66 protein-coding genes (1 of these 66 cut by a window edge) are annotated in these 57059 nt (G+C 69.8%); 41 read left to right on the top strand and 25 right to left on the bottom strand.

What is annotated here, in order from left to right:
• Positions 1-103: 103 nt before the first annotated feature.
• Positions 104-775: a 3'-5' exonuclease gene (locus I004_RS0103485; RefSeq protein ID WP_028434347.1), complete on the bottom strand. Its 672-nt coding sequence runs from the start codon at positions 773-775 to the stop codon at positions 104-106.
• Positions 776-1288: 513 nt separating this feature from the next.
• On the opposite strand from I004_RS0103485, the gene I004_RS39350 reads away from it, so the two are divergent.
• The 4 genes from I004_RS39350 to I004_RS0103455 all read left to right on the top strand — a co-directional run bounded on the left by I004_RS39350 (position 1289) and on the right by I004_RS0103455 (position 3470).
• Entirely contained in the window at positions 1289-1483 is a 195-nt protein-coding gene (locus I004_RS39350; RefSeq protein ID WP_158676984.1) for a hypothetical protein, read from the top strand.
• A 353-nt stretch (positions 1484-1836) separates the two neighbouring features.
• Positions 1837-2706 carry a hypothetical protein gene (locus tag I004_RS0103465; RefSeq protein ID WP_028434345.1) on the top strand — a complete coding sequence of 290 codons (870 nt, stop codon included), beginning with the start codon at positions 1837-1839 and terminating at the stop codon, positions 2704-2706.
• 319 nt (positions 2707-3025) lie between these two features.
• Positions 3026-3265: a hypothetical protein gene (locus I004_RS0103460; RefSeq protein WP_028434344.1), complete on the top strand. Its 240-nt coding sequence runs from the start codon at positions 3026-3028 to the stop codon at positions 3263-3265.
• On the top strand, positions 3255-3470 hold the full coding sequence (locus tag I004_RS0103455; protein ID WP_028434343.1) for a LexA family protein: 216 nt from the start codon (positions 3255-3257) through the stop codon (positions 3468-3470). Before I004_RS0103460 ends, I004_RS0103455 begins: the two co-directional genes overlap by 11 nt.
• Before the next feature lie 214 nt (positions 3471-3684).
• Here the strand turns inward: I004_RS0103455 and I004_RS0103450 are convergent, their stop codons facing one another.
• From I004_RS0103450 to I004_RS0103375, 15 genes are all read right to left on the bottom strand, one after another.
• Positions 3685-4182, bottom strand: a complete 498-nt coding sequence (locus I004_RS0103450; RefSeq protein WP_028434342.1) for a hypothetical protein — start codon at positions 4180-4182, stop codon at positions 3685-3687.
• 128 nt (positions 4183-4310) lie between these two features.
• A complete protein-coding gene (locus tag I004_RS0103445) occupies positions 4311-5075 on the bottom strand; it encodes an SPDY domain-containing protein (protein WP_028434341.1) in 765 nt (254 codons plus the stop codon).
• 17 nt (positions 5076-5092) lie between these two features.
• Positions 5093-5980 carry an SPDY domain-containing protein gene (locus tag I004_RS0103440; RefSeq protein WP_037974626.1) on the bottom strand — a complete coding sequence of 296 codons (888 nt, stop codon included), beginning with the start codon at positions 5978-5980 and terminating at the stop codon, positions 5093-5095.
• A gap of 55 nt (positions 5981-6035) precedes the next feature.
• The gene (locus I004_RS0103435; RefSeq protein WP_158676983.1) at positions 6036-6524 is read right to left on the bottom strand and encodes a hypothetical protein; all 489 of its coding nucleotides are present in this window, start codon (positions 6522-6524) and stop codon (positions 6036-6038) included.
• Between the two features lie 206 nt (positions 6525-6730).
• Positions 6731-7459 carry a hypothetical protein gene (locus I004_RS37365; protein ID WP_028434338.1) on the bottom strand — a complete coding sequence of 243 codons (729 nt, stop codon included), beginning with the start codon at positions 7457-7459 and terminating at the stop codon, positions 6731-6733.
• Positions 7456-8364 (bottom strand): winged helix-turn-helix transcriptional regulator, encoded by a 909-nt coding sequence (locus tag I004_RS0103420; protein WP_028434337.1) that lies wholly within the window; start codon positions 8362-8364, stop codon positions 7456-7458. Before I004_RS0103420 ends, I004_RS37365 begins: the two co-directional genes overlap by 4 nt.
• 166 nt (positions 8365-8530) lie before the next feature.
• Positions 8531-8977, bottom strand: a complete 447-nt coding sequence (locus I004_RS0103415; RefSeq protein ID WP_028434336.1) for a hypothetical protein — start codon at positions 8975-8977, stop codon at positions 8531-8533.
• 366 nt (positions 8978-9343) lie between these two features.
• On the bottom strand, positions 9344-10048 hold the full coding sequence (locus I004_RS31930) for a hypothetical protein (RefSeq protein ID WP_051344643.1): 705 nt from the start codon (positions 10046-10048) through the stop codon (positions 9344-9346).
• Between the two features lie 25 nt (positions 10049-10073).
• On the bottom strand, positions 10074-10487 hold the full coding sequence (locus I004_RS0103405) for a hypothetical protein (RefSeq protein WP_028434335.1): 414 nt from the start codon (positions 10485-10487) through the stop codon (positions 10074-10076).
• 19 nt (positions 10488-10506) lie between these two features.
• Positions 10507-11190 (bottom strand): hypothetical protein, encoded by a 684-nt coding sequence (locus I004_RS31925; RefSeq protein ID WP_037974625.1) that lies wholly within the window; start codon positions 11188-11190, stop codon positions 10507-10509.
• Between the two features lie 17 nt (positions 11191-11207).
• Entirely contained in the window at positions 11208-11675 is a 468-nt protein-coding gene (locus tag I004_RS0103395) for a GNAT family N-acetyltransferase (RefSeq protein WP_037974624.1), read from the bottom strand.
• Positions 11676-11695: 20 nt separating this feature from the next.
• Complete coding sequence (locus I004_RS0103390; protein ID WP_028434333.1) at positions 11696-12295, bottom strand: DUF3631 domain-containing protein; 600 nt, start codon at positions 12293-12295, stop codon at positions 11696-11698.
• A complete protein-coding gene (locus I004_RS0103385) occupies positions 12292-12756 on the bottom strand; it encodes a hypothetical protein (protein WP_028434332.1) in 465 nt (154 codons plus the stop codon). Before I004_RS0103385 ends, I004_RS0103390 begins: the two co-directional genes overlap by 4 nt.
• Positions 12753-13355, bottom strand: a complete 603-nt coding sequence (locus tag I004_RS0103380; RefSeq protein WP_037974623.1) for a DUF4913 domain-containing protein — start codon at positions 13353-13355, stop codon at positions 12753-12755. Before I004_RS0103380 ends, I004_RS0103385 begins: the two co-directional genes overlap by 4 nt.
• A 152-nt stretch (positions 13356-13507) precedes the next feature.
• Positions 13508-14263, bottom strand: coding sequence for a DNA-methyltransferase (locus I004_RS0103375; RefSeq protein ID WP_028434330.1), 756 nt, complete (start codon positions 14261-14263; stop codon positions 13508-13510).
• 483 nt (positions 14264-14746) lie between these two features.
• On the opposite strand from I004_RS0103375, the gene I004_RS0103370 reads away from it, so the two are divergent.
• The 37 genes from I004_RS0103370 (at position 14747) to I004_RS0103180 (ending at position 47873) form a co-directional block, all read left to right on the top strand.
• On the top strand, positions 14747-15862 hold the full coding sequence (locus tag I004_RS0103370; protein WP_028434329.1) for a C40 family peptidase: 1116 nt from the start codon (positions 14747-14749) through the stop codon (positions 15860-15862).
• Positions 15863-15984: 122 nt separating this feature from the next.
• A complete protein-coding gene (locus I004_RS0103365) occupies positions 15985-16299 on the top strand; it encodes a membrane protein (protein WP_028434328.1) in 315 nt (104 codons plus the stop codon).
• The gene (locus I004_RS0103360; protein WP_028434327.1) at positions 16299-16988 is read left to right on the top strand and encodes a hypothetical protein; all 690 of its coding nucleotides are present in this window, start codon (positions 16299-16301) and stop codon (positions 16986-16988) included. The genes I004_RS0103365 and I004_RS0103360 overlap by 1 nt, the downstream gene beginning before the upstream one ends.
• A gap of 40 nt (positions 16989-17028) precedes the next feature.
• The gene (locus I004_RS0103355; RefSeq protein ID WP_028434326.1) at positions 17029-18342 is read left to right on the top strand and encodes an SCO6881 family protein; all 1314 of its coding nucleotides are present in this window, start codon (positions 17029-17031) and stop codon (positions 18340-18342) included.
• Between the two features lie 92 nt (positions 18343-18434).
• A complete protein-coding gene (locus tag I004_RS0103350; RefSeq protein WP_028434325.1) occupies positions 18435-19901 on the top strand; it encodes an SCO6880 family protein in 1467 nt (488 codons plus the stop codon).
• Between the two features lie 86 nt (positions 19902-19987).
• Positions 19988-20470 carry a DUF6238 family protein gene (locus I004_RS0103345; RefSeq protein WP_486579708.1) on the top strand — a complete coding sequence of 161 codons (483 nt, stop codon included), beginning with the start codon at positions 19988-19990 and terminating at the stop codon, positions 20468-20470.
• A 107-nt stretch (positions 20471-20577) separates the two neighbouring features.
• A complete protein-coding gene (locus I004_RS0103340) occupies positions 20578-21120 on the top strand; it encodes a hypothetical protein (RefSeq protein WP_028434323.1) in 543 nt (180 codons plus the stop codon).
• A 51-nt stretch (positions 21121-21171) separates the two neighbouring features.
• Positions 21172-22683: an ATP-binding protein gene (locus I004_RS0103335; RefSeq protein WP_028434322.1), complete on the top strand. Its 1512-nt coding sequence runs from the start codon at positions 21172-21174 to the stop codon at positions 22681-22683.
• A 153-nt stretch (positions 22684-22836) separates the two neighbouring features.
• Positions 22837-23079, top strand: a complete 243-nt coding sequence (locus tag I004_RS39345) for a hypothetical protein (protein ID WP_037974622.1) — start codon at positions 22837-22839, stop codon at positions 23077-23079.
• A gap of 430 nt (positions 23080-23509) precedes the next feature.
• A complete protein-coding gene (locus I004_RS0103325) occupies positions 23510-23938 on the top strand; it encodes a hypothetical protein (RefSeq protein ID WP_028434321.1) in 429 nt (142 codons plus the stop codon).
• Between the two features lie 34 nt (positions 23939-23972).
• Positions 23973-24440 carry a hypothetical protein gene (locus I004_RS31915; protein WP_051344642.1) on the top strand — a complete coding sequence of 156 codons (468 nt, stop codon included), beginning with the start codon at positions 23973-23975 and terminating at the stop codon, positions 24438-24440.
• The gene (locus I004_RS37360; protein ID WP_051344641.1) at positions 24437-25591 is read left to right on the top strand and encodes an HAD family hydrolase; all 1155 of its coding nucleotides are present in this window, start codon (positions 24437-24439) and stop codon (positions 25589-25591) included. Before I004_RS31915 ends, I004_RS37360 begins: the two co-directional genes overlap by 4 nt.
• 171 nt (positions 25592-25762) lie before the next feature.
• Positions 25763-26323 carry a hypothetical protein gene (locus tag I004_RS39340; RefSeq protein WP_051344640.1) on the top strand — a complete coding sequence of 187 codons (561 nt, stop codon included), beginning with the start codon at positions 25763-25765 and terminating at the stop codon, positions 26321-26323.
• Between the two features lie 25 nt (positions 26324-26348).
• Positions 26349-26813: a hypothetical protein gene (locus I004_RS31895; RefSeq protein WP_486579707.1), complete on the top strand. Its 465-nt coding sequence runs from the start codon at positions 26349-26351 to the stop codon at positions 26811-26813.
• Positions 26814-26911: 98 nt separating this feature from the next.
• Positions 26912-28123, top strand: a complete 1212-nt coding sequence (locus I004_RS31890; protein WP_037974620.1) for an MFS transporter — start codon at positions 26912-26914, stop codon at positions 28121-28123.
• A gap of 280 nt (positions 28124-28403) precedes the next feature.
• Positions 28404-28625 (top strand): hypothetical protein, encoded by a 222-nt coding sequence (locus I004_RS0103290; protein WP_028434320.1) that lies wholly within the window; start codon positions 28404-28406, stop codon positions 28623-28625.
• 194 nt (positions 28626-28819) lie between these two features.
• On the top strand, positions 28820-29962 hold the full coding sequence (locus tag I004_RS0103285; RefSeq protein ID WP_028434319.1) for an AAA family ATPase: 1143 nt from the start codon (positions 28820-28822) through the stop codon (positions 29960-29962).
• Complete coding sequence (locus I004_RS0103280; RefSeq protein WP_028434318.1) at positions 29959-31758, top strand: hypothetical protein; 1800 nt, start codon at positions 29959-29961, stop codon at positions 31756-31758. The genes I004_RS0103285 and I004_RS0103280 overlap by 4 nt, the downstream gene beginning before the upstream one ends.
• Positions 31759-31792: 34 nt before the next feature.
• Positions 31793-32290 (top strand): hypothetical protein, encoded by a 498-nt coding sequence (locus tag I004_RS0103275; RefSeq protein WP_028434317.1) that lies wholly within the window; start codon positions 31793-31795, stop codon positions 32288-32290.
• A 106-nt stretch (positions 32291-32396) separates the two neighbouring features.
• Positions 32397-32816: a hypothetical protein gene (locus I004_RS0103270; protein WP_037974919.1), complete on the top strand. Its 420-nt coding sequence runs from the start codon at positions 32397-32399 to the stop codon at positions 32814-32816.
• Entirely contained in the window at positions 32813-34093 is a 1281-nt protein-coding gene (locus I004_RS40080; RefSeq protein WP_486579706.1) for a hypothetical protein, read from the top strand. Before I004_RS0103270 ends, I004_RS40080 begins: the two co-directional genes overlap by 4 nt.
• 31 nt (positions 34094-34124) lie before the next feature.
• Positions 34125-34886 (top strand): hypothetical protein, encoded by a 762-nt coding sequence (locus I004_RS0103255; RefSeq protein WP_028434314.1) that lies wholly within the window; start codon positions 34125-34127, stop codon positions 34884-34886.
• Positions 34883-35557, top strand: a complete 675-nt coding sequence (locus I004_RS0103250; protein ID WP_028434313.1) for a hypothetical protein — start codon at positions 34883-34885, stop codon at positions 35555-35557. The genes I004_RS0103255 and I004_RS0103250 overlap by 4 nt, the downstream gene beginning before the upstream one ends.
• 25 nt (positions 35558-35582) lie before the next feature.
• Positions 35583-36020 carry a hypothetical protein gene (locus I004_RS31880; protein WP_051344638.1) on the top strand — a complete coding sequence of 146 codons (438 nt, stop codon included), beginning with the start codon at positions 35583-35585 and terminating at the stop codon, positions 36018-36020.
• A 6-nt stretch (positions 36021-36026) separates the two neighbouring features.
• Positions 36027-36587, top strand: coding sequence for a hypothetical protein (locus tag I004_RS0103240; protein WP_028434312.1), 561 nt, complete (start codon positions 36027-36029; stop codon positions 36585-36587).
• Positions 36584-36994 (top strand): hypothetical protein, encoded by a 411-nt coding sequence (locus I004_RS31875; RefSeq protein ID WP_051344637.1) that lies wholly within the window; start codon positions 36584-36586, stop codon positions 36992-36994. Before I004_RS0103240 ends, I004_RS31875 begins: the two co-directional genes overlap by 4 nt.
• Positions 36991-37836, top strand: a complete 846-nt coding sequence (locus tag I004_RS0103230; protein WP_158676982.1) for an SPDY domain-containing protein — start codon at positions 36991-36993, stop codon at positions 37834-37836. The genes I004_RS31875 and I004_RS0103230 overlap by 4 nt, the downstream gene beginning before the upstream one ends.
• Positions 37837-37915: 79 nt before the next feature.
• Positions 37916-38659, top strand: a complete 744-nt coding sequence (locus I004_RS31870) for an SPDY domain-containing protein (RefSeq protein ID WP_106965234.1) — start codon at positions 37916-37918, stop codon at positions 38657-38659.
• A gap of 74 nt (positions 38660-38733) precedes the next feature.
• Positions 38734-39321 (top strand): hypothetical protein, encoded by a 588-nt coding sequence (locus I004_RS31865; RefSeq protein WP_051344636.1) that lies wholly within the window; start codon positions 38734-38736, stop codon positions 39319-39321.
• A gap of 136 nt (positions 39322-39457) precedes the next feature.
• Complete coding sequence (locus tag I004_RS0103215) at positions 39458-41254, top strand: type IV secretory system conjugative DNA transfer family protein (protein WP_028434309.1); 1797 nt, start codon at positions 39458-39460, stop codon at positions 41252-41254.
• Positions 41255-41337: 83 nt separating this feature from the next.
• Positions 41338-41874: a hypothetical protein gene (locus tag I004_RS0103210; protein WP_028434308.1), complete on the top strand. Its 537-nt coding sequence runs from the start codon at positions 41338-41340 to the stop codon at positions 41872-41874.
• 17 nt (positions 41875-41891) lie between these two features.
• A complete protein-coding gene (locus tag I004_RS31860; RefSeq protein ID WP_051344635.1) occupies positions 41892-42476 on the top strand; it encodes a hypothetical protein in 585 nt (194 codons plus the stop codon).
• A gap of 32 nt (positions 42477-42508) precedes the next feature.
• Positions 42509-43375, top strand: coding sequence for a hypothetical protein (locus I004_RS0103200; RefSeq protein WP_028434307.1), 867 nt, complete (start codon positions 42509-42511; stop codon positions 43373-43375).
• Complete coding sequence (locus tag I004_RS0103195) at positions 43372-44085, top strand: SPDY domain-containing protein (protein WP_037974616.1); 714 nt, start codon at positions 43372-43374, stop codon at positions 44083-44085. The genes I004_RS0103200 and I004_RS0103195 overlap by 4 nt, the downstream gene beginning before the upstream one ends.
• 505 nt (positions 44086-44590) lie before the next feature.
• Positions 44591-45469, top strand: a complete 879-nt coding sequence (locus I004_RS0103190) for an adenine nucleotide alpha hydrolase family protein (RefSeq protein ID WP_037974906.1) — start codon at positions 44591-44593, stop codon at positions 45467-45469.
• A complete protein-coding gene (locus I004_RS0103185) occupies positions 45466-46752 on the top strand; it encodes a DNA cytosine methyltransferase (RefSeq protein WP_028434304.1) in 1287 nt (428 codons plus the stop codon). Before I004_RS0103190 ends, I004_RS0103185 begins: the two co-directional genes overlap by 4 nt.
• Positions 46752-47873 carry a DnaB-like helicase N-terminal domain-containing protein gene (locus I004_RS0103180; RefSeq protein WP_037974614.1) on the top strand — a complete coding sequence of 374 codons (1122 nt, stop codon included), beginning with the start codon at positions 46752-46754 and terminating at the stop codon, positions 47871-47873. The genes I004_RS0103185 and I004_RS0103180 overlap by 1 nt, the downstream gene beginning before the upstream one ends.
• A gap of 51 nt (positions 47874-47924) precedes the next feature.
• On the opposite strand, the gene I004_RS37355 is transcribed toward I004_RS0103180, so the two are convergent.
• From I004_RS37355 to I004_RS0103135, 9 genes are all read right to left on the bottom strand, one after another.
• Positions 47925-48632 carry a hypothetical protein gene (locus I004_RS37355; protein WP_051344633.1) on the bottom strand — a complete coding sequence of 236 codons (708 nt, stop codon included), beginning with the start codon at positions 48630-48632 and terminating at the stop codon, positions 47925-47927.
• An 87-nt stretch (positions 48633-48719) separates the two neighbouring features.
• Positions 48720-49040 carry a hypothetical protein gene (locus I004_RS0103170; RefSeq protein WP_028434302.1) on the bottom strand — a complete coding sequence of 107 codons (321 nt, stop codon included), beginning with the start codon at positions 49038-49040 and terminating at the stop codon, positions 48720-48722.
• Positions 49041-49491: 451 nt separating this feature from the next.
• Positions 49492-50382 (bottom strand): DUF5655 domain-containing protein, encoded by an 891-nt coding sequence (locus tag I004_RS0103165; protein ID WP_028434301.1) that lies wholly within the window; start codon positions 50380-50382, stop codon positions 49492-49494.
• 554 nt (positions 50383-50936) lie between these two features.
• On the bottom strand, positions 50937-52109 hold the full coding sequence (locus I004_RS31850; protein WP_486579705.1) for a tyrosine-type recombinase/integrase: 1173 nt from the start codon (positions 52107-52109) through the stop codon (positions 50937-50939).
• Between the two features lie 334 nt (positions 52110-52443).
• Entirely contained in the window at positions 52444-53454 is a 1011-nt protein-coding gene (locus I004_RS0103155; protein ID WP_028434300.1) for an ABC transporter substrate-binding protein, read from the bottom strand.
• Entirely contained in the window at positions 53433-54251 is an 819-nt protein-coding gene (locus I004_RS0103150; protein WP_028434299.1) for an ABC transporter ATP-binding protein, read from the bottom strand. Before I004_RS0103150 ends, I004_RS0103155 begins: the two co-directional genes overlap by 22 nt.
• Position 54252: 1 nt before the next feature.
• Entirely contained in the window at positions 54253-55281 is a 1029-nt protein-coding gene (locus tag I004_RS0103145) for an iron ABC transporter permease (RefSeq protein WP_037974901.1), read from the bottom strand.
• Between the two features lie 163 nt (positions 55282-55444).
• Complete coding sequence (locus I004_RS0103140; protein WP_028434297.1) at positions 55445-56758, bottom strand: MFS transporter; 1314 nt, start codon at positions 56756-56758, stop codon at positions 55445-55447.
• Positions 56755-57059, bottom strand: the 3' end of a protein-coding gene (locus I004_RS0103135; RefSeq protein WP_028434296.1) for a Rossmann-like domain-containing protein. The gene runs 541 nt beyond the window's last position; the window shows 305 of its 846 coding nt (coding positions 542-846); its start codon lies off the right edge, out of view; it ends in the stop codon at positions 56755-56757. The genes I004_RS0103140 and I004_RS0103135 overlap by 4 nt, the downstream gene beginning before the upstream one ends.

Below are 57059 nucleotides of genomic sequence, written 5' to 3'. Positions count from 1 at the left end.
CGGGAGCCCTCTGTTGGAGCCACCCCGAGAGGGTCGGCGGCCCGGCTCCGGTCTGCTGCGAACCGACACCTTTGGGGCGCGGGGGTGTCGGGGCAGTTGGCGCCTACGCTCCGCCGAGGTCGAACAGTCCGTCTTGCACGTTGGCTTCGGTCGTGGTGGTCGGTTTCGGCTGGAGTCCGGCGGTCGTGTCGAGGTCGAGCAGTGTGGACCAGTGACCGGCTTGCGCCCCGTCAGTGAGGAGCCGTCGGAAAAGCTCGGCAGTGACCTCCACGTCCGGCATCGCCCTGTGCCGCCCAACCGGCCGGGGGATGCCGTAGTAACGCAGCAGTCCGTCCAGCCCGTAGGAGGACATGCCGCGGATGACCTGCTTGGCCAGCTTGATGGTGTCGAGCATCGCAGTGGTGGCGAGCGTGGGGCAGTGCTCGCGCTGCCGGGCGATCAGTCCGGCCTCGGTGGGGGCGTGCTGGGCGACGAGCCGGTAGGGGGGCGCGGTCAGGTGCTGGTCCAGCCCGGCGAAGACCGTGGCCGCTGGCGGGGCACCGCGCAGGGCGGCTTCGCTCATCCCGTGAGCCAGGTCCCGCGGCATGATCGGCACTTCAGGCGGGGGCTGGATCAACGATTCGAAGCGGCCGTCCTCCACCAGGCGGCTGCCGCGGACGACCAGGGCGAGGGCGGCGACCTCGGTGGGTTCGGCCGGGCGGCCCGCCGGGGTGAGCGCCTCGAAGTCGATCACCACGAAGGTCGTCCCGCGCAGGTTGTCGATCAGGGATGCCATCGTGCGGCATCCTGCCGGATCGTGGCCGCTGCCACACGCAGCCCGGCCAACAGGCCCTGATGGGACTGAACTTGGCGGTTGGCGGCGAAGCGTCACGGCACCTCAACCAGCAGCGGTGTCCGCCGCGCCGATCACAGCATGCTGCCACTACGCCGACCGAGCCTCCCCGGTACCCAAACTGCGGCAGTGGGGCAGACGCTGATGACCCTGTCGACTGCCGGCGCTGCGGATAACCCAAGCGAGTCGCCTTCGCCTGGCCGTCTCCATGCCGTATTTCTTGCAGATGCTTGCTCTTGCTGTAGGTGACAAGAAGGCCCCCACCACGGGGACGGCGATCCTGAGTTGCGACGGGTGCGACGTTCGGCACCACGGGGACATCGAGGTTCCGCCCGTGGGACACACCATGATCTCCGGCCCCATCATGGACCACGAGAAGATGCGGCGGGTCATGTCCGAATGCCTGGCGCGCGTCACCCTGGCGGGCTGGCACATCGAGCGGGACGACATCCAAAGGTGCCCTCGCTGCCTGCCGCCAGGCTGCCGAGCAAACTCGGAGACCGGCACCACCTGCACCTGTTGGAGGTCAGGCAAAGCCGCTACGAAGCGGGGCTGATGCTGGTCAGTCCGCCCCCATCCGCCGAGCGTGCGAGCGTCGCCTACTGGTCGTTGCGCTCCCGGATCGCCGCGCTGAGGTCCATCAGCGCATAGGCGACTGCTGCCAGCCCCTCCCCGATCGCCATGGTCAGTTCTTCCTGTCCCTCGCGGTGGGAAGCGCGTTCCGCGTGGCGTGCGCCGTCACCATGTTCATCTCCGGCACGGTCTGCCCCTCCCCCGCCGGCCCCTCCGACGGCGTTTGCACCTGCCCGCGCCGGGCGTCGGGAACCTTGCCCGGTGAGTCCAGGCACCCGCGTGGCAGATAATCTCCCCATACTTCAACATCAGGCCGACTTGGGGGGATCATGAGTAAGAGGAATGATGTCCATTTCCCGTTGATTCACAACGGCATGGATTACCTGGTCACAGTGGGGGAGGCCCTTCGTGCTGTCGATCAAGCACGAGGGATGAAGTACGCCGTGCTGAGTCTCTACGCCGCCACGGAGCTGCTGCTGAAGTGGCCACTGATGCAGCGTGACTGGAAGCTGGTCGCCTTGCCTCACACAGAGGGAGAGGAGCCGTGTGACGAGCAGGAGTTCCGGCGTGGTCACTGTCGCAGCATCGGCGTCGGCCTCGCACTCTCACGCCTCCAGGACGACCTGGGCATCGAGGTCACACGCAGCGCGCGGAGGGCGATCGAGGGCCTGAGATCTCACCGGGACCGTCTGCAGCACTTCGAGATGACGGCCGAGGTGAAGGTGGTCAAGGGCCGTACGGAGAAGGTGCTGTCCTTCCTGCTCGACTTCGTCCAACAGCACCTGCGCGGCTTCCTGGATGCGTCCCAGACCAAGCACGTGGACGAGCAGATCGCCGTCGTGCGCGGCGTTCTCCACGAGATGGAGACCTTCGTCGCGACCCGGATGCAGCTCCTGCAGGACCGGCTGAAGGAAGCCGTCGGCCCGGTGGTGGAGTGCCCGGAGTGCGGGCAGGCCGCAGCCGTAGTCGACGCGTACGAGACGACGACCAGCTGCTTGTTCTGCCACAGCAGCTGGGACTCCGAGACCACAGCGCAGATGTACGCGGATCCGTGGGGGATTGCTTCATACGGGGCCGGAGCGCAAGGCGCGGACGACCCGATCCTCAACTGCCCCAACTGCGACCTGCGCACGTTCGTACGCGACGTGAAGCTGGCCGGGGCGGAGGCGCCCGTGGACTTCTGCTTCAACTGCGCCGAGCAGTTCGCCCCGATGGGGCTCTGCCACAACGGGTGCGGCACCCCGGCACGGGAGGACTTCTGCCCGGAGTGCCACGGGGTCCTCTTCAGCAGATTCGACTGACGACGAGCGGCCCCTCAGATGAGTGGCCGCTTCCATAAGTGGTACCGGTCAGGGTGACGGCGTGGGCAACGCTGGGCTGTACCCAGTGATGAGGGGTCTCGGAACGCCGTTTGAGGTGGCCCCACGGGTGCGCCCGACCTGCCCGAGCTGATCACCGCGGCGGGCACGACCTGACCCCGCGCCGACAGACCTTGTCCGCGGACGGGCCTAGACCGAAACCCAGGCCCGTCCGCCGTACCGAGGTTCACGAGGGTCTTGCACAACTCGGCCAAGCGGAAGGGTGACGCACATTAAATCGAACACGTGATTGGATTCGTACATGGCGTACCCCACCTTCCTGCATGATCTGTTGCAGGCCCAGCACGACTGGAACTGCACCTACGCCGAACTCGCAGCCCGTCAAGGCTGCAACACGGCGCTGCGGCGCCGTCTGCTGCGGCTGTCCACCCGCTTGTTCTGGCACCCGTTCTGGACAACCGGTGCGGGCCGGTGGCCGGCTGCCCGGTTGGAGCTGCAGAGCCGCGTCCGCAGGCAGGAGACGGACGGGCATGAGTGGTGACCTCACCGACCGCCAGTTGAGCATCCTGACCTGCATCAGGAAGTGGATCGCGGAACGTGGAGAGGCTCCGACGGTCCGTGAGATCGGCCGGGAGGTTGGTCTGTCGAGCACCTCCTCGGTCGTGCATCACCTGGTGATGATGGAGGAGCTGGGTGTGATCAGCCGCGGCCACGGGCCGCGTGATTGCCGTCTCAACTCACACTGAGCGGCGGTACAGCCGCCCGATGAGGGATCGACCAGGCCGCAACTCCTGAGCGATCCGCTACCGTCCCGGTCCATCGAGCACTGCGCGATGCTCTGGCAGGGGCGTCCGCCCCAAGCGGGAACGCCACGGGGCGGCATCGCAGGGATGCCGCCCCGCGAGGAAGCCGTCACAGATACCAAGGGTGGTCCGGGCGCCGGGGCCGACCGGGGTGCGTTCAGCGGGTACGGCGCGTTGGTTTGCTGTTCGCTGCGGCGGGGGGCACCGGGCTGATGGTGGGTGCGTACGCAGCGCGCTTCGAGCCGGTCAGACTGCCTGGGGTCGGAAACCAGAGTTGTACGTACTGCTCGATCGCGTACGTCAGCCCCTCGGTCTGCGCTCCATGCCAGGGTGGCTTTCCGCATGTGTTCGCGTCACGGAAGCAGTCCTTGGCTTCTCCGAAGTAGCCGTTCCCTCGGCGGGCGTCGCGGGCGGTGAAGGTGTCGTGGTCGGCGAAGGAGAGGACGGCGGTGTCGATGGTGCCGCCTTCGGGGTGGAGCACGCTGAGGCGCAGCCCGTCGTACTCGCGTTCCCTGATGGTGTGTTGGAAGTCGATGCGCAGGCGGAGCGGCGATCCGGGTGTGGGAGAGGCGTAGTAGGTGTCGCCGATGACGGTGCCGCCCTCGTAGGGCAGGGCGATGTGCTGGGTGAAGAACTGCTGGGCGTGCAGCGGCACGAGGGCCTCCTGAGCGGGGGTAGGTACGCCGCCGGCAAGCGTGCGGCGAAAGAGTTTCCGGCGAGGAAGCCGCATCGGTCGGATGGCGGCGGGGAGCTCGGTGAAGGGCCGCAGGGGCCGGGTGCGCCTCAGCCGGGGCGGCCTGTCGCGTGCGTCTCGGGAGCAGCCGGTGGCCGGGTGGGGCGAGATGGGGCGGGCGGCCTGGTCCGGTAGAGGTATTCGCGTGTGGCGGTGGGGAGTTGGCGCACGGTGCGGGTGAGAGGTTCTTGGTCGACGAGCGATGCGGTGAACGCAGCGATGAGGCGGGGCGGGGTCTGGGCGCTGAATGTTGAGGTCCACAGCGGCCGGTTGGGGTGTCCGGCGCACACGGTCCACTCGGGCGGGTCGTGGAACCAGTTCTGCAGATACGCCAGGCCGTCGGGGCTGCGGATCGCCTGCCGCCCGTTGCGGTTGATCTTCTGGCGCCAGCCCGCGCTCAGCAACGGCACGTACGCGTGGTGCGGCTCGGCTTCGCTGGTGTGCCGGTGACGGTCGCCGTCGGGAGCTTCGAGGTACCTCGCCAGCAGCTCGCTATGGAAGTCACGTAGCACCTCGGTGGGTGTGGTCGCGTCGAAGACGGCCTTCCACCGTGCCGGACTGAAGGGATCGCCGTGGAGGGCGGTGGTCCAGGTGCCTCCGGAGCGGCTGTTGGGAACGGCGAGGAAGCCCGCCCGTATGCGCTGGCAGGGGCTGGCGGCCAGCTGGTAGCCCTCGTCGGGGTGCTGCAGGGACCAGCCCTGATCGAAGGGGAAGGGCCACACGTCGAGGAGTTGGTGGCTGCCGCGCCCGGCGAGATGGCGGGGAAGCACCTGGAGGACCGTCTCCCGATCGAGGGAGACGAAGGATTCGTTCACCCGTCCCCTGCGCGGGGTCAACGGCGTGGCCCAGGCGGCGTCCGGGAAGGCACGGAGGCTTGCCGGGTGGTGGTGGACCAGCGCGGAACACTGACCGGTCGGCGGCTCTCGGGCCGGGCAGTGGCGTGCCGGCGGTGGACGTCCAGCGGCGTCGGAACCGGCGGCCTGGGAGGCATCACCGGGGTTACTCGGGCGTGCTCGCGTACGTTGCGGGGCAGTTCGCCCTCCCAGCGCAGCACCGGCGCCGGGTCCGCGACTGCGGTCGTGATCGCGGTGACCAGGTGTCTGGGCGTGTGGGTGGAGGCGGTGGCGTACCACCAGTTCAGCTCGGGTCCTCCGCGCAGGAGCCAGCGGGCGTCCAGGGTGGTCAGCTCGGCTTCGTGGTCCAGCCGCGCCTCGTCGTCTCTGTCGTAGGTGATGCGGGCCATGCCGTCGGGTGAGGTCAGATCGAGGCTGTCGATACGGCGGAACGGTCTGACCTGCCAGTCCTGTTGGAGCAGCGGGTCGAAGGGGCCGAGGGCGGTGCCGGGCGGGCCCTTGATGTGGGCGTCGTAGCCATCGGTGTAGGAGGCGGCCAGAGCGGCGGTGAAGGCAGTGACGAACTCGGTGGGTGCCTGGTCGTTGAAGCACACTCCCCACTGCGGCGAGGCGAAGGCGTCGGTGTAGGCGGTGATCCGCCACAGGCCGTCGTCGTCTCCTTCGGGCAGGTAGCCCAGGCGGACCGTGTGGTCCGGGGAGGAGACGTAGACGTTGCCGAGGTCGTCATGGCGCAGCTCCCACCCGAGAGCGAGCAGGGGCTGAAGGCCGGGATCGCCGATGGCGGTGGAGCCGGCGAGATGGCGCGGCGATACATACACATCCCCGTCCTCGGGCTCAGGACGGAGGTCGGGCTCAGAATCGGGCACGGGCGGTTCCAGAGGCGAAATGCGTGGGGGCAGGGGCGGGTTGAGGTGAAGCGGGTCAGCGTCGTCGGCCCTTGGAGGCGGATGCCGGACACGGGCTGCGGGTGCGTCCCGGTGCCCGGGTCTGTGGCGGTAGCGGGGCGAAGCCGTGATCGGCCAGCCACTGCCGTGCCGCGTGGGCGTGGGGCAGATGGGTCTCCAGCAGCCGGTAGAGGGCCTCGGCCAGGTCGGTGCGCCACACCAGCCACCGCACCTCGCTGGTGGTGTGGGTGGGTTCGAAGAGCAGGTAGCGGCGCCGTGGATCGTCGTGGCGAAGGCTGCTGCCGCGCAGCAGGCGGTATTCGGGGTGGACTTCGCGGAGACGGTGGTCGACCTCCACGCTCAACCCGTCGGCCAACTGGTCCCCGTTGCGGCCAGCGAGCACAGCGGGCGTGGTGGTCATGCCGCGGTCGGCGAACCATTCCTGGGCAGTGGCGAGGGTGAGGTGTTCGGCGCGTTCGATGACGGCGGTGCGGGCGTCCAGGTCCCGGTGGTTGTGCACGGTCACCAGGGGCGGGGCGCCGTCCAGTCCCCATCGGCTGGCGGCATCGGCCAGCAGCACATAGTGGTGCCGGGCGTCCGCAGTGGTGACGGTCTACAGGGCCCGGTACGCGGCGGACTGGGCGCGCAGCACGTCGTACTCCTGGCGGGAGGCCTCATCGGCCGGGACGAACGGATGCAGCGACAAGTACCGGTAGCGATCGGCCGCTTCACTTACGCGGCAGCCGGACTGCCAGGGGGAGACCGGTACGCGGGCACGGCCGTCGCGCTTACGGCTCCCGGACGGCGGGTGCCCCGGCTGGTGGGGATGAGGGCGGCATGCGTCTGCGCCCAGGAGGCCAGGACGCTGAGCGGCCCACGAAGCGCCTCCCCCGCTGGCGTGAGCGTGCAGTTTCCGTTGCCGGATTGCTCTGCAAGGCCGTCCGCGACCAGCGCGTGCATCTGGCCCGCGGACGGCGCTTGGGCGTTGTAGCGCTCACTGCCGGTGCCGGGGGCGGCCAGAGCGGCCGGCACGCGTGGGTTCTTGAGCAGGTTCAGGGTGGCTTCGACGCGGGTGACGAAGTCGCAGGTGCGGCTGGGGTAGTTGTGGCGGCGGGCCCAGCGGAAGAGGGCGTCGTGGACGTCGCCGAGGTCGGCTCCGGCGTCGGTCAGCACGTAGCTGGAAGCCCGTGCTTCTTCCTCCTCTTCCTCGCCTTCCTCCGCTTCATGTTCTTCGTTTGCTTTGTGCTCTTCGTGTTCTTCTGCCCCCACGGTGAGCAGGCCACGTCGGCGCAGCGTGGTGAGTGCGTAGTGCAGCGCGTTTTGCGGCAGGTCGGGGAAGGCGCTGCTGACGGTCTGGCGGGGGATGGGTCCGTTGTCGTCGATCTCGCTGATGACGCGGGTGGTCCACTGCCGTCCCACCAGCTCTGCGGCGCACGCCAGTTGGTCTGTCGGGCTGGTCATCGCCTGCGTCCTCCCGCTGCCACGGGCGCTGCATTCGCATGGCGCGCCGGCGGGCGGTGCGAGAAGAGATCGTCCGGCTTCCAGGCGGGGCCGGACGACTCCTGGTGCGACGCAGAAGAGACCGGAACTGCGTGGGTGGCGGGGCCTGCTGAGGGTGGCTCGTGCGTCGCCCACGCCAACCGCTGCTCGGTGGCCGGTGCGTGCTGCTGCCCCCACACGGGGTGCTTCCGCGTGGGGGTGAGCGATCGGCCGGCCGCCCAGGCCGACATCGTCGCGAACACGGGGGCAAGAGAGGCTCCGGCCTCGGTGAGCTCGAAGCGCGGCGCATCGGGGGCGGTCCGTTCGATGAGGCCGTCCTCGGTCAGCTGGTGCAGCGGCGGGTAGATGCCCGTCGAAGCGGCGCTCGGCATGACCGTGGCAGCCAGCTCCCTGGCGGTGGAGGCGCCGCGTATCCGAAGCATCCACAGCACGGGGGTAGCGTGCCGGGGTGTGATCAGGCCGAGAGTGTCCTCAGCATCCTGCGCTTTCGGGATGCGCTCCGGTTCCCGAAGGCCGGTGTCCGGGTTGAGGACCAGATCCTTCTCCAGGTGAGCGCTCCCCCACGCGGCGAGCGCTTCCAGCACCTCGAGTACCGAGGCGCCGCGGTCGGTGAGGCCGTAGGAGACATGGCGCCAGTTCAGCTGGCCGCGCTTGAGGAGGCCGTCGTCGGTGAGCTGATGCAAACGAGGGGTGAGCTGGCCACTGCGCAGCCAGGGCAGTTGGGTCTTGATCTCGAAGTAGCGCAGCGGCTTCCTGTGCAGGCTCATCAGCAGCCAGGCGTTCCAGCGTGGAGAGAGCATGTCGAGGCATTCGCCGACGCGGGCGAGGTCGGCGGCGGTGGCGCGAGGCAGGGCGGCGGTGACCAACGGGGTACTCCTGACGGTGCGGGCGGATACAGCGCCGGCGGACGGAGTCCGGGACGGCGATGGAGAAGGAAGCTGCGTGGTGCGGTGGGGCCGTGGCGCAGGACTTACGCGATGAGGCGGCCCCTGCGGCGGCCTCGACCGGATCGGTGGGCTTTCTGCTTGAGGTTCACCGCGACATGCCCCGCACTGGACCGGGTGGGTGGGGCGCTGGGCCGGCGGGCAGCGTGGTGGGACGGCCTGCCCTGCGGGTGGCGCCGCGCCAGGCGCCTTCTCCGTGCTTTCCGGGTGCGTCCGGGTCCAGGAGGTGCCGCACGACCATGGCGCGTCCGTCCCGGGAGGCCACCGCGGCGTTCACGCGGTGGGCGAGATCCATCTGCTGATCGCTGAGTTGATCCGGCGACGCGCCCAGCGCTGCGAGCAGTTCGTTCTCGCTGCGTTCCAGGGCGCTTTGTGAGGCGGCCAGCAGGCCGTACCAGTGCATGACGTCCCTGAGCTCGCCATGGCGCTCCGGTTCAGTCGCGACGGTGGCCCCGAGTTCATGGAGAGGTAGCTGGAATCGTTCCTCGATCTGCTGGCCGATGACCTCCAGCACGTCTTCCACACCGTCAGACACGATGCGCTCCAATCAGGTTCACGAAACGGATTGAGGAGAATTCCTGATAGCCCCCGAAGGGAGACAATTCAGGTCCCGGGGTGCGGACATGGGGTGGAGGCACGCTCAGACGTACGCCCTGGCAGTGGCACCGCACGACCGTTGTGGCTGCCAAGGCCACACCGAACTGGCCTCCACGCTGATGCAGTTGGCAATCAGCGCGGCGAACGGCACGTGTTGAGCTGCTGTTCGCCCGCGGTTACCAGGTTCCGGAGAATTCCCGGTTGGGCTAACCGGGGATTGGCTGCTATACCCAGGCACCGCACGCGAGTTGAAAGCCGGACTGCTCACTAGCCTCCGGGATCCGGCCACGTCTGCGATGGCGACTCAGCGCGTGGGGCCGGAACGTCGGTGCTGAGTGGCGGGCAGGTGCGGTAGAGGCGTTGCGGTGGCCGGGGAGGGTCCGGGCAGGGGGCCGGGGCGGTCTTCCAGCCACTGCTGGGCGGCGTCTTCGGTGGTGAAGGCGCCCTCGCGCAGCGTGTAGGTGAAGGCGTCCAGGTCGACCTGTTCCAGCAGGACCCGGTAGGGCTGCCGGGCGGCGCCCTGGTCGTGGTCGTGGAGGAGGACGGTGGTCTCGTGGTCGATGGTGTCGTCGGTGTAGTGGTCGATGATCTGGTAGCGGCCGGGGGCCGCAGCGAGCTTGGCCTCCAGCGCGCGGGTGGCGTGGTCGGCCGGCTTGGCTCCGGGAAGGTCCGGCGGGGTGCGGATCTGTTCGGCGGGGCATCCGCGGTCGGTCAGCCACTGCTGGGCCAGCGGCAGCAGCGGCATCCGCTCCGAGACGTAACGGAAGGTGCCCGCACTCTCGTTGCGGGTGATGTGGACGGCGAGGAACTGCGGGGAGCCGGGGATGTCCCAGGTCATGGAGCCGTCGTGCAGGGCCAGATAGCTGTCGCCGCCGCTGTGGTGCTGGGCCAGAACGATCAGTTCGGGCTCGCTCAGGGTGACCTGCCAGTAGAAGAGGCGAGCTTGGTCGGCGTCGGCAGGCTCGAGGCCGCCGAGGCGGAAGTCGTCGGGGGCTGATTCGTCAGGCATGGGTGCCTTGGAGTCGTAGGGGATTTCAGCGGCGGCGTGTGGTCACGGACACCGGGCCGGGGCCCGGCACAGGTGACGCTTCCGGCGGGCACATCTCCGGTTCAGGCGTGCACGCGGGGGTGCAGGCGTCGAGGTAGATGCGGGTGGTGTTGTAGCGGAAGTTGCGGCGCTCGATCTGCCGCTCCAACTGCCGGGAAAGTTCCTCCTCCCGCTCCGGCGAGTGCGGGCGTGAGAGCAGCCGGGCCCGGAGGACCTCGGTCTCCTCTGTCCAGGCGAGGAGTTCGAGGAAAGGCGCGGCGACCATGCGGGGCACGGGGCTGTCCTCCTGCCGCAGGGACGCTTCGTCGGCCGGGGTGTTGAAGGTGTCCTCGATGCGCTGGGCCAGGTCCCTCACGCGGCGGCGGAAGCGGCGGGTATCGGGCGTCGGCAGTGCGGTCATGGCGAAGTCGCCTTTCCTGTCAGCGGTGTTGCCGGGCAGCGGGCCAGGTGCCGGCACCAGGTGCGGGCGGGGTGACGGTGCTGACCGGAGTGCGGGGGGTGGTGAGCGCCTGGCGGCCGGCGTCGGTGACGGTGACCGGCTGGCCCGCGTGCACCGGGTGGGTCTCGTCGCGGGTGACGAGGCCGTGTCTCTCCAGGCGTTGGAAGACGGAGTGGGGCACGCGCGTGCCGGAGGCGGTGACCACCGACAGGCGCTGGGTGAGCAAGTGCTCTTGGAGCTTGGCCCCGTGGGCGATTGCCAGCAGCGCCGCGACGTCCGCGGGCGCCAACTCCGCTGCGGCTCCGCGCCTTTGCGTACGGGAGGCTCGTTCGAGAGGTTCCAGCGCTGCGAGGACGTCCGCCTGCCGGGCGTTCCGGGTGACGACGGTCTCCCGCAGTTGGGCGACGGTGCGCTCGATACGGGCGAAGAGCGCGGCATCGACCTCGAACTCACCGGAGGCCAGGCGCGCCAACAGCACGCGGTGGAAGGTGACGCCGGTGACTGCCTTGGCCAGGTCGCGGTGGGCTTCGACGATGCGGCTGGTCGGTTCGTCGAGCAGGCCGCGCTCGTGGTGCTGACAGAGTCTGTCGATGCTGTGGCCGGTTGCCGCTTCGATGCGGTGATCGAGCGGGGTGAGTGCCTGGTGCGGCGGCGGGACAGGCATTCGCGAAGATTCCCTTTCTACGGTCGAGCCGGTTGGCTGGTGATGTGCCGCAGAGACAGGCGTACTTCGGCCTGTCCGGCCTGCCGCGTCTCGCGGGTGGGGCCCAGGGCGCGGAGCAGGCCGAGGGCGGGGGTGTTGTCCAGCTGGGTGTAGGCGGTCAGGGTGTGCGCGCCGGCGCGGGAGGCGTGCTCGGCGGCGTGCCGGGTCAGGGCGGTGCCGATGCCTTGCCGGTGCCGGGCGTCGGCGACGTGGAGTCCGAAGTCGACGACGCCCGACTCACCCGAGACCGCCCCGAGCGACGCCAGGGCCACCACCTCGCCGCTGTCGGCATCGAGGCCGAGCCAGCAGTCACAGGCGGACATCAACTGCTCGATGTCGCCTCGCCGAACGGTCCGGCGTCCCCAGCGGCGGTGCAGGCTCTCCAGCGAGCAGCGCTCGTGGAGGGCCTTGATCGAGGGCCAGTCCTCTGCGCCGGCACGGCGGATGAGAATGCGGGCGGGGTGGCTCAGCGGGAGTAGGTGCGCAGGGCGGTTTGCAGGGCGCTGCGGCGGTAGGACTTGCGGCGGCGGCCGTCAGGCAGCGTGATGTCGCGGGTCTGCACGTCGTAGGGGGCGAGCAGCTGCGCGAGACGTGCCTGGGTCAGATCGGTGAACCGCCAGTGCCCGCCCGCCAGTCCGGGCAGTCCTCGCAGCATGTCCACCAGGTCGGCCGAGGCGATGGCGTCGGGGTCGCCCAGGTCGGCGAAGACCTCCAGGCAGTGCTCAAGGATGCCGCCGGCCGGTGCCACATCGCTGGGGCAGTAGAAGAATCGCTCTTCGTCTTCCTCTTCCTCGGCTGTGCAGCAGCACTGGCTGGAGAGCAGTTCGTTGAGGAGGTGGCCGAGGGCGAGGCGCTCGACGAGGAGGTCGGTGAGTTGCTTGAGCTGGTCGGTGGCGCTCATACCCGATGGCGGGGTGTTCGCCGTGGTGCGCAGCCGACTGTCGAGGGCCTGGATGTCGCGGTATGTCTCCAGGATGTCCCGGTGCCGGGGGTTCTCCTGCTCCGGTTCCTGGTCCAGCAGCGAGTCGGTGAGGGCGTCGAGGATGGTGGGGAAGGTCGTCGTCATCGGACCGGGCCTTTCGGAAGCAATGCGGGTGAGGGGATACGGACGGGCGGTGCTGGCTTGGGAATCGGCCTCTGGGCGTCCAGTTGGGGGGAGCGGGCGCGGGCGGCGTGGGTGGCGGCGCTGACGGGCCGGTGGTTCATCCCGAGCCGGGCGGCGACGGTGTCGTAGACGTCGTGGCCGGCGCGCGGCCGGACCGCCAGTACGTGGATCTCGGTGGGGTGGGTGGAGGTCGGCGGGGCGGGGCGCTGGGCGTAGACCAGGCGGTATTGGGCGCGGCGGTCGATGAGGAGTCGGCGGTAGCCGTTCAGGTCCCCGGTGAGCTTGCGGCCCTGCATGTCGCCGGCCACGAGATCCTGCAGCTGTGCGAGGGCCAGGTCCCGGATGTCGCCGGGGGCTTGCAGCAGGTCCGTCAGGGCCCTGGGGTCGAAGGAGAGGCCGTACTGCGGCGGTCGGCTGCTCATGCCGTTGCCTCCCCCGGCTCCGGCTCTTGCGCGTCGGAACTGGTGGAGCGGGCGGAGCGCTTCGGGCCGGGCAGCACACGGTGGGAGGGGCGGTCCGGGTCGGTCATGCATGCACTGAGCGGTCCGCCCGGTCCGCGTATGGCGGCGATGGTGTGGGTGAGGAAGTCGCGGTGCCACACCGCCATGCCCGACAGGCCGGCGTCGGGTTCTTTGTGCTGCTGGTAGGCCATCCACAGGGCGTGGAGCCAGGCGACGACGTCGTCGTGCTCCTGCCAGCGCATGCACCACGGGGCGGCGGTGGAGACCTCCGTCCCGTAGGTGTCCATGAGGAAGTCATCCACCCAGTCGGTCAGGGCGTCGAGTTCGTTCTCGAACGCCTCGCCCTCCAGCTCCAGGATCGGCCGCGGCTCCTGCGGCGGTGCTGGAAGTTCTGGCATCCCAGGTATCGGGAAGGCGGTCCGCGCCGAGCGGGGGGAGGTAGGGGGTGGCGTGGCCAAGTGGTCGAGCATGTCGGTCTGTTGGGCGGACTGTTCCATCAGCCCGCGGACGGTGGCCTCCAGGTTTTCCAGCCCCGCTTCGGGCACGCGCACGGGGTCCATTTCGCCCTCGTCGCGAGGGTCGGTGGATTCAGGCACAGAGATCTCTCCTTGCAGCCGCATTCGACACGTCGGGAAATGCGGCTACAAGGATCCGGAGAATCCCCGGTTTGGCTAACCGGGGATCATCCGCTATAACCAGGCACCGGGTTTCGTCAGACTGCCAGGACGCAGTCCTCCTGAGTGAGCAACTGCTGCTGCGTCTCCTTCAATCGGTCGGCCGCAACCGCGCTGTAGCGCTTGGTCTTCTCGGCGCCGATGAAGTCGCGGCCTTCCAGCAGCGCGGCCACGCCGGTCGAGCCGGAGCCGGCGCAGAAGTCCAGGACGGCCCCCCGGGGCGGGCAGATCTTCACCAGCTCGCGCATCACCGAGACGGGCTTCTGCGTGATGTGCCTGCGGGTCTTTCCCGAAGGTTGCGATGCGCTGTAGAGGCCGGGCAGGTAGACGGGGTTGCGGGCGGCATCGATGGACCCGTTGGAGGCCCACAGGATGAACTCGCAGTTCTGCGTGAAGCGTCCCTTCTGCGGTCTGGCCTGCGGCTTGTGCCAGGTCAGGATGCCGCGCCACAGCCATCCGGCGGCCTGGATCGCATCGGAGGAGATGGGCAGCTGCCGCCAGTCGGTGAAGATCAGCGCCGTCCCACCAACCTTGGTCAGCCGGTGGGCTTCGGTCATGATCTGGGTGAGCCAGAAGCCGTAGGAGCGCTGGTCCATGTTCTCGCCGGTGAAGTCCGGCAGGTCATGGCCGGCGTCCGCGGAGGTGTACTTCTGCCGCGCGGTGCGGCTGGTGCGCTCCTTCGCGGTGCGCCCGCCGGAGTTGTAGGGCGGGTCGGTGATGACGCTGTCGACGCAGTCATCGGGGAGTCCGGCGAGCACGGTCAGTGCGTCGCCGTGGTGCAGGGAAAAAGGCAAAGAGGCACCCCAATTCGGGTCAGGGGGATGGAGGGGGGAACTCCCGCTCGCGCTTCGGAACAGCACCGAATGGTGACGGGCCTTCAGGAATCCGGGGCGGGGAGACAGCGAGGGGGGATATAAATTGTACGGGCCGATCGCCGGTTGGCCACGGTCACCGTCCAAGAGGCCCGGAATAGAGCCTTGATCGTCGATTTTTTGGTCAACCGGGGATCTGGGCTTACTGTTTTGCAACCGCCCGGCGAACTCCGCCACGGGCAATCCCCCACCCTCATTTACCTCCCCGGCGCCGTGCGCGAGCGGCAACTCGCGTCGGATGCGCCGAAGCATGCGATCACCTACCGAGCCGGCCGTCGCCCTTTCCGCTCCACACCCATGCGGCTGGCAACCACTGCTTCGAAGGAACACCGCTGTGACACACCCCTGCCCGCGACCGCCCGACCCTGCGCCGCTTGTGGCCAACCCGCCTGGAGCGATGACCGGTTGAAGGGCGCAGCCGCCGTCATCGGCGCTCTGTGCCTGTCCCCTCTCCTCCTCGTCGGCACCGTCTCCATGGCGCACAGTGCCGCCGCTGCCTCCTCCACCGGCTGCGCCACCGGAGTGGACATCGACACCGATGCCGTCGGCCGGAAGGTCGCCGCGATCCTGGAGGGCAAGAAGTCCGGGAGGAACGTCCGCGTCGAGGGCCTGGACCTGCCCGGCGAGCAGATCCCCAACGCCAAGGCCATCGTCGCGACCGGTATCTCGCTGAAGGTGCCCGAGCGCGGCCAACGCATCGCGCTGGCCACCGCGATGCAGGAATCCCGGCTGCGCAATCTGCCCTCCGGGGACCGTGACAGCCTCGGGCTGTTCCAGCAGCGGCCCAGCCAGGGCTGGGGAACGCCGCAGCAGTTGCGCGACCCGGTCTACGCCTCCACGAAGTTCTACAAGGCGCTGCTGTCGGTCGACGGCTGGCAGCAGATGACCCTCACTCAGGCCGCCCAGGCCGTGCAGAAGTCCGCCTTCCCCGAGGCGTACGCGCAGTGGGAGAAGCTGGCCCGCGCCCTGCAAACCGCTGTCGCCAAGACCCTCCCGAACAACGGCGGTGCCGACGGTGCCGGGCGGGACGCCACCGCTCCCGGAGCCGACTGTGCTTCGGGCGAGGACGGCTCCGCCTTCGGGCCGATCCCGGAAGGCACGGTCCCGAAGGGCTACAAGGTTCCCAAGGACGCTCCGGCCAAGGTCCGCACCGCGATCAATTGGTCGATGCGGCAGCTGGGCACCCCGTATCAGTGGGGCGGTAGCTGCACCGACGCCCACGGCCCTGACCCGATGAAGCGCTGCGACTGCTCCAGCCTGATGCAGCAGGCGTACGCCGCCGCCGGGATCGAGCTGACCCGCGTCACCTACACGCAGGTCAATGAGGGGAAGCCGGTATCGCCGAAGGCGGTCAAGGCCGGCGATCTGCTCTTCGCCCGCGGCAGCGCCGCACGCCCCGAACACGTCGGCATCGCACTCGGCCGCGGCCTGGTCCTCAACGCCCCCCGCACGGGCAAGCCCGTACGCATCGAGCCGATCAAGGACTGGCAGATCCTCGCCGCCCGCCGAGTCACCTCCTGACGCAGGACCCGCGTCCCGGACGGGCCTGACCGGCACACCTCGCCTCGCGAGCGCCGCCCCCTCTTCGTTCTTCTTCCCTTCCCGCACGGCCCGATCGGCCTGCGTCTGCAAGGAGTCCCGCGATCCCTATGCCTTTGTCCGACCGTCTGATCCACCTCGCCTACGACCCCGGCATCTCCCCCAAGGGAGGCGGACTGCCCGGTCTCGCCGTCCTGCAGAAGGTCGTCTCCTCAATCAACCTCTTCGGCATCATCGCCGTCGTCGGCGCGCTCGCCGTCTCCCTGGGCGTATGGGCCTGGGGCCACCACTCCGGCGGCCACCAGGCTGAGGCCAACGGCAAGAAGGGCGCCGTCATCTCCGCCGGCGCGGCCCTGGGCCTGGGCGCAGCCAACGGTGTCGTCGCCTTCTTCTCCGCCCTCGGATCGCAGGTGAAGTGATGCAGAAACGATTCTCCCTGCTTCCTGTCCCGCTCTTCGGCCATACCAGCAGCTGGTCGGCCGGTCGGCGCATCACCGCCGTCGCTGTCGTCCTCTCTGTACTCCTCGCCGTCGCCGGTTTCGCCGCCTGGCTCACCGGCCGCAGCGACCAGCACAACAAGCCGGCCGCCCCGCCGACTTCCACCGGCCCCTCACCCACGCCCTCCGCCTCCGCGCCAGACGGCTCGGTGGCCACACCGCCCCAGACGGGCGCACCCCTGACCTACGCGAAAGCGGCGGCGCGGATGCTGTGGACCTACGACACCCGCGCGACCAGCCGCGGGCAGCAACTCGCCGGCATGCGCGAGTGGATGACGCCGGAGTCGCGGTATGCGGACTGGGACTCGATCGCCTCGCAGGTGCCGGATCCGGTGCTGTGGTCGCGGATGCGGGACAACGCCCAGCACGCGAAGGCGAAGGTCGGCGAGGCGCACTACCCGGCCGCGTTCAAGAAGGCCGTGGCCCAGGACCCTGCCGCGCTGACCGAGGCCTACATCTACGCCGTCACCGTCACCGGCAAACAGCGCATCGCCTGGAAAAGCGCCGCCGGCGAAGGCGGCGCGGAGGGTCGCAGCGTCACCCTCGCCATCCAGTGCCGCCCCAACCACTCCTGCGCTCTGGTCGCCATCGCCCCCCAGGTCGCGCCCTGACCCGCCACCGCCACCGACACCGAAAGGAGGCCTGACTCAAGTGGACTTCTGTTCCATACCCGTCGCCGGGAACTTGTGTGACACCGCGGACACGGCCGACTTCGTCACCAATCCCGGCGGGGCGTTCGGCGACTGGATGGCCAAGAGCGCCGGTGAACTCGCTGCCACCGCGGTCGACCTGGTCGCCAAAGCCATCGACACCACCACCAAGGTGGACCTGAACGCCGGATGGTTTCGCGAGAACTACGAACTGATCCTGCCCATCGGGCTGGTGATGCTGGTCGCCACCTTCTGCGCCCAGCTCGTGCGCGCGGCGATCCGCCGTGACGGGCAGGCCCTGACCCAGGCCTTCACCGGCACCGCCGCCGGCGTTCTGTTCGCCTTCTCCGCCATCGCCCTGACCACCGTGGCCATCGAAGTCGTCGACGCCCTGTCCGACGGACTGTTCGCCTCGGCCCACAGCAGCGTCGCCGAAGCGGTGCGCCGCATCGTGAAGGTCAGCCAGATCGCCGGCACATCGCAACTGGGCTGGATGGTCACCACCCTCACCGGCCTCGGCGCAGCAATCGGCACCTTCCTGTTCTGGTGCGTGATGATGGTCCGCAAGGTCGGCATCCTCGTCCTGGTCACCCTCGCCGTCTTCGCCGGAGCCGGCGGCGGCTGGGAAGTCGCCCGCAAGTGGCGCAAGGGCTGGATCGAAGCGACCGCCACCCTGATCGTCTCCAAGCTGCTGATGACGATCGTCTTCCTCCTCGGCATCTCCGCCCTGGGAAAAACCCAGCCCATGACCGGCATCGGCGCACTGGCCGATGTCATGTCAGGCATCGTCATCATGGTCCTCGTCCTGCTCTGCCCGTATGCCACATTCAAGTTCGTGCACTGGGCCGCCGAAGGCACCTCCGGCGAAGACATCCACCGCGCCGGCGGCGCAGGCGCACAGATCGCCCGCCAGCACGCCGAACGCGCAGCACGCAAAGCCGCATCCATGGCCGCCACAGCCGGAACCGGCGGAGCCGCCGCCGGAGCCGGAGCAGGTGCCGCACCGCAAGGCCCACCCACCGTCCCCGGCCAGGACCCCGGAGACAGCGGCCAGGACGGCGGCAGCATCTCCCCCGCCGGCGAAAGCCTCAAGAACGCCGCCGAGAAGGGCGTCCAGCCTGCGCCGACCTCCACCACTGACGACACCTCCGGCCAGGTCGGCGGCGCCGGCCCCGGCGGACAGCCGGGCGGAGGAGATTCGTGGGGCACCTCCGACCGGGGCCCTGCTTCACCTGGGCAGAGCGCTCCGCCTTCCTCTGGCTCCGGGTCGGCATCAGGCCCCGCGGCGCCGCCACCTCCACCTGCCGGTCGCTGACCGCTCCGCCATCCCGTGGGACGCGCCGCGTCTTGATGCGTCCCACGGGGGACCTTCCCGCCTGCCTCGTCTCCCCGATGGGTCTTCCCTCCATGTCTGACCTGACCGCCGCCCCGATGACGGTGACGTTCCCGCACCGCTCCCGCCGCGGCGTCCTCCTCGGCCTGTCGTGGCCCCAACTCTCTCTTGTCTCCGCCGCGTTGGCGCTGCTGCTGATGACGGTCGTCACCACAGGGCTCGCCGGTGCGTTCGCGCTCCTCCCGCTGTGGGCCGCGGTCGCTGGACTGGTGGTGCTGCGCCGGCACGGACGCTCGCTGATCGACTGGGCGCCGGTCATCGCCCGCTACCTCCAGCGGCAGCGCACCGGGCAGCGGCTGTGGCTGGCCCGCCCGGTCTCCCGCCCCCGGCAGGACGGGCTGCTGCACCTGCCCGGCACCACTGCCTCGCTGCGGGTCGTCACCCCCGCAGGATCCCAGGCCGCAGCGGTCCACGACCCCCGAGCGCAGAGCCTGACCGCCATCGCGAGGGTCAGTAGCCGTGCGTTCGCGTTGCTGGATACCCCGACGCAGAACGCCAATGTGTCCGGCTGGGGCCGGGCGCTGGCCGGCATCGCCCGCACCGGCCACATCGCTAGCGTGCAGGTGCTCGAGCGCACCGTCCCCGACTCCGGCGACGCACTGGCCCGCCACTGGAAACAGCAAGGCCGACCCGAAACCCCCGTCGCCGGACAGGTCTATACGGATCTTGTGGCGTCCGCGAGGCCGGCTGCCGCCCCGCACGAGGCATACATCGCCATCGCGTTGGACTTGAAGGCCGCACGGCGGCTGGTATCCCAGGCCGGCGGCGGCCTCCCCGGTGCCTTCACCGTCATGGAACAGGCCACCACCTCCGTCGCCCAGGCCGCCCGCAACGCAGGGCTGATGGTGACCGGCTGGCTCACCGCCCGCGAGGTGGCCGCGGTGATCCGCACCGCCTACGACCCAGGTGCGCTGGCCAACTTGCAGCAGTGGTCACCCAGCGGACGCGCCGAAGCCGACCCGGCAGCGGCCGGGCCCGTCGTCCAGGTCGAGGAATACGACCGGCTGGCCACCGACACCGCCAAGCACGCCACGTACTGGGTGGAGAACTGGCCCCGCACCGAAGCCCACCCCTCCTTCCTCCACGGGCTGCTCTTCACCACCGGCGTCCGCCGCTCCCTCTCCCTCATCTACACACCCCAGGGCCTGGAATCTGCCCTGCGTGACGTCCAGCGCCGCAAAGCCACCATCCTCGCCGACGCCGCCGAGCGACGCCGCAAAGGCCAGGTCGACTCCGAGGAAGACAGCGTCGAATACGCCGACGTCAAACAGCGCGAGAAGCAGCTCATCGCCGGGCACGCCGATGTCGCACTGACCGGCCTGCTCACCGTCTCCGCCGAGACCGACGCGGCGCTGGATGCGGCCTGCGCGCAGATCGAGACCGCCGCGACCACCGCCCAAGTCGACCTGCGGCGCCTGAACTTCCAGCAGCCCGACGCCTTCACCCTCGCCGCGCTGCCCCTGGCCCGCACCGCCCTGTAATCCCGGCGCGACCGGCCCCCACGGGCCCAGCGCTGCCCGGACACCTTCCTCTACCCCTGCCCGCGACGCGTGCAGGAAGGACCTCCGTGCCCTCTCCCTCCGTGAGAGCCGCTGAGGGCGGATCGCACCCCTACCTGCGCGCCGCCACCACCGGCATCCGCCACCACACCCGCGCACTCACACCCGAGCGCAAGAGACCGACCGCCGACCATCCAGCAGACCGCGTCCACCTGGACGTCCTGCACACCCACCTCACCGCCCTCCACCAGCTCCTCGACCAACTCGCCGCCGCCACCAGGCCCCCGTATCCGGCAGCCGGGCGCCATCTCGCTGCCGCGCACGCCCGCCTGTGGCAGGCCACCGCCGAGATCCACGGCGCCTTCCACACCCTGCCCCTGACCGACGGCACTCTCACAGCCGGTTCAGAGGACTGCGATCCGCAGCGCCTGATCGACGGGCCGCCGGTGCTGACGATCTGCCAGCGCCACCTCGCGGCAGGCCACACGGTGCGGCGCAAGACCACCCCCACCGACCTCACCTCGCCCGTCCACGGCCACGCCGCCGGCTGACCACAGCCCGCTGGCGCAGCCGTCGGGGCTGAACACCCAGACCTCTCTCCCGCGCGGGCCCTCTCTGGTGCCCGCTCTCCCCTCCCCGCTCGACAGAAGGAATCCGCATGCCCATACGCAAGCCCGCCACCACCGCAGTGGCCACGGCCCTGCTGACCGCGTCGCTGGCCGGTGCCGGTCTGGCCGGTGCCTCCCCGGCATCGGCCGCTGAAGCCGCCCACTACCACTGCAAGACCAGCAGCAAGAGCATCGATGACCCCGGCTACACCGGCCCGTGGGCCGACAACTGGGACATCAAGGTGAAGCTGTGCGCCAAGCGCTCCGGCTCCCACGTGCGCACCGTCGCCAAGGTGGCCTGGGACGGCCCGGTCTACGCCAAGGACGTCAAGATCTTCGACGGCGCCAACTTCCGCCTGCAGGCCAAGAAGTCCAAGTCCGGCAAGGTCGTGAAGGGCAAGACCTTCCGCGGCATCGAGCCGAAGCTGGAGAGCGACGACGCCAACGGCAACCACAACGGCTCCTACACCACCGGCCACGTCACCACGAAGATCAGCGGCAAGGCACGTGCCGACGGCAAGCTGCGCCTGAACTGGAACAACGACGGACGCGGCTACCGCACCTACTTCTACGCCGCCTCCCCCCGCGTGTAACCCCCACACGCAACCGCCGTTGATCCTGCTGCCCGTGGAGCCTGACTTTCGATGACCCACCGCCGCGCCGACCGCAACGCCCGACGTGCCAGCGCCTCAGCGCTGTTCACACCTCACGGCACCGACCGTGCCGAGCGCAGGGCGACGCGGCGTCAGGTCGCCGAAGCCACCGCGAAGGCCCACGCGTCAGCAACCTCCCGCCCCGCCGCCACCGCGGCGGGGCGGGAGACGCCCCCGCCGCTCTACCCCGCCACCGGACGCCCCGGCCCGAACTCCGCACGTGGCAACAAACTGAAACTGCCCGCGCATCGCATGACCACCGCGGTCGCCGCCGGCGCCTACCCGTTCCTCGCCGAAGGCGGACTCGGCGCGGAAGGCATCTACATCGGCCGCGACGTGCACGCCGAAGCCAGCTTCACCTTCGACCCCTTCACCCTCTACGGCAGGATCGAGGGCTTCACCAACCCCAACGTCCTGCTCGCCGGGGTCATCGGCCAGGGCAAGAGTGCGCTGGCCAAATCCTTGGCGTTGCGCTCGGTCGCCTTCGGCTACCGCGTCTACGTCCCCTGCGACCCCAAAGGCGAATGGACACCCGTCGCCTCTGCCCTGGGCGGCACGACCATCGCCCTGGGCCCTGGCCTGCCCGGGAAACTCAACCCCCTGGACGCCGCCCCGCGTCCGGCGTCGGTCTCGGAGGCGGACTGGGCGGGTGAGATCCGCAAGCGGCGTCTGCTGCTGCTCGGATCACTGGCCCGCACCGTCCTGGGCCGGGAGCTGAAGCCGATGGAGCACACCGCACTCGACGTCGCCCTCGACACCGTCGTCACCCAGGCGACGGCCGGCCGTACGCCGCTGCTCGGCGATGTCGCCGCCCAGTTGAATGACCCCGACGCGCTCGACAGAGCCGCCGGCGTGATGTCCGGGCGGCTCGGGGACGCCGCCCGCGACCTGGCGCATGCCCTGCGCCGCATGGTCCACGGTGACCTGGCGGGGATGTTCGACGCTCCCTCCACTCACGCCTTCGATCCGAACTCCCCGATGCTGTCCATCGACCTGTCCCGGCTCGGCGGTGGCAGCGATGACACCGCCCTCGTGCTGGCCATGACCTGCGCCTCGGCCTGGATGGAATCCGCCCTCGCCGACCCCGACGGAGGCAGACGCTGGGTCGTCTACGACGAAGCCTGGCGCCTGATGCGCCACGCCGGACTCCTGGAGCGCATGCAGGCCCAATGGAAACTCAGTCGCGGCCTCGGCATCGCCAACCTCATGGTCATCCACCGCCTCTCCGACCTCCTCACCGCAGGAGACGCAGGATCACGCGGCCGGGCCCTGGCCGAAGGACTCCTCGCCGACTGCTCCACCCGCATCATCTACCGGCAGGAAACCGACCAACTCACCGCCGCCGCAGGCCTCCTCGGCCTCACCAGCGTCGAAGCCCAGGCCGTCTCCCACCTCGGTCGCGGACGCGGCATGTGGAAAGTCGCCGGACGCTCCTTCATCGTCCAGCACCTCCTCCACCCCCACGAAGCAACCCTGTTCGACACCGACGCCCGCATGCACTAAGGACCCAGCGAGATCACGAACAACGGCGCCTGGCTCCCATGAACCTGCGGGTTCATGGGACGACGGAATCTCGTACGGACGCGGCCTCCCCATCCCCGGCGAGCGCACACGGCCACCGCCCCTCCCCAAACAAATTGAGGAGTACCGAGCAGAATGCATCGCCCCCGAAACCTCACCGACGAGGAGTGGGCCGACTACCAGCAGTGCCAAGACGAGCACGACGACCTGATGGCCCAAGTCGCCGACCGCGAGGCGCAGATGGAAGCGGGCCTGATCGATTCCTACGACGAGTACGAGTTCACCTGGGAATACCCCGACCCCGCACCCCGGCCGCAGAACTCAAACGCTGCACCGGGACCACCCATCCCGCCTCCCAGGCGACACAACCGCCGATAGGCCGATGCCGCCCAGTAGATCATCACGCTCCCTCCGTGGCACCAAGCTCTGGGGGCAGAGGCCCCCTGGGTTCGGAGGATTCCTGGCCGAGCCGGACGCGCAGACGCCCCGTTCCTTTGCACGAGCGGCACGCTTCGACATACGACCCCGCTCCGGTCAACACTCTCTCCCCGTCACCGCTGCCCTCACAGGCAAGGCAGCGGATGGGCATCTCGGGCGTCGGCAACTCGACGCACCTCCCCGCAACCACGTTCACGTCACACGACGTTCAACGCTCCCCGGCTGTCCCAGTCACCTCAACGATCGGCCCTCCGGCCCGGGGCCACTCCCGGCATCCGCTGTCACTCACCGTGTGCCCGTTGCTTGGACGCGGATTCACTGCGCCCCTGACAAGCCCCCTGTTCCGTACCCCGTCTGAAAGCTGACCGACGTGAGCAACGAGATGCCGGAGCCTGATCCGGTTCAGGCAGCGCTGAACACCGCCGGGGAGGTCATCACCGCCCTCACCGGTCAGCTGGAGGAGATCTGGCACCCCGGTGAAATGGCCTGGCAGCTACACGTATTGGCCGCGAATGAGGACAGCCTCCTCGCCCGCCTCGAACGCCACCTCCTTCAGACCGCCAACTGGTGCCAGGCAGAAGGAACCTCGACCGGCCGGCGCAGCGCCGCCGAACTGGCCGGCGCCGCACAGCAACTGGACGACGTACGCCGGGCCGTCACCCGTCAGACCGGACCACTGACCAACCTCGCGCAACAGCCCCCCACGGCTGGCCCAGCCGGAACCGCCACCGCGGATGTGACACAGCGAAGGTTGCCGCCCGCCCCCGGCAACCTCCGCTCACCGCACCGCCGCCGCTGAGCCGCACCCAACCCGCCCTGACCCACCTGGAGTTGTGATCGACCGCCCTGCCGATTTCGAGCTGTACGACAACGTCGGCCGCACCACCGAACAGATCCACGCCTACAACACGGGCGCCCCCACCGATGACGACCTGCGCCGCTGGGGCCGCACCGATCGCCTGGAACCACCAGGCCGGATCCTGGCGGCCTGGAGTGAACGCCTGGCCGCAAGCAGCGACCTGAGCGAGTTCCAGGAGACGCTGCGGTCGGTCCTGGACGGCGAAGACGACGCGCTGGGCCGTCTGCACCAGTTCTTCGAGACCGCACAGATCTGGTGCGAGGAACAAGCCCATCCCGGCCTGGCTCCGCGCTTCCAGGCCGCAGCCGAGACACTGCAGACCCTGTATGAGGACCTCGTCCTCGCCGCACCGGTCTCCCGTACCAGCGCGGTTCCCGCCCCGGCGGCCGTGACACCGCGGGCCCCGAAGCCGACGCCAGATGCGCTGGGGAGGCGCCGATGAGCACCCCTACCGGAATCCACATCGTGTGGGACTGGAACGGCACCCTCAAGGACGACGTCACCGACCTGACCGGCGCGCTCAACGCCGCCATGGCCGTGCTGGGCGCCCCGCCGTTGAGTACCGCGGTCTACCGGGCGCGGCATCGCCTGCCGATTCGGGACTTCTACGGTGATCTGCTCGGCCGGCCCCTGACCGACACCGAATGGGCCGCCGCGGAGATCGCCTGGGCCCACCACATGGCGCAGCGCACTCCCACACTCCGGCCCGGCGCGAAGCAGCTGCTGCAGGCAGTGCGGGCGCAGGGGCACACCCAGTCCCTGCTCTCCCTCGCCACGCACGCCACGCTGCACGACGAAGTCGCTGCCCTCGCCCTGGGCGGGCACTTCATCCGGATCGACGGCCGGCGCACCAGCACAATCACCGGTAAGACCGGCGCGCTGGCCGAGCATCTCTTCGCGCTGGTCCCCTCCGTGGCTCCGGAGCGGGTGCTGGTGATCGGAGACAGCCTCGATGACGCCCACGCTGCCCGAATCTGCGGCGCCCATCCTGTGCTGGTCACCGGCGGGCTGCAGACCACCGAGCAGCTGCACCAAGCAGGAGTGCCGGTCGCCGAGTCCCTCGACCACGCCGTCCAACTCGGCCTGGACACCCTCACGCTCGAAGACCCGGCGCTGCGCGAAGGCCAGCAGCTGGCTCCGCTGCCCGATCACCGCCACGTCGAGACCACCTGGTGGCGCACGCTGTGGCACCGCCACGCGCACGTGACGACCCCGCTACGCCAGCGCGGCCTGGTCTGCGACGTCGAGTTCGGGAACAACGACTACCTCATCCACGCCCGGCTGCCCGGCAACGGTGTGCTGACCATCGGCCCGCAGGAGGACCCGCCGAACCTGACCCCCGGCCGGCCCGAGGGATGGCTCGTCACTCTTGAACACCCCGACCAGGCCCAGGACGTCGTCTATGACTCCCGCCCCGGCGGCCCGCAGCAACGGCACGGCCCGGACATCGCCCCACTCCTCGAGGCGGTCGACGTCCGCCTCACCGAACTCGGGCTGCTCCCCGACCCCCCACGGACACGCACTGCCACCGCGGGCATGCCACGGCTCCCGGGTGCCGGACCTCGGGAGGCGGCCCGCTCCCGCCGCCGCTGACGGCTGCCAGGCCACACCGCGGTCTCGGGAGTGGACGGCCGAGCACGCTCAGGGCCGACTCGGCCGCCCGCCCCGCCCAACCCACCAGCCACACGCTACGGGCCCGCCTTCACCGGCTCGGCCGGCCGCGCCGCCCCGGAGCACCCGTAACAGAAAGCCCGCAACACCCCTATGCCTTCAACTCCTTCGCCGCGTGACCCGGCCTACGAGCGTGCCCTGCACCATGTGGCCGCGACGCTCCCCCGGCGCACGGACCTGGGCACCTTCACCCAGCAGGTTGCCGACGCGCTGCCGGACCGGTGGAGCGCGAGCGTCGAGGACTGGTCCCAGCCCCGTGACCAGCACGAGCTGTGCGGCCACCTGTGGGACAACGCCAACCTCTCCTGGGCCACCTCCGAATTCCGCCTGCCACGCGCCGCGCTGCTCACCTCCGGCGACTACACCCAGCTCCTGGTCATCGACCGGCCCCTGCACCTGGAGCAGTTCCTTATCGGCGCCCTCGCGCCGCTGGGATACGACATCGAACACCTCGGCGACGACAGCGCCCCCTACGGCATCGCCGTACGAAACCAGCCGGCCCGCGCCGCCCACTCCGTCCACACCCGGCTGCTGCCCCGCTACTACGCCGCCCGCCAGGCCCGCCTCGCCCACCCCACCCCCAAGCCCTACCGGCCCCACCCGGCGCTACCCGCTCGGCCGGCGGGTACGCGATCGGCCGCCCGGCGGCGCTGACCCAGAGACAAGGACACCCCGGCCCGTGGATCCACCCCACTTCCACTTCGGCTTCCATCCCGAGCACGGCTTCGTCGCCAAGGCCACCGCGGGCATCTCCCGGCATCTGGCCGAGTGGTACCTGACCCGCGAGCAGTTCGAACCCCTCCCAGGCGCACCGGACCTGTACCGGCTCGCTCGGCCTGAGCAGGACGGCATGCGCCGCGGCCGCCAGGCCGTCACCGACCTGCGCGCGCACGGCTTCACGATCCAGGCCGACCCAGCACTCGACCCCGAACTGACGCCCACACCCCGACAGCCCGTCATGCACGAGCAGTTGTCCGCAGGCCGGAACCGACTCGTCCAGGCTGCTGCCTCCCGCTCACCCCAGCGCGGACCGGCACTCACCACCGAGCGCTCCGCCAAGTCCGCCACCAACGCTGCCCGCACGCCATGGCCGGCCCGCTCTGCCGTGATCGGAGCGCCTCAACGCCTGCGACGAGGCCGGTAAGCACAGCCCGTTCCTCAACGCCTCGCCCACGCCACTGAGTTCACGCGGCGGCAACGGCGTGTCTTCCTCCGGCCTCTACCGAAAGCTCCCGCACACCATTGACGCTCCGTCACCACACGCACGGCCCGCCCGCCGAAGCATCCAGCAGCTACCAGGCCGTCCTCACCTCGCCGCACGTCGCCCGGCTGCTGGCCGGCACGCTCATCGGCCGTATGCCCTGCGGCATGATTCCCCTCGCCATCCTGCTCCTGGTGCAGTCCCGCCAGGCCCCGCTCGCTCTGGGCGGGCTGCTGACTGCCGTGTACGGACTCGCCTACGCCCTCTCCCAGCCGCTGCTGGGGCGCATGGTGGACCGGCGCGGACAGACCCGCGTGATCACCACCGCCACCGCCGTGGCGACGACCGCCCTGCTGGCGCTGCCGCTGACCGACCCGACCGCGCAGCCACTGCAGATGGCCGCTCTCGTCCTCATCGCCGGAATTTGCAACCCTCCGCTCGAACCCGGCCTGCGTGCGCTGTGGCCGACCGTGCTGCCCGAACCGGCACCGCGGCACACCGCACTGACCCTGGACACCTCCACCCAGGGGCTGGTCTACATCCTCGGCCCGCCTCTGACCGCGGCCCTCCACGCCGCCGTCGGCCCGCAGTTGATGCTCACCGCGATAGCGGCACTGGGTGCGTCAGGCACCCTCGCCGTCCTGACCGCGACGCCCTCACGGACCTGGCGGCCAGCACCGCGGCACCACGATCCGGCCGGGCCGCTGCGAAGCCGGGGTCTGCGCCTGCTGTTCACCGCGCTGGCCGGTGTGGGGATCGCCATTGGCGCGCTGAACGTCCTGGCCGTCGGCGCCGCCGAGCGCCATGAGGCGGAATGGCTGGCCGGGACACTGCCCGCCGCGCTACCGGCAGGCACGCTGCTCGGCGGCCTGCTCTACAACTGCCGGGCCTGGCCCAGCTCGAACGCCGCCCATCTCCTCGCGGGCGCCGGCGGATTCGCCATCGGCTGGCTGCCGCTGCTGTCCGATCCCGGACCGACTGCGGCAGTGCTTCTGGTCGCCGTCCCGGGGATGTTCCTGGCGCCGCTGCTCACCTCCTCCTTCCACGCCGTGCACACCCTCGCCCCCGCCGGCACGGCCACCGAAGCGTCCGCCTGGCTCATCGCGGCCATCGGCATCGGCCAGGCCGCCGGCACCGCACTGGCCGGACTCACCACCGACTCCGGACCGACGGCCATCGCGGCACTCCCCGCCGCGGGCGCCGCAGCCGCTTTCGCGCTCCTCCACTCCGGCCGCCGCCAGCTGACGGCCTGAGCCCTCCTCAACTCGTCCCTTCTGTAAGGAGATCCCCGATATGGCTGTTGTTGGTACACCCGGCTATCGGAACGCGCGGAAAGGCGAGTCAGATAGCTGCGGGGCGGTGAGGCCCGCCCTGGAGCATGTCGGCAGTCATTGCCCATCGTTCGTGGTCCAGCCACACACCGTTGATGTGCTGGAAGCTCCGGGCCCGCCTCACCTTCGCCCGACACCCCACCGCTTTCCCGCCACCACCGATAGGAGATCCGCCTTGCCCGAAGCACCAGCAGAGCCGTTCATGACGATTCGGCACACCATCACCGGCGAGATCACCACCACCGGCTACAACGCCGCCGCCCGGCGGATCCTGCTCCAGGCCGGCTTCGAAGAGACGCCAGGCTGCGCCTGCCGAGCGACGGAACCCGGTACGGAGCGGACGCACGGGCCTGCTCGGCAGCCAGCGAGCTGCTCGTCGCCGGCCATCCCCTCCACCTGGACCGAGCCCTCGGTCGGCCGGTGAGCGCCGACGGTACGCCCCGGTTGGCCCGGTCGCCGATGTCGGCACAGTCCGTGATCCGCTCCGAGAGCGGCCAGCCTCTCCAGCGCATCGCCAACCCCGCCCGCACCGGCACCTGTTGAAGGGGCCTCGTTTTGACCACACCCGGACCGCCTACCAGTCCAGCGCGCACCAAGGGCGGCGAACTACGGGCCAAGGTGGCCCGACTGCTGGCCGACCGGCCGGCGGACACGCTCACCATCGGGGACATGGCCAGGCAGCTGGGCCACTCCCACGGCGCCGTCCGCAACGCCGCCCTCACCCTGGTGCGACGCGGCGAGGCCGACCAAGGCGGAACCGGCCAACCGGAGTTCCGCGCGAACGCGAAAACCGCCGCAGCCGCACAGACCGCTGTGATCAGCCCACCGGGCACCCACTCTCCCCGCGCCCAGGCGGCCACGACCCGCACGACCATTCCCGCAGCAGCCACGCCCAGGCAGACCGGCCCGATCCGCCGCACGGGGGGCCAGGCCTACCACCCCCGGGAGCTGGCCGATCTGCCCGACGTCGAGGCGTTGAATCGCCTGCGCGACGCCGACGTGCCGGTGCTGCTCTACGGCCCTCCGGGCACCGGCAAGACGAGTCTGGTCGAGGCGGCGTTCCCGGACCTGCTCACCGTCGCCGGTGACGGCGACACCACGGTCGGCGACTTGGTCGGCGAGTACACACAGGACGACGCGGGAGCCTACGTCTTCCAGTACGGTCCGCTGGTCACCGCGATGACCGAGGGCCGCGCCCTGCTGATCGACGATGCCACCTTGATCTCACCGAAGGTCCTGGCGGCGCTGTATCCCGCGATGGACGGGCGCAGGCAGATCCAGGTCAAAGCCCACAAGGGCGAGACCATCAAGGCCGAGCCGGGCTTCTACGTCGTGGCGGGCCACAATCCCGGCGTCCACGGGGCGGTTTTGACGGAGGCGCTCGCGAGCCGGTTCAGCGTGCAGATCCAGATCGGCACGGACTATGACCTCGCCCTGGCGCTGAGGATCGATGCCCGGGTGGTCCGGGTCGCCCGACACCTCGCCCACCAAGTCGAACTCGGCGAGCTGGGCTGGGCCCCCCAACTGCGGGAACTGCTCAGCTACCAGAAGACCGAGGCCGTCCTCGGCACCAAAGCCGCGCTCGCGAACCTCGTCGGCATCGCCCCTGTGGAGGATCGCGACGCCGTCGCCGCCGCCGTCATCAAGGCTGCCGGCGTCAAGGAGATCGCGCCCCTCACCCTCGGCAAGCAGCTCCCCGCCTCAGCCGCCCGGCAGCCCCCGGGCAGCACCGGCTCCGCGCACCGGGGCCGCTCGCGATGAGCGCCCACCACCACGTCCAGTCCCCCGCCACCACGCCGGACGACGACGCCGACCTCGCGCGATGGGACGACGACGGCGCCCCGCCCGCGCAACCCCGTTCCTCCCCGGACACGTGGCTGCGCGTGGGAGCCGAACTCGGCGACCGGCTGGTCGCCCTCTCCGGCCGCCAGGACCTCCTCGTCACCTGCCGCCCCGGCACGCGCAGCGGCGCACCGGCCGCGTTCTTCCCCACTCTGGGCGAGGTCGAGTTCGACGCCCGCCTGTTCGCCCCGCTCCAGCCCCACGAGATCCATCCGCGGATCGTGGGCGACGAGGAGCGGTATCCCGCCGCCTGGGGAGTGTTCGTCCACGAGGCCGCGCACGCTGCCCACTCCGTCTGGACACAGCCTGCCGGAGCGAACCCCCGTCTCGTCGAGGCCGCGCTCCTGCTGGAGGAGAGCCGCGTCGAAGGCGCACACCTGATCACGCGGCCCACGGACCGCACGTACCTGCGCACCAGTGCCCGAACCCTGGTCATGCCCGACATCACCCACCCCACCCTCCAGGGCATCGAGCACGCCGCCGCCGTGGCGGCCCTGGTCCTCGGCCGCCGTGACGTCGGCATCATGGACGCCGGCGAGACCCGGGCCGTCGCCGATCTGTGCGAAAAGGTGCTGGGCGCAAACCTGCTGGCCACACTCACCCGCATCTGGACCGCGGCCCACCAGTGCGCCGACCACGACGCCACGACCATGCTCGCGCACGCTCAAAAATGGTGCGACGCTCTGGACACCGCAGCCCCCACCCTGCCCGTGCCGGAGAACCTCACCGATCTGCTGTCCGGCGCCGTGGGGGTCGTCATGGACAGCACGGCAGCCACCGACGCCGCCGACCTCGCGGCACAGGCCGCAGCGACCAACGCCATGGCCGCGCAGTCCAAGGCGCAGGCTCAGGACCGCACCCAGCGGGCCGGCCAGCGACGCAAAGCCGCCGCCACCGCCAAGTCGGTCTTCAACACCCGTGGCACCACCGTCACCCCCGACGGCACACCGGCGCCCTACGACAACCCGGTCACCGGCACCCGCAGGCCCACCACCGCCGAGCAGAGTGCCGCCGCCCGCCTGAGCCGCGCCCTGCGTGCCGCCGCCTACCGCGAGCGGACCGAGGAGCGGACAACCAGCCCCACCCCGCCCGGCCGCCTCAACATGCGCGCGGCCCTCGCCCGCGACGCTCAGCGCGCGGCCGGGTCGGTCCCCACCGCGGAACCCTTCACCCACACCCGCCGCCGGAACTCCCCCACCCCACCGCTGCGTGTGGGTATCGCCGTCGACGTCTCCGGCTCCATGCATGCCGCCTGCGCGCCCGTCGCGTCCGCTGCCTGGATCGTGGCACGCGCAGCAGCCCTGACCGACCCCGACTCCCGTACCGCCACCATCGCCTACGACAGGCACCTGACCGCATTGACCCGACCCACCCACCGAGCACCAGAGCGCGTGACGACGTTCGATGCCAACGGCGGCCACCACAACCTCGGCGACGCCATCGACGCACTCGACCACGGCCTCGAACTCAGCCGCCCCGGCGCCGGCCGCCTCCTCGTGATCGTCACCGACGCCCGGTACGGCAGCGACGAAACCGCTCAAGCCGTCACCCGCGTCAAGCAGCTCACGACCGCCGGCTGCGCCGTACTCCAGCTCACCCTCACCGCGAAGTCCCACCACTTGCCGGGGACCACCTTGCTGCACCTGCCCCAGCCCTCCAGCGCTCCCGCCGCCATCGCCACGGCGGCCACAGACGCCATCCGCAGGACACGCTGAGACGACACAGAAGACAGAAAGCAGGAACAACCACGTGGCAATCCGTACGCACTTCGACGTCGACCACACCTGTGGCCACACCGTCGAGCACGATCTGTCCGCCCGCCCGGCCGACAAGCGCGCCGCCTTCGCCCGCTGGCTCGCCGCGCGGGAATGCACCGACTGCTGGAAGACCACCCGCGAAACCGAAGGACCCAGCACCCAGGAATGGCTGGAGGCACGACGGGCCCAGGAACAGGCCGAAGCCCGCGCCTGGGCCACCCGCTACGACATGCCGCCCCTGGACGGACCGCCCAAGACCCTCGATTGGGGCGAACGCTCCCGCCACCAGCTCGTCGTCGCCGCGCACACCGCACTGGTCGTCGAAGGCCCCTGGCACGAGACCGACTGGACGCCGGTCGAGGAGAAGGCCCGCACGATCACCCGGGCCGGATGGTGGATCGACCAGCGCGACGCCGACGGAACCGACCTGCCCGAACTGCTCGAGGCAGCCACCACCGACGACATCGGCACCGAGAACCCCTTCCGGTAACCACCACCCCCGTCCATAGCGCCGGAAGCCCGGTTAGCCAAACCGGGCCTTCTCCGGACCATGGAAAGCCCGGCCGCCAGCCCCACCTCTCGTGAAGGACCCGCTCGTGTCCGAAGCCGCCTACCGGCCGCCGCACATACCGGCCGACCCCGTCACACCCGAACGCGACATCACCCACGCCCACTTCGCGCCCGGCGACCGCATCGTCATCATCAAAGGAGCCTTCGGCGGCGACCTGTGCGGCGAGGAGATGACCGTCGTCGCCCCCTCTTGGCACACCCCCACCGACGAGGACGGCTGGCGGCTGCGCAACCCCCACGGCGGAGCGCACACCTTCATCACCGCCCACCCCCGCCACCTCATACACATCGAGCGCTACTGCCCCGACTGCACCAGCCACCTCAAAGCCCTCGCCGACGTCCTGCTCCCGCAGATGCCCACCGACCGCGTCGTCGACGGCCGCTGGTACACCCTCAACGCCCTCGATCACCTCATCCACAACCGCGACCAGAGCAGCGGCCGTTGATCCCCCGCGTTCACTCCCGCGAGGTCTCCGCCGCCCCTGCCCTCGCCCTGGCGCTGGGCCGGGAAGCAACCACCGAAGAGGCCTTGACCGAGTACACGATCGTCGCCCACTGGCCGGGCCTGGACTACCTCACCCCGGACGACGAGCAGCGGCTGTGGACCGCCGTCGACTGGAGCAACCTCCTTGACGACCCGAACCACGCTCGCAGGGAAGGCGACCGCGACTCGGTGTGGCACCTGAGCCTCCGGCTCCACCCACGCGACCGCACCCTCACCTCACCGGAGTGGTCCGAGATCGCGCACCGCCTCGCACGGACCGCCGGCATCGCCGTCCCGGGAGACGAGCAGCCGTGCCGGTGGATCGCCGTCCAGGGCCAGAGCGGACGGCTGGACCTGATCGCGAACCTCATCCGTCCCGACGGCACATGGACCGCACTGCCACACCGGCTCCTCCCCCTCCTCGCGAACGAGACGCGCCGCCTTGAGGCCGAACTCGCACTGGCCCCGATCAACGACGGCCTGACAGGCCATGCCGCCACGCCCTCACCCCGACCAGCTCAGTCCTGGAAGCTCTCCATGCCCCTCGCCGACCGGCACCTGGACATCCGCCACGACCCGCACTCCGGGGAAGTCCTCGCCCGCGGCGGGGACATCGAGGCGCACAGCATCCTCCAGCGCAGCGGGTTCGTTCCCGTGGTGCGTCTTCACGAGCACTACCACCGGCTGCCCACCGGCCTGGAGTACGACGACGCGATCCGCCTCGGCAAGCATGCGGTCGCCCGCCTGACCGCGGCCGGTTACGACGTCGATCACGACGCGGCCTTCATCACCGGGCGCCGCATCCTGCACGAACCCACCCTCGGCGACCACGTCGCCTCTCTCACCCGCCGCATCCGCGAAGCCGACCACACCGAGCAAGTCACCGACGCCCTCACCGAGCTGACCGCTCCAGGCGACGGCGTGCTCGCGGCCGTAGGCGAAGTCCTCGCCGCCACCGCCGACTTCCTCCAAGACCTCGGCGAGAGCGCCGATCCCCACTACGCGAACCGGCTGCGCTACCTCGCCTCCGAGCGCCTGAGCATCCTCGTCTCCGATGTCGGCTTGATCCGCGACGAGCTGGCCGACCGGCACACCCGGCACCCGCACCGCGCCCTCTGCCCACAACAGGTCGCCGCTGAGGAGCGGGAGGCCTCGGTCAGCTGCCCCTGCCCCGCCCCCACCCCAGGTCCGCCCCAGCCGCCACCCGGCCCCGGCGCCGCACCCGGCCGCCGCCGGTAGAACCCCTTCAACTCCCGTCCTGTGGAGAGGAATGCCCCGAACCGATACCCGCGACCTGGAGTCCTTCGCCGCCGCCCTCGCTGAGCAGCTGCCCGGCACCTGGTCCAGCGAATACCACCAACACGCCGCCTACCCTGATCAGTTCCCCATCGCGGCGGACCTGTGGGACATGAACCTCGTCTCGACCGCCGTGACCGACGTCGTCCTCGGGCACGACGCCGTCCTCACCCACCAGGACGGCAGACGCCTGTACGTCATCGACCGCCCCGCGCACGGCGGTGAGTATCTCGTCGGCGCCCTCGCCCCACCTGAGACGGAGCCAGAGGCCTTCCGTGGTGTCCGGGAGCCTGACGGCGTCGCGGTCCCCGCTAACCCGGTCCAAGCCTCCCGGGACGTCGCATCCGATCTGCTCCCCCGCTACGAACAAGCCCTCGGCCAGGTCCGCTATAACGCCGAACACCCGGCGCCGGCACCGGCCGCCCCGGCTCCGGAGCCCGAGCGTGTGGTGATGACCTGGTACGGCGACGGCGTCATCACCGCCAAGATCCCCAGCCAAGCGGCAGCCACCGCGCTGCACAGCAACGGCTTCACCTGGGACCCCGCCGAACTCGCCTTCGTCCTGCCCGCCAGTGACACCGCCGAGCAAGCCCACCACGTCCAGGCCGCCGCAGCACAACTCGCCGACCTGGGCATCGGCGTCCTCATGCGCCACCCGCCCCGCGACACCGACCCGGCCACCGCCCCGTGCCCGCCGGCACACCAGCCCGCACCGACACGGGGACGTACGCGATGAGCATCGGCCAAGCCCCGGAGTCGGAACCGCAGTTCTTCGTCCAGGACTACATCTCCATCAGCCGGGACCACCGCACCGGGCTGGTCATCGCCCTCGGGGGCACCGAGCGCGCGGCCGGGATCCTCCAGACCACCGGACACTTCCTCCCCGCCCCTGGGCCGCTGGGCACCTACCACCGCCAACCGCGCACACTGCCCGTCGAGGAACAGCGCCAGGGCGCCACCGCCGCCGCGCAGCATCTGCTCCTCGCCGGATTCAGCGTCCACCTCGACCCCTCACTCGACGTGCTGAGCACCGTCGACTCCGACCGTGCCGCGGCCCACAGGTACCTCGCGCAGCTCGCCGCACGTGCCGGCGCCGCCGCTGACGACCGTCAGGTGGCCGAGGTGCTGAGCGAACTCGTCGCGCCGAACGACGGGATGCTCCCGCGGATGCTGATGACGGTGGTCTCCGCCTGGGCCCCCTGGACACGACGGCTGGAAGCAGCCGGGCAGGAACCGGTACTGCCGGAGGCGCTGATGAACGCCGCCGCCAGCATCTCCCGGCAGGCCTGGCAGATCGAGCAAATCCGCAACAACGCCGCAGCACGCCCCTCCACCGATGCGGCACCGCACGGCCCGGCAAGTGCACCCCCTCAAGCCGACCGCGACCCTCCACAGCGCAAGCGCTGACCCGACGAACAGGAGCAACCACCTCGTGGGAAACCTCGCCGACGAGTGCGGCACCGACCTGGAGATCTACCGGCGGTGGGGCGCTTCGACCATCTACGCCGACTCCCGCACCGCGGCACTCGAACACCTCCTCAGCCTGCTCGACGAACTCGGCCTGGAACGCAAGAGGGTGGTGACAGCGGGTCCGGCCTACATCTGGCACGTGGTCCCCGAAGACCTGCCCCGCAAGCAGCAGCATCAGCTGGCCAGCCGCGCCATCCCCCCGCTGCTGGCCGCCGGATACCGCGTCAACATCGGCCCGGACCTCTTTGACAAGGCCGCCTACACCGTCGCACTCGCCGAAGTGAAGGACCGGCAGGCAGCAACCTCGCCCACCCGAGGCACCGAAGCTCAAGAGGCCACGGAAGCGGTGAACCTCGCCGAGGCGCACGGAAACGACATCGAGATCACCCGCCGAGCCTGAGGGCGCGTGTGCGCCGACACACGCGCCGAGGTCCATCCCGACGCCTACGTCCTCCTCGAAGCCTCCGGCTTCAAACGGCCCGGCACGCCCTTGCCGCCTGCGGCGCTCACGTTCGAACTGCCCCCGGACCACACGGCGGACAAGAAGCAGCGTGCGGCGACACGGTCCGCGCTCACCCTCCACGCGACCGGCTTCCAGATCCACATCGCGCCGGACCTGTTCAACCCCCCCGACCGGGATGAAGGCTCCCGTCCCCCTGCGGCCCGCCCCGGCACCTGCCGCTCCCGGCCCGAACGCACCGGTTTGGCGCAGCCGCTGAACAACCACCCCTGGAGCAGCACGATCCCCGACCATCCCCGCACCGTCCCACCCCCGATGTCTGCCACGCGCCGGCCCCGGCTGGCGGCCTTCTTCATCCGCCGCTACCTCCACACCATCGTCGCCAGCGAGATGACGCGGCAGATCCTCCTGCCGCCGGCCCGATCCTCGCCCGTCGACGAGGCGCCCATCGCTGATGAGGGCCGCGCGTGGGAATCCACCAACTCTCCTACTCGCGGAGGACCATGACCAACATCCCGACCGACCCCGTGCTCCTCGCGCGGGACATCGCCCACGATCTGGGACGGCTGACCGAACACCTCTCACAGGCCGACGCGCAGCAGGCCGCCCTCATCCTGGAGACGGTCCTCGACGGTGACGAGGGCGTCCTGGACCGCCTGAGCATGCTGCTGGCCACCGCCTCCCACTACACCCGCGCCGCCGAGGGCACCTTCACGCCCGAACTGTGCCTCGCCCTCGGCCACGCCACCAACGCCCTTCACGACATCAGCCTCGACCTCGACGAGCACACAGGCGAGATCCACCTGCGCGCATCTCGGGCCGACAACATCCCGGCCGCGCAGGTCACGGCCTCCACACCCACACCGGTGCCAACGAACGCCGCCTCAGGCCCTGTTCGCGGGGGACAGTCGTGAGCCCGCGTCCTGCCATGCCCGGCTGGGAGGTTCCACTGCAGCATTTTCTGATCCAGCCGCGGCACCTTGCCGGCGGCGGCGACCTCACGCACATCACCGGCTACCTGCATGCCGCGGGCTGGAAGAACCACACCCGCCGCTCCGGCGGGCCCATCGTATTCAACAGCCCCGACGGCACCGCTCGCGTCTCCTACGCGCACGATCTCAACCCACCGAGGTGGATGGTCGCGGGGAACAGCGGAGACGGCCCGGCAAGCGCCTGGGAGGCAAGCTTCGGCGCCGCGGTCCCGGTGGAGATCCTCGCCGGATTCACCGATGCCCTTACCCGGCCGCCTTCTCCGCAGGCGCCCAACGTGTGGCGTCCGCTAACCGCCCAGGGCTGGACGAATACCGCCGGGGAACATCCCACCGCGACGAGCCCCGACGGCGCGGCCAGCCTCCAGTTCCAGCAGCACAACGGCTCCGCGCGCTGGGTGGCCGGCGCGAACGCGACCACCAGCAGCGGGCAAGAGATGAAGGTGTGGGACGCGGTCCTCAGCGACAACGCCCCCATGCGGGCCGTGGAGGGATTCGCCGCCGCCCTGGCCGACCCGATGCCGCTGCTGCGCCCACCGGGGAGCATTCCCTTCGCCGCCGCCCGGCAGGCCAGCGTGACGCCGTACATGGTGCTGCCCTCCCAGCTCGGCGCCTGGCAGCGCCTGCGCGTCACCGCCGCCCGCGCCACCCGACGGGCCAGGACCGTCTGGGGCATCCAGCGCCGCCCTCGCACACCCGCACGGGCACCGAAGCCCGCCGGGCTTCCGAGGCCGTCCGCGTTGGCCGGCGGCGGGCGGCGTCGATGAAGCAGGCCCATCCCGCTGTGGAGGCACTCGACCCGCGCAGCAGTATCCAGTTCGCCACCAGCCCGAGGCACTTGGCCGGGTGCGGCGACCCGCGGCACGTCACACAGGCCCTGCGCGCCGCCGGCTGGAAGAACCTCTCCGACTCGGACTATCCGCACGTCGTGCAGGCCAGCCCCGACCAGCGCTACAGAGTGTCCTGGCACCCGATTCCCGCTCCGGCACCGCGTGGTGGCGCATCCGCACCGAGACCTGGGACGAGGCCTGGTACGCCGAGTTCGGCGGCCACACCCCGGTCGAGTTCCTCGCCGGATTCACCGATGCCCTCATCCGCCCCGAACCGCCAACGGCGCCGGATGTGTGGCAGCCGCTCATCACAGCCGGCTGGACCATGGAACAGGGCGAGCATGGCAACCAGCAGGCTCTCGCGCCGGACGGGCGGCTGTCGCTGCGCCGCCACTCTGTGCTCCGTGACGGGGTCTTCCACTGGCAGGCGGAGGTGCGGCTCGGCAACGGGCTCGGCGGCTATCAGCGCCTGTGGCACGCCTTCTTCAACGACCGCACCCCGCGCCACCTCCTCGGCGGATTCACCACCGCCCTCGCCGCCACCGCCCCGGTCCAGCGCCCCATGACCGGCGTTCCGCGCCCGCACCTGGTGTCGCAGGAACGCACCGGCCCCCAGGGCGAAGCCCTCGCCGAAGCCCATAAGCAGCGCCTTGCCGCCGCACGGGCAGCAGCCCGAAAGGCCCGCCGCGCAGCCGCTCTTCAGGCCGAGCGCACACCGGCACCGGTGGCGGCACCCACGACGAACGCACGGCGCCGCTGACCGTTCGGCCGGCACACGCCTCGCACCACAGGCGCAACCGCCTGTACGCCTCTCCCCCGTCGAAAGCCCCCTTCGTGACGACCAACCCACCCTCCCTGCACCAGCTACGCCTGCACCAGCTCGCCGAATACATGCGCGAATCCGAACAGATCCTGGCCGACTGGGACCTCTACTCCGACCTGCACAGCGACAGCGACGGCTGGCCGGTCGACGACGTGACCTACGGGCTGCGCCAGCGTCAACGGGACACCGACACCTGGCGCGCCTTCCGCCAGCTTCTCAACGACGGCCACCACCTCCTGGACGGAGCACAAGCGCAGCTCGCCCAGATCCCCGCGGAGGAGCGGACAAGAGGTTGGGCCCACTCCCTGGCCACGCTCCGGGACAGTCTCGGCAAGATGCGCGCACTGCAGTCCGAATGGACCGGGATCCGCGAGGCCCTTCCGGAGAACGCCCGTCCGGGCACCGAGTCGTTCGACGAGCCCCTCGCGGAACGCAACGCCGAAGGATGGCACTACCTGGACACCTGGGCGATTCAGGGCCAGACGCTGCTGGACATCGCCGCAGCCGCCGAGCAAGCCACCCCGCCGGCGGCACGGCCCGCTGCGGCGCCCTCCCTCGACTCGCCCCCAGCTCCCCACAGGCCGCCGCGACGCCGCTGAAGAGCCGCCGCAGCCGGATGACCGCTGCCGGCCGCTCCTGAACGCCGCCGGCTGTGAGCTCAACGGCCCTTCCTGCCCGGCGAGTCTCCGTCGGCCGCCCCTCATCCGTACGCCCCCTGGCCCCTGAAGGCTGCCCGTGCCCAACTCCCCTTCCACGCCCTCGACGAGCGACGGCTATGACGTCGCCTTCCGCATCCTCCTCGCCCTCATGGCCATCGCCGTGCCGCTGGCCAATCTGGCCTGGCTCGGCGGGAACATCACCACTCAGCTCACTGGCGCTGGCCCGTGGGCGCCCTACCAGCCGGCAGCCGCGCTGGTCCACCCCGAACTCCTCTGGCCCCACACCGGAGTTACGGCACTGATGATCGGCCGCCTGATCGTGCCGATCACCCTCCTCCTCGCGCTCGCAGCACTAGGTGCCCTGTGGTGGACCCGCCGCGACAGCGGTAAGGGCAGGAGGAAGAAGTCGGTGGCGGGCATGGCCGAACGCGGCGACATCGCGCCGCTGCTGTCCAAACAGACCACCGCCAAAGCCCGTTCACTGCGACCGACCTTGAAGGACACCAAGTCCCCTGCCGCGCACGAGACCGGCATCCTGCTGGGCAACCTCGCCGGAACCCGGCGCGAGGTCCGCATGGGATACGAGGACGTGGCCGTGGCCATCATGGCGCCACGCTCGGGCAAGACCACCGCGCTGGCGATCCCCGCCATCCTCCACGCCCCCGGCCCCGTTTTGCTGACCAGCAACAAGGCCGCCGGTGACGCCTACACCGCCACCCTGGAAGCCCGCGCCCGTATCGGCCGCACCTGGACCATGGACCCCCAGCAGATCGCCCACGGGCAGCGCACCATGTGGTGGAACCCTCTGGCCACCGCGACCACCCTGGAGGGGGCCAACCGGCTCGCCGGGCACTTCCTGTCCGCCTCCGTGGACGCCTCGCAGCAGGACTTCTGGTCCAAGGCCGGATCCAACATCCTCGCCCAGCTCTTCCTCGCCGCCGCCAACGACACCCGCCCCATCACCGACGTCATGGCCTGGCTCGCCTTCCCCGGCGACCGCACCCCGCTCGACATCCTCCGCGACACCGGCTTCGCCCCGGTCGCCGCCCAGCTCAAAGGCACCGTCGAAGGACCGCCCGAAACCCGCGACGGCATCTTCGAAACCGCCCGCCAGTACGCCGCCGCCCTGCTGAACGCCGACATCGCCGCCTGGATCACCCCGCAACAGGACACCGAAGAATTCCGCCCGGAAGACTTCGTCACCGGCCGCGACACCCTCTACCTGCTCTCCAAGGACGGCGGCGGAGGAGCCTCCGCGTTGATCGCCGCCTGCGCCGATGCGGTGATGCGCACCGCAACCGCCGAAGCAGAACGCTCCGGCGGACGCCTCGACCCGCCCGCGCTCGCCGTCCTGGACGAGGCCGCAAACGTCTGCAAGATCTCCGACCTGCCCGACCTGTACTCCCACTTGGGCTCGCGCGGCATCATCCCGCTCACGATCCTGCAGTCCTACCGCCAGGGCCAGAAAGTGTGGGGCGAGGCCGGCATGGACGCCATGTGGTCCGCCAGCACCGTCAAGGTCATCGGCTCCGGCATCGACGACCCCGACTTCGCCGACAAACTCTCCCGCCTCATCGGCGAACACGACGTGGAGACCACCTCCGTCTCCCGCTCGGAGTCGGGCAAGTCGACGTCGGTCTCGATGCGGCAGCAGCGGATCCTGCCCCCGGACGCGATCCGCGCCCTGGCCAAGGGCACCGCCCTGTGCTTCGCGACCGGAATGCGCGCCGCGATGCTCACTCTGCGTCCCTGGTACGCCGAACCCGGCGCCGCCGAGCTGTCCGCGGCCTCCGCCCGCGCCTCCAAAGCCATCACCGCACGCGCCATCAACAAGACGGCAGCGCAGCAGGACGACTACGGGCCCGCCGCCTGACGCCCGCCTTCTCCTGCCGCGCACACCAGGACCGGCGCGGCGGTTGGCCCAACTCCCCACGCATGAAAGGCCCGTTGAAAGCCATGCTGACTGAACCCGACGATCTGGACGACCTCACGCCGGCCGCGGCACTGGACGCCGTCATCGCCGACATCGACGCCCACCCCGTCCAACCAGGCCCCGGCAGCACCGCCCTGTTCACCGCCACCCGGCACATCGACCTCCTCTCCCAGCTGGCCCGCCGACTCGCCGGCGACGCCTACTACTACGCGGAGCAGGCCGAGCAACGCCCGGCAGATTCCCAGCGGATGGCCGGCGTGCTGGCCACGGCGTGCCGTCCGGTCACCCAGGCCCTGCACCATTACGTCCAGGCGCTCGCTCCGCTGGGTGACCTGCGCACACCCCCCGATGAGGCCGACACCGCCGCCGTGCGGAAAGCCGAGGGGCTGCGCCGCACCGTCCACAGCCACCTGCGCCAAGCCCGCACGGCCCTCGACCTCACAGGTGAGGTCCTGACCGGCCCAGACGAGGCGGCCAAGGCCGCACGTCCGCACCCGGGCCCTGCACCGGGCAGCGCCCATACCCCGCCGGGCAGCAAGCCGACGCGGCGCGCCCGCTGACCACGCCCGGAGCTCTTGTGGCTTTCATCGACCATCACGACGTCTTCTTCGGCTCGGCTGACGACGGCCGCACCTTCGTCGTCGTCAACTCCGACATCCGCGATGCCCACCGCATCCTCACCCAGAGCGGCTTCACCGCTCACGAACAGCACGGTCGCACCTGGTACCAGCTACCGACCGGCACATCGCGCCGGGACGCCGATCAGGCCACGGCGCTGGCCTTCATGGGGCTGCTCGCCAAGACCACGAACATCGCTGACCTGACCTCCACTGCCCGCGAAGAGGCTGTGGCCGATGTCCACTTCGACCTGACCGGCCGCCACGTCACCGCCACCACGCGCTCCGCTGCGATCCGGCAGGTGCTGGCCTTGCACGGCTTCCGCCCGACCCCCGCGGGCCATGTCCTGCCGCCAGAGACGACCGAGTCCGAGGCCATTGCCGTCGTCGTCCGGGCTGAGAGCCACCTCTACACCACGGGCGCACGCATCCACGTGGCCCTTGGCATCCCCGCGCTGGACCACACCCCGCCCGCACGGCGGCACTCCGCGCAGCCACGCCCAAGTGCGTCTCCCGGCGGCGCCCAGGCCTCGCGCCGCCGCTGACAACACCCAGCCCTCCCAACAGAGGACCCCTCATGGAACAGGCTTCTCCCCTTGCCCAGGCCGGCCAACTCAGTGCCCTGGCCGACCGCTTCACCTCCCTGCGCAAGCACCTGGCCACGCAGGCAGCGGAGCCGGGCACCGGCACGGATGGACTGCGGCGCCTCACCCCGCTGCTGGCCACCTCTCAGGACCTGGTCACCGGCGCGCTCGCGCGCCTGACCGTGTTCGATGAGAGCCCGCTCGCCCGGCGGCCCGGAGCCCGCGCCGCCGCGGACTGCCTTGCCGCCGTCGCTGAAGACGCCGCCCACGCCACGGCCTGCCTGGCTATGGCCGTCTCCGACAACACCTACGACGCCGCCCCCTTCCACCCCGAGCAACCGGAGCGCGACTCCAAGCACCAGGAACGGCACCGACGCGCCCGCACCGCCATCACCGCCCACCTGGACGATGCTGCAGGGCGGTTGGACAACTGCGCCACCGCCTGCCGCTACACCGCCAGTTGGCTCCACCCCGCCGCCCCCACCCCCACCGCAACGAAACGCGCAGCCCAGAGCTCGGCACAGGCTCCACAGGCCAAGTCCGTGAAACTCAGCCCAGTCCAGCACCAGGCCCTGCACCTGATCGCTCAAGGCGGCGTCCAGCTGCGGGAGTCGACGCGCGGACGGATGTACGCGAGCGTCCCCGGCGGCCTCCGCATCAACATGGCCACCTACACCGCCCTGCACACCAAGGGACTTGTGCACCGCGACACGAGCACCAGCCTGTACGCCGGGCAGGCACTCACCAGCACCGAGCGCGGCAAGACCGCCCTCGCCGCCCGGCCCGCGCCAATCGCTGGTCGCGAACCCGCCGGCAACGCCGTCCCGAAGGTCACCGCCGCGCAGGGCGTTCGACGATGAGCCAGTACGCACCCGACGAGCGGGTCATGGTCTCACCGCGGTACATGGCCGGCGCAGGCGACCGGATCGCCGACGTGATCGGTCCCCTCATCCACCTCTTCGGCTGGAACCACGAGCACGACGCCACCACCGGACACGTCACGATCGACAGTCCCGACGGCAGCCTCGTCGTCGACTTCACCCCGCTGCACCCACTCGGCCGGTGGTGCACCGTGGCCCATCACAAGCCCTACTGGGAAGCGACCTTCAGCAGACAGTCGCCCTTGGAGGCGGTCGCCGCCGTCACCCAGGCACTGCCTCAGCTCCTCGGCGATACCCGTCACGCCGAGCGCATCCCGATCACGGACATGCCCCTGGACCAGCTCGCCGAACTGAACCACTGGTCGATCGAAGGCGGGACCCTCACCTCCCCCGACCTGTACTGCCGACTGGAATACACGCCCGACGAGGAGATCGCCTGGCAGGTCGAGCACCTCTACTTCGAGAACGCACCGCTGGCCACCTTCGCGCAGGACACCCCCGAGGGCCTCGTCCGCAACTTCTTCTCCCACCTGGCCACGCCCATCGCCGTGGAACGGGCCTTCACCGACGTCCCCCTCAGCACCCGGCATGAGCACAGCGCCCTGGTCACACCGGTCCGTGGAACCGCGATGAATCCGCACGTCCATCACGCCCTGGCTCAGCTCGACCGCCCCCGCCGGCGTCGCTGAGCCACCCCGCCGCCCCCGGAGGGAGCCATCCCTGCCCGAGAAGACCTTCTCCCTTGAGCCCGCCGAACAACTCCTGGCGCTGGCAGCCGACTTCACCCGATTCAACGACACCCACGTGCAGCACGCGCTGGGCGGGCCGACTCCCACCGCGCTGCTGACCACACAGACGGAATCCGCCCAGCACCTGGCCCGATCCGCGCTCACCATCGTGGACACGCTCAACTCCCAGCCGATGTACCACAGCCCCGAGATCCGCGCTGTCTACGCACGCGTGCGCCAGCTCGCCCACCTCGCGACCGACGGCCGCCGGCCATCTCATCGACCCCGCCCACGCCCCAGCGCTGGTTGCCGAGTTCGCCCATGCCGTCCACGGCACCGCCGCCCAGGACGGCTCCGCCGATCACCTCCCGCGCGCTTTCGACCCCTCCTCCACCTCCTGGAAGTCCCTTTGACCACCCCACAGTTCCGCGCTCTGTCTCTCGGCGCTGGCGTGCAGAGCAGCGCCCTGCTGTGCCTGTCCGCCAACGGCCTTCTCCCCAAGGCCGATTACGCGATCTTCGCCGACACCGGCTGGGAGCCCGCAGCCGTCTACGCCCACCTCGACCGTCTCGAACGCGAAATAGCCGAGCCCGCGGGGATACCCGTTCTCCGTGTCTCGGCCGGCAACATCCGCGACGACGCTCTCGACCCGGATCACCGCTTCGCCTCCATGCCGCTGCACATCCTCAACCAGGACGGCAAGGCCGGGATGACACGACGCCAGTGCAGCGGTGAGTACAAGGTCAAACCAATCAAGAAGAAGATCCGCTCACTGCTCGGCTACCCCCACCCGAACCGCGTGCCCAAGGGCGTCTTCGTGGAGCAGTGGATCGGCATCTCCACCGACGAGTTCCACCGCGCGAAGGACGCCGACGTCGCCTACATGCGCAACCGCCATCCCCTCATCACGGAGATGAACTGGTCCCGCGCCGACTGCGCTCGCTACCTCACCGACCTCGGGCTGGCCAATACGCCGAAGTCGTCCTGCCTGGGCTGCCCCTTCCACGGCAACGCCCAATGGAGGCACATCCGCGACACCTCCCCCGCCGAATGGGACGACGTCGTCGCCTTCGACGCCGCGATCCGCCAGGGCAACGCCCGCGCCAACGCCACCGGCACCAAGCTCCTCGGACAGGCATTCCTGCACCGCTCCCGCGTACCCCTCGACCAGGCCCCGATCGACCACGTCACCGCCACCGAACAGGCCGCCCAGCAACAGGAAACCGGAGAGGGCGGCGGGCTGGACGCGGAGGTGATGGAGCACGGTGTGCCCGACGGCTGCTCCCCATGGGCCTGCCGCGGCGAAGCCGAGCCGGTGCAGGACGACTTCGGACTCGCTACGTGATCCTGGACCTCTTCGCCGGCCCCGGCGGATGGACACACGCACTGACAGTGCTCGGTTCGCAGGACGTGGGCCTGGAGTGGGATGAGTGGGCCTGCAAGACCCGCGCCGCCGCAGGTCAGCTGACCATCCGCACCAACGTCGCGGCGTATCCCGTCTGGCCGTTCACCGGCCGGACCATCGGCCTGATAGCGAGCCCGCCGTGTCAGGCATGGAGCATGGCCGGGAAACGCCTCGGCTTGCTCGACCAGCCGCTGGTCCACCAGGCCGTCGCCGACCTGGCCGCAGGACAAGACACCCGCGCGAAGCTGCTGGCCTCCTGCCGCGACGCACGCTCGCTACTGGCGGCCGAACCCATGCGCTACCTGCACGCCCTCAACACCGTCGGCGAGCCCGAGTGGACCGTTATGGAAGAGGTACCCGACGTCCTGCCGCTATGGCGCCAGTACGCACAGACCCTGCGCACCTGGGGTTTCTCCACCTGGGCCGGGATTCTCAACGCCGCCGACTACGGCGTCCCCCAGACCAGGAGACGGGCGATCCTGCTCGCCTCACGCGTGCGCACCGCCCTGCCGCCGGAGCCCACACACGCCCCATTCGCCGAGCCGGAGACGCTCTTCGGCCCGGGCCGCGGGAAGTGGGTGTCCATGGCGCAGGCCCTCGGCTGGGGCGCCACCAACAGGCCCGTTCCCACCGTCTGCGCCGGCGGCGGACCCGGAGGAGGCCCGGAACCCTTCCCCTCCGGCTCCCGCAAATCCCTCACCGACGCCCGCGACCGCGGCACCTGGCTCCTGCACACCGGCCGCGACCAGCGCCCCGATGGAACCCGCCAGACCACCAGCCCCCATACCCGGCCCGCACCAGCACTGACCACCAAGTCCGGCGGCCAGTGGACGGTCCGGCCCCACCCCGGCACCACACAGCCGCCTGACGGTACGGGCGGGCGGAGGTGGCTGCTGCGCAGTAACAACCAGACCAACGCCACCGTTCGCGGTGCAGATGAGCCCGCTGGCACGCTCTTCTTTGGCCACCGGGCCAATGAGTGCACCTGGGTCGCAGAACCCCCTGGCCACAGCGACGACACCGCGACAGCGGAGGCGGTGCGGATCACCGCACAAGAAGCCGGCGTTCTCCAGAGCTTCCCCGCCGACTACCCCTGGGCCGGGAACAAGGGCCAGCAGTTCTCCCAGATCGGCAACGCCGTCCCACCCCGGCTCGCGGCGCACGTGCTCGCACCACACCTCGACAAGACCCTCGGCCCGGACGACTTCGACCTGGCGGCCTGATGCCCCACACCCCCGAGACAGACGAGGAGGACTTCGACGTAGAACCCGCGCCAGAGCCGCCCGTGCACTATGCCGAGCAAGCCCTCCTTGGCGCGCTCCTCCTCGACCCCGAGCAGCTGGCTCGGACCGAGGCCCTGCTGCCTGAACACTTCCAGGCCGCATCCCACCGGGCGGTGTACGCGGCAATGCGCACCCTCACGCCACCGGAGCCAGAGCTGCACCGCAAGGAGCCGGCGTGGATCAACGCCGTCCTCGCGCGCGCCGTCGATGAAGCTCCGGGCGTGAGCACCGCCTACCTCCACACATGCATCGGAGCCTGCCCACGGCCACAACACGCTGCGTCCTACGCACAGATGATCCGCGCCGACCACGCACGACGCACCCTGCGCGAACACGCCATGCGCCTGGAACAGCTGGCCACCGACACCACCCTGCCCGACCCCGTCGCCGCGGTCGCCGAACAGGCCGGTGTCCTCGCTCGGTTCGTTGATGAGCTGGCCGGCCAGACCAGGCCGCACCCCGGCTCCCTTCCCCGCACACCCCTCCCGGCGGATCCGCCGCCCGAGAGGACCGAGGAAGCGCTGGAAGAAGAACGCCTGTTCCTCGCGACCGCTACCGACCGAGCAGGCGACCTCAAAGAACTGCCCCTGCGCGCCGAGGACTTCGCCCTGCCACTGCACGGACAGCTCTACCAATGCCTGACCGCCCTCGCCCTCCGCGGTGAGGTCATCGACCCGATCACGGTGCTGTGGGAAGCACAGCACCATGGACTCCTCGCCCCCTCCAACGCACGCCCGGAGGATGTGCTCGCCCGCCTCTCCCAGCCTGCCGGCTCACCCGAACACTGGGCAGAACAGATCCTCCAGCGCGCACTCCTCCTCGGCGCCCACCGAACCGCCATCCGTATCCGCGCCTTCGCCGAAGACCCCGCCAACAGCCCCCACCAACTCGCCACCGGCACCCGCCGCGCCCTAGCCGACCTCACAGCCCAGCAAGCCCGCTGCCGACTTCGAGCACCACCCAGCACCACGGCAACCACTGAACGCCCCCGCCCGCCTTCGGCGAAACCAGCGATCCACGCGCCGCCCGCACTTCACGCCTCACGTGGAAACCGGCGCTGACGGAAAACCCGGGCAGCGGCACACCCAACCTCACGCAGGAGGTTGCCTCGACTACCGGGCGAAGTGCTCCTGCCAGGCAATCCTGCAGTCTTCCGGGTGCTGCATGGCAGAGTCGAGGAGGTAGATGCCGTTCTTGAACGGCTGGAAGCCCACCGATTCCCACACCCTGGCGATCTTGGTTCGAGCCTTGGCGAAAGCGGTCTCGTCATCTCCGAACTCGCGGTCCGTCGGCGCTGGTTCACACGCCACTGCGCAGCATCCGCCGCGCAGGCGCCGGATTGCCTCGGCCGCGGCCAGTGCGCCGATGCCGAAGCCTCGCCACTCGGGGGCGATGTGGACCCGGTTCATGATGAGGAGGTCGCCGAAGGGCATCTCAATGGTCCTCTCGAAGTCCTCCGACCAATGCAGGCCGGGGGTCATGGAGTAGGCCGGGTCGGTACACACCGCGACGACCTTCTCGATGTCTCCCGACTGGGAGTCGGCCGCCTCCCAAGCGGGGTCGGAGGTGTAGTCGCGGATCCGGACGAAGCTCATGTCCCCGACCGGAGTGCCGCTCTCGTAGAACTCGCACGCCTGCTCCTCCGAGCAGTTCGGACACGCCTCGTCCTCTCCGTGATACCGGAAGATGCCGACGGACCACGTCTCCAGGGTCTCCTCGAAATCGAAGGGGACCGCCGGGTGCTCAAGGTGGTAGCGCAGGATGATGTCGCTCCCGCCGAAGGGGAGTTCAGAGACCGGCCGGCGCGGCGTGTACGTCATGTCATCGACCCTAGCGATGGCCGCTCATCGAAGTCGTCACCCAGCGCGTCGAGCCAGCGCGGATCAGCCGGCGGTGCAACTCCTGCACTACGCTGCGGCCACCGTGGGCCCCAGCTCGGGGAAGCGTGTCTGCCAGGCCACGCGGACTGCAGACGGCAGGAAGAGATTCCCCCAGTGCCGGAGCAACAGGTCAGCGCTCAGGTAGGAGCGTAGGTCGGCCGCTGACTGGGCCTCGCGGATGACCCGCTCGTACATGAGAATCAGATCGGCCTCGTCGGCGAGGTCGTACTCGTAGTGCGGTCCCCAGTCGATATGCCGGGGCAGGACCACATTCCCGGAGGTCGGCCCGGCCAAGTCGCCGAGCGACTCCGGAAGCACGGAGATCCTGGCTGCCGCGCACCTGCTCATGTACCCAGCATGCCGCAACCCGTCATCTCCTGGTAAGACAGCTCCCATCGCGTGCTTTCAACGACGCTGTTCAGCCTCGGACTTCTGCGCCACGGGCTTGCTGGGACCGGTGAGTCTCCAGTGATCGCGACTCCTGGCGAAATCGCCGCTCACAGCAATTCCCAGCAACGCTCCCGGAAAAGCGAAACGCGCGTATTTCAACCGGTGTCTTCAGACCGCCTCGTCGGCAAGAACACGGCTCACAGCGGGCTTTGCGTTACCGCGCAGCGTGGTGCAGGAGCAGCGCCCGTATATAACCGCGGATCCCCGGTTAGCCAAACCGGGGATCCGCCGCATCATGGAAGTCCACCGCCACCCACTGCTCCCGAGTCGAAAGGCCGCCAACACTCCACAACCCACAACTCCACACACAAGCGCGCGACCGCCGCACCCGAGCGCGAGCGCTGCCGAGTTACGACACGTCGTAACTGAGGCGGAACAGCTCGTCGGCGCGTTCCAGATCCCGCTCCGTTCGCAGCGCCACCTCGAGATTGCCCGTGCCATGGTGGCCGCGCTCGGTCACATCTCGGGTGAAGTCCGGGATGAGGTCGACCTTCTTCGGGTTGGCCTTGAGGTAGACCAGCAGCTTGGTCTCCTGCGGAGGGCACACGCACGCGAAATGCTGCGTTCTCCGGTAGGCCCGGTAGGTCTGGGTCTCTATCCGCTTCACGTCATCGCCAAGTCCCGACAGAACCTCGCCCACGGCCTCCCGCAGCTCCGCCAGCGAACCGCCGGCCGGGCGGCCCTGCGCTTCGCCTCCCGCATCGGGAACGCCAGCTGCTCTGGTCGGGGCCGCCTGCCTGCCGACGGACGCCACCGTCTCCAAGGCGAAGTGATCGCTGCCCAGGAAGCGGTAGCTGACCAGGTCGATGGAGCGCCTGTGCTCACGCACGGCGTGCACGTCGTAGCGGCTGAAGCCCGCCGCGATACAGATCAGCCTGGGCGCGCTCCACAACACCTGGCCTGCCGCAGTCGGCCCGAGACGGCCGCGGACCAGAGCTTCGAACTCCGCCCGATGATCGACCAGCCACGACAGATAGTACAAGCCCTGGTTGATCACGCCGGCATCCACACCGCGCTTGTACTCGACAACGACCGGAGCCCCGCCCTCATCGATCCCCAGCGTGTCGATCCGACCGCCGTGGACCGGCCCGGTGCTGTACTCACTCGCCAACGGCCGCACCCCCAGCATGGTCTCCAGGTTGGCCCCGACCAGCTGATGCAACTCCCGCTCGCGCCCCGCAAGGCGGGACGAGACCTCCGCCACGCCACCGTTCACCGTGAACAGCTTCAGCCCCGTCACCCCTCGCAATCCCGCCTCCGCGACCAACGTCACGCAGACAGACATTGTTTCCGGGCCACGGGGCGCAGGGCAAACTCCTTTGCGAAGAGACCTGACCCGAGGCCCCTTCAGTCCACGGAGCGTCAGGTCCTCCGCCGGAGCACTTGACGCATTTCTGACGCCACTGGCTCGACTGCCCGTCAGAGAAGACGCTGACCTGCGCGAATCACTGGGAATCGAACGCTCCGGAGCCGTGTGCGCAGGTTCGAATCCTGCCGGGGGTACTTCCGATCAAGGGTCCTGAGCAGCAGAAATACAGGTCAGGACCTATTGCGTTCATGTCAAAAGGCAAACGGTGCTTGGACCGTTTGCCTTTTGGCGGCACGCGCCAGGTCCGCCCCGGTGGCGATGTTTACTTGTGGCATCAGTCCAGCTCAGAGTGCTCGATGGCGTCGGCACAACGCAGTCACCCTTCGGCGGTCGCGAGGATTACGCGTCAGCCGCACAAAGAGGCATCAGTGGCTCGACCAGTGCATTGTCGGCGGCTCTGCGGAAAACGTGCACGGTTTGGCGGGTCACTGCTCAGGCGAAGCCGTAGCTGTTTCGTCGTCCGGAGCGGGCGGGTCGTAGGCGCGTAGGAGGTGCTCGATGCGCTGGTTGGTGATGGATTGCCTGTCGTAGAGGCACTTCGCGTAGCGCGTGAGGAGGACGTCGATGCTGTTGCCGGCGCGCTGGGCCACCTCCGCTGGATCTGCTCCTGAGCACAGCCAGGTGGACAGGGCGGAGTGCCGTAGATCGTAGGGCTTCGCGGCGAGCGGGGACGCCACAAGTTGCGGCGGTAGTGCGAGCGTGCGGGCTTCGCTCCAGGCCCTGTAGTACGAGGTGGAGCCGATGATGTCGCCGCGCTCGGTGAAGAACAGGCGGCCGTCGTCTGCGACCCCGAAGGTGTTGATGCTCTCGCGCCACAAGGCAACGAGGTGCGGAGGAAGGGGCACGACCCTGGTCTCACCTGCCGGGCGGTTCTTCAGCCCCCGCTGGTCGTGGCGGCGCCCGCTGTCAGTCCACTTCTTGCCCACCTGCGGCAGGGCCCGGTTGACGACCAGCCGGCCCCAACCACTGGTGGGCAGCACGCAGTCGGTCACCACCACCCCCGCTGCCTCTTCCGGACGCAGTCCGGCGTAATACATGCCCGCGAAGAAGCCGACGAGCCGTCGGCCACGTGCCCGGTGATAGGTGCCGACGTAAGTGACGGCGGTGATCAGTGTGCGCGCCTGCTGAGGGTTGACGACAACACGAGGATCGACCTTGGTTACCTGCCGCGAGACTCCACCCCTGATGTTGTCGAGCGGATGACTACCCAACTCACCCTGTTCGACGGCGTAGTACAAGGCGCTCACCAGCACCTTCCGTTTGCGTCGCCATGTCTCCCGGGCCGCGGCCGTGCCGTCGCGCTTGCGGCGCAGTGCATCAAGCACACCGCGGGCCACCGCCGGGTCATGCAGGTCGATCAACGGCCGGGACGCCTTCGCTACCCAGTCCAGTACCAACCGCGCCTGTACGGGAACTTCGCCTTCCTGGGGCCCGAGTACGACGAATGCCCATCCCTGCAGCGAACGGTGCAGGAGCGACTCCTCGGGGCGACCCGGCAGGTCAAGCAACATCGCCCGGGTAATGGCCGCCAGCGCCTCGCTGTTCTCCCGCCGGGTGTGCGCCGCCCGCCCCAACCAGTGCGCCTGAGCGTAGTCCACGGCGAACGCGTACCAACTCAGCTGCGACGGCCCACGCGAACCGTATGCACCGGCCCGGCCCGGAGCCAGCCCCGCACGCAAAGCCCGCACCAACTCCGCCCCGAACTCCCCCGCCAAATCCGCAGCAAGGCCGGCCCGCTCCGCATGCCCCCCTCTGCGTATCTGGCCGTGACATCGGCCCGCCCCCTCACCGAAACCTTGCCTGCTGCTCCAACCCCCACGTCTGTCCATGTCGGCCTCCTCGCGGATCACGTTCCGCCTGTCAGCCTCCTCCGACGCATCCCGCACAGAGCCATGCATACCGAGTTTTTTCACACAATAGCTGCTGCGTGCTTCAGCGTTCCAGTTTCCGCACGTACTTGCCGAACTTCTCCAGGCCGTCGATGTTGCGGGGGCCGCTGATGCCTTCGTTGTAGTCGAGGATGAAGAAGTTGTTGTTCTTCACGGCTGGCAACTCCTTGGTCTGCCGTGACTTCTTGAGGAAATCGATCTTCTTCTTGGCCGGCTTGTCCCCGTAGTCGAGGATCACGATGACCTCGGGCTCGGACTTGGTGACGCTCTCCCAGTTCACCTGTGTCCAGCGGTGGTCGAGGTTCGAGAAGACGTTCTTCCCACCGGCCTTCTTGATGATGTCGTTGGGCGGGACCTGGTTCCCCGCGGTGAAGGGCTGGTCCGTGCCCGAGTCGTAGAGGAAGACCGGTACCGGACTGCCCTTGGGCGCCTTTGCCTCCACCGCTTTCTCACGCTGCTTGAGGTCGTCGACGACCTTCGTCGCCTTTTCCTCCACCTTGAATATCTTCCCGAGCCGCTCCAGGTCGGTGTAGAGGGCTTCGAAAGGCTTCTTCTTCTCCGGGTGCTTCGGGTAGTTGTAGCAGCTTTCGGTGTGCATGAAGCTCTGGATCTTGAGCTTGTCCAGGATCTCGGGTGTGATGCCGCGCTGGTCGCTGAAGCCGGAGTTCCAGCCGGCCACCACGAAGTCGGCCTTTGCATCGACGACGACTTCCTTGTTCAGGAGATCGTCGCTGAGCTTCTTCACCTTGGCGTATTCGGACGCCCACGGCGACTCCTTCACGGGAGGGTTCGCCGGTGGCATCACGTAGCCGTACACGTGGTCGGTCAGTCCGAGGCTGAAGAGCTTGTCGGCGCTGCCGCCCTCGTAGGCGACCGTGCGCTGAGGGGTGGTGTATTCGACCGGCTCACCGCACCTCTTGACGGTGGCCTTCTCGGACTTCTTCCCGTCGGTCGCGACATCGGCACCGCATCCCGTGAGCAGGAGTGCGACAGCCGCGGTCGATCCCATGACGGCGCGTCGCCGTGCGGAGTTCAGTGGCCGGGTGGCGTGCATGACGTGTCACTTCCGTTCTTTGATGCAGGGGTGAGGGTGAGGGAATACAGCAGTTGCGGATCGCCCGTCAGCGGGTGGCAGACGACGGTGGTGCGGACGCCGAAGACGTCGTGAACCAATTCCGGCGTCAGGACCTTCTCCGGAGTTCCGGAGGCGACCAGGCGGCCTTCGGAGAGCACGCCGAGCTGGTCGCAGGCCGCTGCGGCGAGGTTGAGGTCGTGCAGCACGACCAAGGTGGTCAGGCCGGTGCTGCGCAGCAGCGACAGCAGCTCCACCTGATGACGTACGTCGAGGTGGTTGGTCGGCTCGTCGAGGACGAGGATCTTGGGCTCCTGGACGAGCGCACGGGCCACGAGGACGCGTTGACGCTCGCCTCCCGAGAGCGTCAGTACGCCCCGCCGGGCGAGGTGGGAGATGTCGAGCTGCTCCATGGCCCGCTCGCACAGCTCCCGCTCCCTGGCACTGAGCACGTGGTTGCCCCGGATGTGGGGCGTGCGGCCCAGAGCGACGACTTCCTCGACGGTGAAGTCGAGTTCGACCTCTCCGTCCTGGGCGAGGGCGGCGACGAGTTGGGCGCTTCGCCGCATCCTCAGACGGGAGAGTTCCTCCTCACCGATCCGCACGGTGCCGGAACTCGGACGCAGGGCCCGGTAGATGCACCTCAGCGCGGTGGACTTGCCGCTGCCGTTGGGTCCGACGAGGCCGACGCACCGGCCGTCCGGCACGTTCAGCGAGAGGTCGCTCAGGAGCTTCTTGCCATCGGTGACGACGGAGAGCTGATCGAGGGTGAGGTCCATGTCAACGGCCTCCGAACATGTAGGCCTTGCGGCGCATCAGCGTGACGAACACCGGGACGCCGACCAGTGCGGTGATGACGCCGAGGGGCAGTTCCCGCGGGGCGACGAGCGTCCGGGCGACTAGGTCCACCCACACCATGAAGACGGCTCCGACGAGCGGGCTGACGGCGAGGACGCGCGCGTGCGTGGACCCGACGACCATGCGAACCAAGTGGGGCATGACCAGGCCGACGAAGCTGATGGCACCGCTCACGGCGACCATGGCACCGGTCACGAGCGAGACGAGGACCAGAAGTTGCTTACGGTGCCGGTCGGGGTCGACGCCCAGGCTCGCCGCGGTCTCGTCGCCGAGCGCCATCACGTCCAGGGCGCGGCTGTAGCGCCGCAGCACGACCAGGCCGAGCAGCACCGCGGCGGCCACGGCGGGCAGCGCTGACCATGTCGCGGCGCCGAAGCTCCCCATGGTCCAGTACAGAACCGTGCTGGTGGCCTCGCTGTTAGGGACCAAGTAGATGATCACGCTCATCACGGCCTGGAAGCCGAGCGCCATGGCGACGCCGGTCAGTATGAGGCGCAGCGGTGACATCCCGGCCCGGCTTACGGCAGCCGTGTACACCAGGGCGGATGCCGCCAGAGCCCCCATGAACGCGCCCGCTGACATGGCGTAGACCCCCAGCCCCGCAAGCCCACCCGTGACGGTGACGCCGACCGCACCGACGGACGCTCCGGAGGAGACCCCCAGGACGTACGGGTCCGCCAGCGCGTTGCGCACCATCGCCTGGACGGCGACCCCGATGGTGCTCAGCCCCGCCCCGACGAGTGCGGCAAGCAGCACGCGCGGAGTGCGGATCTCCCAGACGATCTGATACGTCGTCGTCTCGCTCGCGCCGATCTTCCCGCCGCTCAGAGCCGCCCACAGGTACCGGGCGGTGTCGGGGGGCGTGATCACCGCAGTCCCGAGACCAATGGCGACGACGACCGACACCAGCAGCAGAGCGAGGAGGACGACGCACGTCGTCGTCAGCCTCATGCGTGAGACAGAGGACCCGGAACCACGGGCGCCGGAAGCCTGGCCCACCTTCCCCTCCGGGGTGCGGGAATCGCTGCTCACCGTCGGCGCCGATGATGCTGACGGGCACATACGCACTCCTTTCCGCAACGGATGGTGGACGACGTGTTCGTCGTGAGGCCGGTCACGAGGTCGTGGACGTGTCGGACGAATCGGGGTTCTCCGTGCCGTCCTCGCCGGTGAGTTCGTCGCCGGAGAGACGCGAGACCAGGAAGGCCGCCCCCAGTGCCACCGCTGTGAGCGCCCCGAAGACCAGAGCGATTCCGGGATAGCCGGCAAGGCCGAGCCCGGCGCCGCCCAGGGAAGCGCCGACGAAGACGCCGAGGCTCATCCCCGCAGCGTTGATGCTCAACGCGGATCCGCGCAGCGCCCCGCAGCGCCTCACCAGCAGGCTCACCGCACACGCGGCGACGACCGCGTGACTCGCTGCGTGGAGCGAAGTGAGCACAAGAGCCAGCGGAAGCCAGTGCGTGAAGTAGAAACCGACGACGGAGGCCATGGCCGCGACAAGGCCGAGGAGCAGCAGGTGCTCAGTACGCACCCGGGGCTGAGCGGAGTTCGTCAGCCGTCCCGTGAGGAGGTTGCTCACGAAGAACGAAGCACCGCTGAGCGTCCAGACGAACGAGAAGAGTCCGGGGTCGAGTTGGAAGCGGCTGTCGTAGTACGCGGCCAGATATGCCAGGTACCCCATGAACACTGCGGTGCGGAGAAGGGATATCAGCAGCAGCGGCACGGCACCGCGCACCGCGGCGAGCGCCTTGAAGGAGGCGAAGTAGCTCAACTTCTCGCCGCTGTCGGCCGCTTCTTCCTCCACAACGGAATGCCCGCGCCGTGAGAGCAGGATGGCCGCGAGCAGCAGCGAGACGACTGTGACCGCGAGAAGGTCTCCCTCCCACCCCCAGAACACCGCGGGCAGCGCGATCACGGGCGCCGCCAGCATCGCCGTCATGGACTGGGTGGCCGTGACCAGCGTCGCCGCCCTGCTGGCCGCCTTCCCGGAGCCGAACCGGTCGGCTGCCGCCGCCGTCAGAGCCGGATTGAGTACGGCTGTCCCAGCCCCGACGAGCAGGCAGAACGCCACGAGAAGGACGTATTCGCCGCTCGCTCCGAGAGCGGCCGAGACCGCCAGCACTCCGAGTCCGCCGGCAGCGGCCCACTCCTTGGGGACCCGGTCGATCAGCGGTGCCAGTGCCGTACCGACCAAGAGGGCCGCGAGGCCCCCGAGCCCACGGAGTCCGCCCATCGCTGCGACGCTGCTTCCGGACTCGCCGGCGATCGGTACCAGGTACGTGCTGAAGATGGTGAAGGGCAGCAGCCCGACCGCTGAGGCCAGCAGTATCGGCCACAGCGTGCGCGTCATGTTCAGGTCGCTCGGAAGCTGCTCACCGGTGTCCGGGTCGTCGCGCTTCATCTGTGAAGTCCCGGCGCCGTTGCTCAAGATGCCTCCTCGAGTGCCGCCGCAGAGCTGTCGGCCCGGTAGCGGTACAGGACGGTCGCGTCCGCGCTGAACTGCGAGAAGGGGAAGGCCTCGGCCGACAGCGCGGAGACGCCGCTGGACAGGAACGCGCGGGCGACGGCGCTGCCGGACTGCGCGTAGACCACGAGCGGCAGGGCGTTCTGCCTGCAGTGCTCGAGAATCAGGTCGAACGTGCCGTTGCCGAGGGTCATTCCGGTGGCCACCACGGCATCCGCCTGCTCGAGGACTTCGGTCATGTCGTCCGAGACCGGCTCACCCCACT

This window comes from Streptomyces sp. TAA486, assembly GCF_000426165.1.
This window is presented reverse-complemented; position numbering and strand designations above follow the sequence as displayed.

Excerpts from the sequence above, each read along its gene's own strand:
- I004_RS0103350 (WP_028434325.1), top strand. The coding sequence starts at position 18,435 with ATGTCTGACCTGACCGCCGCCCCGATGACGGTGACGTTCCCGCACCGC.
- I004_RS0103290 (WP_028434320.1), top strand. The coding sequence starts at position 28,404 with ATGACGATTCGGCACACCATCACCGGCGAGATCACCACCACCGGCTAC.
- I004_RS0103405 (WP_028434335.1), bottom strand. The coding sequence starts at position 10,487 with ATGACCGCACTGCCGACGCCCGATACCCGCCGCTTCCGCCGCCGCGTG.
- I004_RS0103335 (WP_028434322.1), top strand. The coding sequence starts at position 21,172 with ATGACCCACCGCCGCGCCGACCGCAACGCCCGACGTGCCAGCGCCTCA.
- I004_RS31875 (WP_051344637.1), top strand. The coding sequence starts at position 36,584 with ATGACCAACATCCCGACCGACCCCGTGCTCCTCGCGCGGGACATCGCC.
- I004_RS0103155 (WP_028434300.1), bottom strand. The coding sequence starts at position 53,454 with ATGCACGCCACCCGGCCACTGAACTCCGCACGGCGACGCGCCGTCATG.
- I004_RS0103380 (WP_037974623.1), bottom strand. The coding sequence starts at position 13,355 with ATGGACCCCGTGCGCGTGCCCGAAGCGGGGCTGGAAAACCTGGAGGCC.
- I004_RS0103360 (WP_028434327.1), top strand. The coding sequence starts at position 16,299 with ATGCAGAAACGATTCTCCCTGCTTCCTGTCCCGCTCTTCGGCCATACC.
- I004_RS0103170 (WP_028434302.1), bottom strand. The coding sequence starts at position 49,040 with ATGAGCAGGTGCGCGGCAGCCAGGATCTCCGTGCTTCCGGAGTCGCTC.
- I004_RS37365 (WP_028434338.1), bottom strand. The coding sequence starts at position 7,459 with ATGACCAGCCCGACAGACCAACTGGCGTGCGCCGCAGAGCTGGTGGGA.
- I004_RS0103340 (WP_028434323.1), top strand. The coding sequence starts at position 20,578 with ATGCCCATACGCAAGCCCGCCACCACCGCAGTGGCCACGGCCCTGCTG.
- I004_RS0103255 (WP_028434314.1), top strand. The coding sequence starts at position 34,125 with ATGCCCCGAACCGATACCCGCGACCTGGAGTCCTTCGCCGCCGCCCTC.
- I004_RS31930 (WP_051344643.1), bottom strand. The coding sequence starts at position 10,048 with ATGCCTGACGAATCAGCCCCCGACGACTTCCGCCTCGGCGGCCTCGAG.
- I004_RS0103485 (WP_028434347.1), bottom strand. The coding sequence starts at position 775 with ATGGCATCCCTGATCGACAACCTGCGCGGGACGACCTTCGTGGTGATC.
- I004_RS0103280 (WP_028434318.1), top strand. The coding sequence starts at position 29,959 with ATGAGCGCCCACCACCACGTCCAGTCCCCCGCCACCACGCCGGACGAC.
- I004_RS0103465 (WP_028434345.1), top strand. The coding sequence starts at position 1,837 with ATGAAGTACGCCGTGCTGAGTCTCTACGCCGCCACGGAGCTGCTGCTG.
- I004_RS37355 (WP_051344633.1), bottom strand. The coding sequence starts at position 48,632 with ATGACGTACACGCCGCGCCGGCCGGTCTCTGAACTCCCCTTCGGCGGG.
- I004_RS0103385 (WP_028434332.1), bottom strand. The coding sequence starts at position 12,756 with ATGAGCAGCCGACCGCCGCAGTACGGCCTCTCCTTCGACCCCAGGGCC.
- I004_RS39340 (WP_051344640.1), top strand. The coding sequence starts at position 25,763 with ATGCCTTCAACTCCTTCGCCGCGTGACCCGGCCTACGAGCGTGCCCTG.
- I004_RS0103145 (WP_037974901.1), bottom strand. The coding sequence starts at position 55,281 with ATGAGGCTGACGACGACGTGCGTCGTCCTCCTCGCTCTGCTGCTGGTG.
- I004_RS0103455 (WP_028434343.1), top strand. The coding sequence starts at position 3,255 with ATGAGTGGTGACCTCACCGACCGCCAGTTGAGCATCCTGACCTGCATC.
- I004_RS0103195 (WP_037974616.1), top strand. The coding sequence starts at position 43,372 with ATGAGCCAGTACGCACCCGACGAGCGGGTCATGGTCTCACCGCGGTAC.
- I004_RS0103180 (WP_037974614.1), top strand. The coding sequence starts at position 46,752 with ATGCCCCACACCCCCGAGACAGACGAGGAGGACTTCGACGTAGAACCC.
- I004_RS39345 (WP_037974622.1), top strand. The coding sequence starts at position 22,837 with ATGCATCGCCCCCGAAACCTCACCGACGAGGAGTGGGCCGACTACCAG.
- I004_RS0103150 (WP_028434299.1), bottom strand. The coding sequence starts at position 54,251 with ATGGACCTCACCCTCGATCAGCTCTCCGTCGTCACCGATGGCAAGAAG.
- I004_RS0103460 (WP_028434344.1), top strand. The coding sequence starts at position 3,026 with ATGGCGTACCCCACCTTCCTGCATGATCTGTTGCAGGCCCAGCACGAC.
- I004_RS31925 (WP_037974625.1), bottom strand. The coding sequence starts at position 11,190 with ATGCCTGTCCCGCCGCCGCACCAGGCACTCACCCCGCTCGATCACCGC.
- I004_RS0103390 (WP_028434333.1), bottom strand. The coding sequence starts at position 12,295 with ATGACGACGACCTTCCCCACCATCCTCGACGCCCTCACCGACTCGCTG.
- I004_RS37360 (WP_051344641.1), top strand. The coding sequence starts at position 24,437 with ATGAGCACCCCTACCGGAATCCACATCGTGTGGGACTGGAACGGCACC.
- I004_RS0103250 (WP_028434313.1), top strand. The coding sequence starts at position 34,883 with ATGAGCATCGGCCAAGCCCCGGAGTCGGAACCGCAGTTCTTCGTCCAG.
- I004_RS0103210 (WP_028434308.1), top strand. The coding sequence starts at position 41,338 with ATGCTGACTGAACCCGACGATCTGGACGACCTCACGCCGGCCGCGGCA.
- I004_RS0103200 (WP_028434307.1), top strand. The coding sequence starts at position 42,509 with ATGGAACAGGCTTCTCCCCTTGCCCAGGCCGGCCAACTCAGTGCCCTG.